General features: G+C 57.2%; 59 protein-coding genes and 2 pseudogenes (1 of these 61 running past the window's edge). 34 read left to right on the forward strand and 27 right to left on the reverse strand.

Translation table 11 applies throughout. The annotated features are described in order from the left end of the window. Nucleotides 1–189 precede the first annotated feature (189 nt). From WFK59_RS01155 to WFK59_RS01165, 3 genes are read right to left on the reverse strand one after another with little or no spacing between them, the layout of a single operon-like run. Nucleotides 190–1449 carry a glycerate kinase type-2 family protein gene (locus tag WFK59_RS01155; RefSeq protein ID WP_233984979.1) on the reverse strand — a complete coding sequence of 420 codons (1260 nt, stop codon included), beginning with the start codon at nt 1447–1449 and terminating at the stop codon, nt 190–192. A 2-nt stretch (nt 1450–1451) separates the two neighbouring features. Beyond that, complete coding sequence (locus WFK59_RS01160; RefSeq protein ID WP_336754830.1) at nt 1452–2540, reverse strand: tartrate dehydrogenase; 1089 nt, start codon at nt 2538–2540, stop codon at nt 1452–1454. Nucleotides 2541–2558: 18 nt separating this feature from the next. Continuing rightward, nucleotides 2559–3869 (reverse strand): MFS transporter, encoded by a 1311-nt coding sequence (locus WFK59_RS01165; RefSeq protein ID WP_233984977.1) that lies wholly within the window; start codon nt 3867–3869, stop codon nt 2559–2561. Between the two features lie 128 nt (nt 3870–3997). On the opposite strand from WFK59_RS01165, the gene WFK59_RS01170 reads away from it, so the two are divergent. The 5 genes from WFK59_RS01170 (at nt 3998) to WFK59_RS01190 (ending at nt 8688) form a co-directional block, all read left to right on the forward strand. Beyond that, nucleotides 3998–4912 (forward strand): LysR family transcriptional regulator, encoded by a 915-nt coding sequence (locus WFK59_RS01170; protein ID WP_336754832.1) that lies wholly within the window; start codon nt 3998–4000, stop codon nt 4910–4912. Between the two features lie 279 nt (nt 4913–5191). After that, complete coding sequence (locus tag WFK59_RS01175; RefSeq protein ID WP_233984975.1) at nt 5192–5413, forward strand: hypothetical protein; 222 nt, start codon at nt 5192–5194, stop codon at nt 5411–5413. 436 nt (nt 5414–5849) lie between these two features. Continuing rightward, entirely contained in the window at nt 5850–6611 is a 762-nt protein-coding gene (locus WFK59_RS01180; protein ID WP_336754834.1) for an alpha/beta fold hydrolase, read from the forward strand. 23 nt (nt 6612–6634) lie between these two features. After that, entirely contained in the window at nt 6635–7309 is a 675-nt protein-coding gene (locus WFK59_RS01185) for a heavy metal response regulator transcription factor (RefSeq protein ID WP_233984973.1), read from the forward strand. Then, on the forward strand, nt 7306–8688 hold the full coding sequence (locus tag WFK59_RS01190) for a heavy metal sensor histidine kinase (RefSeq protein ID WP_336754836.1): 1383 nt from the start codon (nt 7306–7308) through the stop codon (nt 8686–8688). Before WFK59_RS01185 ends, WFK59_RS01190 begins: the two co-directional genes overlap by 4 nt. A 131-nt stretch (nt 8689–8819) precedes the next feature. On the opposite strand, the pseudogene WFK59_RS01195 reads toward WFK59_RS01190, so the two are convergent. Next, nucleotides 8820–9365: pseudogene (locus WFK59_RS01195) on the reverse strand (TetR/AcrR family transcriptional regulator); the annotation flags it as partial. Between WFK59_RS01195 and WFK59_RS01200 the strand changes: the two are divergent. Beyond that, nucleotides 9330–9471, forward strand: a pseudogene (locus WFK59_RS01200) (RidA family protein); the annotation flags it as partial. The pseudogenes WFK59_RS01195 and WFK59_RS01200 sit on opposite strands and share 36 nt — an antisense overlap. 138 nt (nt 9472–9609) lie before the next feature. Here WFK59_RS01200 and WFK59_RS01205 read toward each other — a convergent pair. Together WFK59_RS01205 and WFK59_RS01210 are read right to left on the reverse strand one after the other, a co-directional pair. Further along, nucleotides 9610–10098: an isochorismatase family protein gene (locus WFK59_RS01205; protein WP_336754838.1), complete on the reverse strand. Its 489-nt coding sequence runs from the start codon at nt 10096–10098 to the stop codon at nt 9610–9612. A gap of 563 nt (nt 10099–10661) precedes the next feature. Continuing rightward, nucleotides 10662–10898 carry a DUF2171 domain-containing protein gene (locus WFK59_RS01210; protein ID WP_233984969.1) on the reverse strand — a complete coding sequence of 79 codons (237 nt, stop codon included), beginning with the start codon at nt 10896–10898 and terminating at the stop codon, nt 10662–10664. Between the two features lie 322 nt (nt 10899–11220). Here WFK59_RS01210 and WFK59_RS01215 point away from each other — a divergent pair, with 322 nt between their 5' ends. After that, nucleotides 11221–11817: a DUF1349 domain-containing protein gene (locus WFK59_RS01215; protein WP_233984968.1), complete on the forward strand. Its 597-nt coding sequence runs from the start codon at nt 11221–11223 to the stop codon at nt 11815–11817. A gap of 204 nt (nt 11818–12021) precedes the next feature. Here the strand turns inward: WFK59_RS01215 and WFK59_RS01220 are convergent, their stop codons facing one another. The 3 genes from WFK59_RS01220 to WFK59_RS01230 all read right to left on the reverse strand — a co-directional run bounded on the left by WFK59_RS01220 (nt 12022) and on the right by WFK59_RS01230 (nt 13720). Then, nucleotides 12022–12762: an NADPH-dependent F420 reductase gene (locus WFK59_RS01220; RefSeq protein ID WP_336754839.1), complete on the reverse strand. Its 741-nt coding sequence runs from the start codon at nt 12760–12762 to the stop codon at nt 12022–12024. A 30-nt stretch (nt 12763–12792) separates the two neighbouring features. Further along, nucleotides 12793–13221: a MarR family winged helix-turn-helix transcriptional regulator gene (locus tag WFK59_RS01225; RefSeq protein ID WP_233984966.1), complete on the reverse strand. Its 429-nt coding sequence runs from the start codon at nt 13219–13221 to the stop codon at nt 12793–12795. A 172-nt stretch (nt 13222–13393) separates the two neighbouring features. Next, on the reverse strand, nt 13394–13720 hold the full coding sequence (locus WFK59_RS01230; protein ID WP_233984965.1) for a four-helix bundle copper-binding protein: 327 nt from the start codon (nt 13718–13720) through the stop codon (nt 13394–13396). Nucleotides 13721–13964: 244 nt separating this feature from the next. On the opposite strand from WFK59_RS01230, the gene WFK59_RS01235 reads away from it, so the two are divergent. From WFK59_RS01235 to WFK59_RS01265, 7 genes are all read left to right on the forward strand, one after another. Next, a complete protein-coding gene (locus WFK59_RS01235; protein WP_233984964.1) occupies nt 13965–14999 on the forward strand; it encodes a DUF481 domain-containing protein in 1035 nt (344 codons plus the stop codon). Nucleotides 15000–15102: 103 nt separating this feature from the next. After that, a complete protein-coding gene (locus WFK59_RS01240) occupies nt 15103–16068 on the forward strand; it encodes a magnesium and cobalt transport protein CorA (RefSeq protein WP_094119683.1) in 966 nt (321 codons plus the stop codon). A gap of 387 nt (nt 16069–16455) precedes the next feature. After that, nucleotides 16456–17820 (forward strand): cytochrome ubiquinol oxidase subunit I, encoded by a 1365-nt coding sequence (locus WFK59_RS01245; protein ID WP_233984963.1) that lies wholly within the window; start codon nt 16456–16458, stop codon nt 17818–17820. Nucleotides 17821–17829: 9 nt separating this feature from the next. Continuing rightward, on the forward strand, nt 17830–18765 hold the full coding sequence (locus WFK59_RS01250) for a cytochrome d ubiquinol oxidase subunit II (RefSeq protein ID WP_336754841.1): 936 nt from the start codon (nt 17830–17832) through the stop codon (nt 18763–18765). Between the two features lie 65 nt (nt 18766–18830). After that, the gene (locus WFK59_RS01255; protein WP_336754843.1) at nt 18831–19340 is read left to right on the forward strand and encodes a hypothetical protein; all 510 of its coding nucleotides are present in this window, start codon (nt 18831–18833) and stop codon (nt 19338–19340) included. A gap of 12 nt (nt 19341–19352) precedes the next feature. Continuing rightward, nucleotides 19353–19802: a DUF421 domain-containing protein gene (locus WFK59_RS01260; protein ID WP_094119596.1), complete on the forward strand. Its 450-nt coding sequence runs from the start codon at nt 19353–19355 to the stop codon at nt 19800–19802. Between the two features lie 223 nt (nt 19803–20025). Next, nucleotides 20026–20259 (forward strand): hypothetical protein, encoded by a 234-nt coding sequence (locus WFK59_RS01265; RefSeq protein ID WP_233984960.1) that lies wholly within the window; start codon nt 20026–20028, stop codon nt 20257–20259. A gap of 19 nt (nt 20260–20278) precedes the next feature. Here the strand turns inward: WFK59_RS01265 and WFK59_RS01270 are convergent, their stop codons facing one another. Continuing rightward, nucleotides 20279–21169 (reverse strand): lipid kinase, encoded by an 891-nt coding sequence (locus tag WFK59_RS01270; protein ID WP_336754844.1) that lies wholly within the window; start codon nt 21167–21169, stop codon nt 20279–20281. A gap of 171 nt (nt 21170–21340) precedes the next feature. Between WFK59_RS01270 and WFK59_RS01275 the strand changes: the two genes are divergently transcribed. The 3 genes from WFK59_RS01275 (at nt 21341) to WFK59_RS01285 (ending at nt 22514) form a co-directional block, all read left to right on the forward strand. After that, complete coding sequence (locus WFK59_RS01275) at nt 21341–21613, forward strand: cupin domain-containing protein (protein WP_094119599.1); 273 nt, start codon at nt 21341–21343, stop codon at nt 21611–21613. 18 nt (nt 21614–21631) lie between these two features. After that, complete coding sequence (locus tag WFK59_RS01280; RefSeq protein ID WP_336754845.1) at nt 21632–22057, forward strand: DUF4186 domain-containing protein; 426 nt, start codon at nt 21632–21634, stop codon at nt 22055–22057. 139 nt (nt 22058–22196) lie between these two features. Beyond that, complete coding sequence (locus WFK59_RS01285) at nt 22197–22514, forward strand: hypothetical protein (RefSeq protein ID WP_233984957.1); 318 nt, start codon at nt 22197–22199, stop codon at nt 22512–22514. Nucleotides 22515–22562: 48 nt separating this feature from the next. Here the strand turns inward: WFK59_RS01285 and WFK59_RS01290 are convergent, their stop codons facing one another. Further along, nucleotides 22563–23792 (reverse strand): AI-2E family transporter, encoded by a 1230-nt coding sequence (locus WFK59_RS01290; RefSeq protein ID WP_233984956.1) that lies wholly within the window; start codon nt 23790–23792, stop codon nt 22563–22565. Nucleotides 23793–24145: 353 nt separating this feature from the next. Between WFK59_RS01290 and WFK59_RS01295 the strand changes: the two genes are divergently transcribed. Further along, entirely contained in the window at nt 24146–24472 is a 327-nt protein-coding gene (locus tag WFK59_RS01295; RefSeq protein ID WP_233984955.1) for a hypothetical protein, read from the forward strand. A gap of 14 nt (nt 24473–24486) precedes the next feature. Here the strand turns inward: WFK59_RS01295 and WFK59_RS01300 are convergent, their stop codons facing one another. Then, nucleotides 24487–28251: an FAD-dependent oxidoreductase gene (locus tag WFK59_RS01300; RefSeq protein ID WP_336754846.1), complete on the reverse strand. Its 3765-nt coding sequence runs from the start codon at nt 28249–28251 to the stop codon at nt 24487–24489. 613 nt (nt 28252–28864) lie between these two features. On the opposite strand from WFK59_RS01300, the gene WFK59_RS01305 reads away from it, so the two are divergent. Continuing rightward, complete coding sequence (locus WFK59_RS01305) at nt 28865–29557, forward strand: DUF421 domain-containing protein (RefSeq protein ID WP_336754847.1); 693 nt, start codon at nt 28865–28867, stop codon at nt 29555–29557. Nucleotides 29558–29569: 12 nt separating this feature from the next. Here WFK59_RS01305 and WFK59_RS01310 read toward each other — a convergent pair whose 3' ends face one another. After that, nucleotides 29570–30280: a GNAT family N-acetyltransferase gene (locus WFK59_RS01310; protein ID WP_233984952.1), complete on the reverse strand. Its 711-nt coding sequence runs from the start codon at nt 30278–30280 to the stop codon at nt 29570–29572. A 206-nt stretch (nt 30281–30486) separates the two neighbouring features. Between WFK59_RS01310 and WFK59_RS01315 the strand changes: the two genes are divergently transcribed. Further along, the gene (locus tag WFK59_RS01315) at nt 30487–30699 is read left to right on the forward strand and encodes a hypothetical protein (protein WP_336754848.1); all 213 of its coding nucleotides are present in this window, start codon (nt 30487–30489) and stop codon (nt 30697–30699) included. Between the two features lie 51 nt (nt 30700–30750). Here WFK59_RS01315 and WFK59_RS01320 read toward each other — a convergent pair whose 3' ends face one another. Beyond that, complete coding sequence (locus WFK59_RS01320; RefSeq protein ID WP_233984950.1) at nt 30751–31944, reverse strand: zinc-dependent alcohol dehydrogenase; 1194 nt, start codon at nt 31942–31944, stop codon at nt 30751–30753. 203 nt (nt 31945–32147) lie between these two features. After that, on the reverse strand, nt 32148–32672 hold the full coding sequence (locus WFK59_RS01325; RefSeq protein WP_233984949.1) for a hypothetical protein: 525 nt from the start codon (nt 32670–32672) through the stop codon (nt 32148–32150). 374 nt (nt 32673–33046) lie between these two features. Here WFK59_RS01325 and WFK59_RS01330 point away from each other — a divergent pair, with 374 nt between their 5' ends. Further along, a complete protein-coding gene (locus WFK59_RS01330) occupies nt 33047–34336 on the forward strand; it encodes an HAAAP family serine/threonine permease (protein ID WP_336754849.1) in 1290 nt (429 codons plus the stop codon). Between the two features lie 23 nt (nt 34337–34359). Here WFK59_RS01330 and WFK59_RS01335 read toward each other — a convergent pair whose 3' ends face one another. Then, nucleotides 34360–34869 carry a DUF523 domain-containing protein gene (locus WFK59_RS01335; protein ID WP_336754850.1) on the reverse strand — a complete coding sequence of 170 codons (510 nt, stop codon included), beginning with the start codon at nt 34867–34869 and terminating at the stop codon, nt 34360–34362. Nucleotides 34870–34982: 113 nt separating this feature from the next. Here WFK59_RS01335 and WFK59_RS01340 point away from each other — a divergent pair, with 113 nt between their 5' ends. The 3 genes from WFK59_RS01340 to WFK59_RS01350 all read left to right on the forward strand — a co-directional run bounded on the left by WFK59_RS01340 (nt 34983) and on the right by WFK59_RS01350 (nt 37823). Further along, the gene (locus WFK59_RS01340; RefSeq protein WP_336754851.1) at nt 34983–36080 is read left to right on the forward strand and encodes an ABC transporter substrate-binding protein; all 1098 of its coding nucleotides are present in this window, start codon (nt 34983–34985) and stop codon (nt 36078–36080) included. Between the two features lie 310 nt (nt 36081–36390). Then, nucleotides 36391–36858 (forward strand): RcnB family protein, encoded by a 468-nt coding sequence (locus WFK59_RS01345; protein WP_336754852.1) that lies wholly within the window; start codon nt 36391–36393, stop codon nt 36856–36858. Between the two features lie 128 nt (nt 36859–36986). Next, nucleotides 36987–37823 (forward strand): Cof-type HAD-IIB family hydrolase, encoded by an 837-nt coding sequence (locus WFK59_RS01350; protein WP_336754853.1) that lies wholly within the window; start codon nt 36987–36989, stop codon nt 37821–37823. Between the two features lie 56 nt (nt 37824–37879). On the opposite strand, the gene WFK59_RS01355 is transcribed toward WFK59_RS01350, so the two are convergent. Continuing rightward, complete coding sequence (locus WFK59_RS01355; RefSeq protein WP_293001418.1) at nt 37880–39028, reverse strand: iron-containing alcohol dehydrogenase; 1149 nt, start codon at nt 39026–39028, stop codon at nt 37880–37882. A 292-nt stretch (nt 39029–39320) separates the two neighbouring features. On the opposite strand from WFK59_RS01355, the gene gntT reads away from it, so the two are divergent. Further along, nucleotides 39321–40637, forward strand: coding sequence for a gluconate transporter (gntT, locus tag WFK59_RS01360; RefSeq protein ID WP_233984943.1), 1317 nt, complete (start codon nt 39321–39323; stop codon nt 40635–40637). A 55-nt stretch (nt 40638–40692) separates the two neighbouring features. Here the strand turns inward: gntT and WFK59_RS01365 are convergent, their stop codons facing one another. Together WFK59_RS01365 and WFK59_RS01370 are read right to left on the reverse strand one after the other, a co-directional pair. Next, on the reverse strand, nt 40693–41775 hold the full coding sequence (locus WFK59_RS01365; RefSeq protein ID WP_293001415.1) for a malate/lactate/ureidoglycolate dehydrogenase: 1083 nt from the start codon (nt 41773–41775) through the stop codon (nt 40693–40695). Nucleotides 41776–41904: 129 nt separating this feature from the next. Then, entirely contained in the window at nt 41905–42150 is a 246-nt protein-coding gene (locus WFK59_RS01370; protein WP_094119617.1) for a hypothetical protein, read from the reverse strand. 255 nt (nt 42151–42405) lie between these two features. On the opposite strand from WFK59_RS01370, the gene WFK59_RS22065 reads away from it, so the two are divergent. Beyond that, complete coding sequence (locus WFK59_RS22065; RefSeq protein WP_019105993.1) at nt 42406–42489, forward strand: membrane protein; 84 nt, start codon at nt 42406–42408, stop codon at nt 42487–42489. Between the two features lie 310 nt (nt 42490–42799). Here the strand turns inward: WFK59_RS22065 and WFK59_RS01375 are convergent, their stop codons facing one another. Continuing rightward, on the reverse strand, nt 42800–43111 hold the full coding sequence (locus WFK59_RS01375; protein WP_233984941.1) for a hypothetical protein: 312 nt from the start codon (nt 43109–43111) through the stop codon (nt 42800–42802). 340 nt (nt 43112–43451) lie between these two features. Between WFK59_RS01375 and cspE the strand changes: the two genes are divergently transcribed. Further along, the gene (cspE, locus tag WFK59_RS01380; protein WP_006118399.1) at nt 43452–43661 is read left to right on the forward strand and encodes a transcription antiterminator/RNA stability regulator CspE; all 210 of its coding nucleotides are present in this window, start codon (nt 43452–43454) and stop codon (nt 43659–43661) included. A gap of 224 nt (nt 43662–43885) precedes the next feature. Further along, nucleotides 43886–44317: a GNAT family N-acetyltransferase gene (locus tag WFK59_RS01385; RefSeq protein ID WP_233984940.1), complete on the forward strand. Its 432-nt coding sequence runs from the start codon at nt 43886–43888 to the stop codon at nt 44315–44317. Here the strand turns inward: WFK59_RS01385 and WFK59_RS01390 are convergent. Next, nucleotides 44295–45650, reverse strand: coding sequence for an aminotransferase-like domain-containing protein (locus WFK59_RS01390; protein WP_336754854.1), 1356 nt, complete (start codon nt 45648–45650; stop codon nt 44295–44297). The genes WFK59_RS01385 and WFK59_RS01390 overlap by 23 nt on opposite strands. Before the next feature lie 129 nt (nt 45651–45779). On the opposite strand from WFK59_RS01390, the gene WFK59_RS01395 reads away from it, so the two are divergent. The 6 genes from WFK59_RS01395 to tatE all read left to right on the forward strand — a co-directional run bounded on the left by WFK59_RS01395 (nt 45780) and on the right by tatE (nt 50475). Next, entirely contained in the window at nt 45780–46745 is a 966-nt protein-coding gene (locus tag WFK59_RS01395; protein WP_233984938.1) for an ABC transporter substrate-binding protein, read from the forward strand. Next, nucleotides 46745–47533, forward strand: coding sequence for a deaminated glutathione amidase (locus WFK59_RS01400; RefSeq protein WP_336755122.1), 789 nt, complete (start codon nt 46745–46747; stop codon nt 47531–47533). The genes WFK59_RS01395 and WFK59_RS01400 overlap by 1 nt, the downstream gene beginning before the upstream one ends. Before the next feature lie 23 nt (nt 47534–47556). Further along, complete coding sequence (locus WFK59_RS01405) at nt 47557–48444, forward strand: ABC transporter substrate-binding protein (protein WP_336754855.1); 888 nt, start codon at nt 47557–47559, stop codon at nt 48442–48444. Next, on the forward strand, nt 48441–49397 hold the full coding sequence (locus WFK59_RS01410; RefSeq protein WP_233984935.1) for an amino acid ABC transporter permease: 957 nt from the start codon (nt 48441–48443) through the stop codon (nt 49395–49397). The genes WFK59_RS01405 and WFK59_RS01410 overlap by 4 nt, the downstream gene beginning before the upstream one ends. After that, nucleotides 49394–50164 carry an amino acid ABC transporter ATP-binding protein gene (locus WFK59_RS01415; RefSeq protein WP_336754857.1) on the forward strand — a complete coding sequence of 257 codons (771 nt, stop codon included), beginning with the start codon at nt 49394–49396 and terminating at the stop codon, nt 50162–50164. Before WFK59_RS01410 ends, WFK59_RS01415 begins: the two co-directional genes overlap by 4 nt. 107 nt (nt 50165–50271) lie before the next feature. Then, entirely contained in the window at nt 50272–50475 is a 204-nt protein-coding gene (tatE, locus tag WFK59_RS01420) for a twin-arginine translocase subunit TatE (protein WP_094119626.1), read from the forward strand. A 107-nt stretch (nt 50476–50582) separates the two neighbouring features. Here the strand turns inward: tatE and lipA are convergent, their stop codons facing one another. The 6 genes from lipA to mrdB form a co-directional block, all read right to left on the reverse strand. Then, a complete protein-coding gene (gene lipA, locus WFK59_RS01425; RefSeq protein WP_094119627.1) occupies nt 50583–51548 on the reverse strand; it encodes a lipoyl synthase in 966 nt (321 codons plus the stop codon). A 169-nt stretch (nt 51549–51717) separates the two neighbouring features. Further along, complete coding sequence (lipB, locus tag WFK59_RS01430) at nt 51718–52377, reverse strand: lipoyl(octanoyl) transferase LipB (RefSeq protein WP_233984933.1); 660 nt, start codon at nt 52375–52377, stop codon at nt 51718–51720. An 81-nt stretch (nt 52378–52458) separates the two neighbouring features. Further along, a complete protein-coding gene (gene ybeD / locus WFK59_RS01435; RefSeq protein ID WP_094119629.1) occupies nt 52459–52722 on the reverse strand; it encodes a DUF493 family protein YbeD in 264 nt (87 codons plus the stop codon). Nucleotides 52723–52821: 99 nt separating this feature from the next. Then, a complete protein-coding gene (gene dacA, locus WFK59_RS01440; protein WP_031377759.1) occupies nt 52822–54033 on the reverse strand; it encodes a D-alanyl-D-alanine carboxypeptidase DacA in 1212 nt (403 codons plus the stop codon). A gap of 123 nt (nt 54034–54156) precedes the next feature. Beyond that, nucleotides 54157–55233: an endolytic peptidoglycan transglycosylase RlpA gene (gene rlpA, locus WFK59_RS01445; RefSeq protein WP_336754858.1), complete on the reverse strand. Its 1077-nt coding sequence runs from the start codon at nt 55231–55233 to the stop codon at nt 54157–54159. Between the two features lie 10 nt (nt 55234–55243). After that, nucleotides 55244–55646, reverse strand: the 3' portion of a protein-coding gene (mrdB, locus tag WFK59_RS01450) for a peptidoglycan glycosyltransferase MrdB (RefSeq protein ID WP_233988208.1). The gene runs 710 nt beyond the window's last position; only the last 403 of its 1113 coding nucleotides appear in the window; its start codon lies beyond the right edge, outside the window; its stop codon occupies nt 55244–55246.

Here is a 55646-nt window from a genome sequence, read left to right on the forward strand (position 1 = left end):
AACGATGACGAGGTTGCGATTATCAGCTGCCGAAAAAGTGACGGATAAAGTGAGAAGAGGTGAGGGAGGGTAAGTGACCGCTGGCCCCTGTTGTTCTGCGCAGACAGGAATAGAAAGAAAATGCCGGGCCAGATCCACCTTTCAGGGAAAATGAACAGTGGCTCTCTCCGTTGCAGAGAGAGCCACAGATTAACCTATTAAGATGGCCCGGATGTCATTAACGTTGGTTAACGTCGGTCCGGTGATCAGCAGGTCATTAATCGCATGAAAATAGCTGTAGCTGTCATGCGCATTCAGATAGCTAAGCGCATCAAGTCCGCAGGTTTTACCGCGCACCAGCGTATCCGGAAAAACCATCGCACCCGCAGCCTCCTCGGTGCCATCAATACCGTCACTGTCTCCCGCGATGGCCCAGATTCCGCTTTCTCCCCGCAGTGCGCAGGCCAGCCCAAGTAAAAACTCGCTGTTACGCCCGCCTTTCCCTGCCTTTGCCTCGTTTACCGTGACCGTTGTTTCTCCCCCGGAAAGCAACACAGCCGGCCCTTTCAGCGGCTGACCGTGCTGCTTCACCGATTTTGCGATGCCCGCCATAACGGTGGCGACCTCCCGGCTCTCACCTTCGATAGCATCGCCGAGTATCAGCGGGGTGATCCCGTGACGACGCGCGGCGCTGGCCGCGGCCTGTAATGCCATCGCGGGTGTGGCAATCATTCTGACCTCACCTTTAGCCAGCATCCCTGATAATGCCGTCGGCTGGCTCAGCACATGGCGAACTGCTGCGGAGATCGGAATAGCGTAGCGCTCCAGTACCTTCAGCGCCTCTTCTGGCGTGCTGCTGTCAGCCACCGTCGGACCGGATGCCACATCCGCCGGATTATCACCCGGCACATCGCTGATAATCAGCGAAACCACCCGGGCAGGCTGCGCCAGTGCAGCCAGCCGGCCGCCCTTTATCGCCGACAGATGACGCCTGACCAGATTCATCTCTCTGATGCTGGCACCGCTGTGCAGCAGTGCCCGGGTAACTGACTGTTTATCGGCCAGCGTGATACCCGGCGCGGGTAAGGCCATCACGGCGGAGCCACCGCCAGATATCAGCGCCAGCACCAGATCGTCGGGTGTCAGGCCGCGCAGCGTTTCCAGAATCAGCATCGCTGCCGTTTCACTCATTGCATCTGAAACCGGATGAGACGCCTCCAGAATACGGATGCGTCCGGCGGGTACGGCGTGACCGTAGCGCGTCACCACCACGCCACTGACTTCCACATCTGGCCAGGCGGCATCCACCGCTGCCGCCATAGCGGCCGACGCCTTGCCGGCCCCGACCACCACACAGCGGCCGGCGGGCTTCCGCGGCAGCGCGGCCGGCACGACAGGTCCGGGACGGGCGCTGTCAACCGCCTGCGTAAAGATATCCTCCAGTATCGCTGCGGCCTGATCGTTTCTCATCGTTATGCACTCTCGGCAACGGTTGAACGGGATTCGATGAACTGCACCACGGCGCGCGTAACATCGGCGGTGGTTGCCGTGCCGCCCACATCGGGCGTCAGGATGCCGTGGGTGCAGACATGTTCGATGCCTTCCATGATCAGCGCGGCGGCTTCAGGCTCGCCCAGATGCTCCAGCATCTGTACCGCCGTCCAGAAAGTGGCGATCGGGTTGGCGATGCCCTTACCGGTGATATCAAAGGCTGAGCCGTGGATCGGTTCGAACATCGAAGGAAAACGCCGCTCAGGATCGATGTTCGCCGTCGGCGCTACGCCGAGGCTGCCCGCCAGCGCGCCCGCCAGGTCGGATAAAATATCGGCGTGCAGGTTGGTGGCGACGATGGTATCCAGGCTCTGCGGATGTAGCGTCATGCGGTGCGTCATGGCATCCACCAGCATTTTGTCCCACTGCACATCCGGAAACTCCTGCGCCACCTCAGCGGCAATTTCATCCCACATCACCATGCCATGACGCTGCGCATTGGATTTGGTAACTACCGTCAGCAGCTTACGCGGGCGGGATTGCGCCAGTTTAAAGGCATAACGCATGATGCGCGTGACCCCGACGCGGGTGAAAATCGCCACTTCGGTACCGACTTCTTCCGGCAGACCTCTATGGGCGCGGCCACCGTTGCCGGAGTATTCCCCTTCGGAGTTTTCGCGCACGATCACCCAGTCGAGATCGCCTGGTCCGCGGTTGCGCAGCGGCGAGGTGACGCCAGGCAGAATTTTGGTTGGCCGCACATTGGCGTACTGATCGAATCCCTGGCAAATCGGCAGGCGCAGCCCCCAGAGGGTGATGTGGTCAGGCACATCTGGCGCACCGACCGCGCCGAAATAGATCGCATCGAATTTTTTCAGCGTCTGCAGGCCATCTTCCGGCATCATCACGCCGTAGCGTTTGTAGTAGTCGGAACCCCAGTCGAAGGTCTGAATATCAAATTTCAGCTGCGGATCGCGCTGTGACAGTGCCTTCAGAACCTCAATGCCGGCTGAGATGACCTCAGGGCCGATACCGTCAGCAGGAATAGCGGCAATAGAGTAGTTACGCATGATGTTTCTCCGTATCGATTAATGGGTGTGAGGTTGATGAAGTTCAGTGGTCTGTGGCTTTTTCGCTTTTCCGGACAGTATCAGTACCGTCAGGGCTGAAATCAGCAGCAGTCCGGCCACGAAATAGAGTCCCCAGGTATAGCTGCCGGTTTGCTGGCGGATGATGCCAATCATCATCGGGCCGACAAAGCCGCCGAGGTTGCCAATCGAGTTGATGGCAGCGATGCCAGCCGCTGCCGCTGGCCCGCTCAGGAACAGGGTCGGCATGCTCCAGAGCGGTGGCTTGGATGCGCTGATCCCGACGGTAACCAGCGTCAGGGCGATAATCACTGAGAAAAGGGTGCTGACGCTGCCGGCATAAATCAGTCCGGCCGCGGCCAGCAGACAGGCAGCAATAACGTGCCAGCTGCGCTCGTTGGTCCGGTCGGAGTGGCGCGCCCAGAGGATCATGCCGAGAACGCCGATCACTGCCGGGAAAGCATTGAGGAAGCCGATTTCTAACGATGAGGCACCGAAGCTGTGAATAATCTGCGGTGCCCAGATACCCAGGGTATAAAGGCCGGCCGAGGTGCCAAAATAGACCAGCGCCAGTGCCAGCACCCGCTTATCCGCCAGACCGCGCCATGCGCTGCTGTGGCTCTGTCCCACCGCACGCGCCTGCTCTTCAGCCTGCATGGTGTTTTGCAGCCAGCTCCGCTCCTCTTCGGTCAGCCATTTCGCTTTAGCCGGACGGTCGGTGAGCCAGAACAGCACCACGATGCCCAGCAGTAACGCGGGGATCGCCTCCAGCACGAACATCCACTGCCAGCCGGCAAAACCCATCAGCCCGTGCATCTCCAGCAGCGCGGCGGAGATCGGTGAGCCCAGCGCGGTAGAGAGCGGCGCTGCGGCCATGAAAATAGCGGTGACCTGCGCACGTTTTACCGCCGGGAACCAGTAGCTGAGATAAAGAATGATGCCCGGAAAGAAACCGGCCTCGGCCACGCCGAGCAGAAAACGCAGAATATAGAAACTGGTGGTGCCCTGCACAAATGCCATACAACCCGAGACCAGTCCCCAGGTAATCATGACGCGGGCGATCCAGATCCGGGCACCGACCTTATGCAGAATCAGGTTAGACGGGACTTCAAACAGAAAGTAGCCAAGAAAGAAAATCCCGGCCCCCATCCCGAAGACCATCGGCGAAAAACCCAGGTCCTGATTCATGGTCAGGGCGGCAAAGCCAATGTTAACCCGGTCGAGAAATGCGATGAAATACAACAGCATGATAAAAGGAATGATCCGCAGCGTTACTTTGCGCATCACCTTTTTTTCGAGGTCATTGTGCATAACAGGATGCTCCACAGTCAGGTAGGGTTGTTATCGTTTTGTTGTGAACTCAGTATGCTGTTTTGACTGGCGTTATCATCGGCAAGGGTTTATATAAATAAGTTGAATAATCTGAATGCGGGCGAAAAATGGATATAAATCAGCTGAGATGCTTCGTGGTGGTAGGTGATGAACTTCACTTCGGCAGGGCAGCCCGCAAGCTTGAAATGATGCCTGCGTCACTCAGCCGCTTTATCCGGTTGCTGGAGGAGGATTTAGGCATACGGCTGCTGAATCGTTCGACCCGGAATGTGACTCTGACCCGGGAAGGCGCAGAGTTTTTGAGTGAGGCTAAGTCCGTGGTTGCTGATTTTGATGCATTACGGTTGCGGTTCCATAAAAACATCGCTGCGCAGAAAAAGACATTGCGGATCGGGGCCATTGACAGCGCGGCGAGGGGATTACTGCCGAAACTGCTCAACCTGTTCGTCAGCGCCTTTCCTGATGCGGATATCCATATCAGCGAAGATAAATCGCACAGCCTGATCCCACGACTGACCTCCGGCTGGCTGGATCTGGTCTTTGTCCGGCCGCCAGAACAGACCGACGTCACCCTGACCACGCGCTTTATTGCCAATGAAACCTGCGTGCTGGCGGTGCCGGCGCATCACCGGCTGGTGGATTACGCGCAGGTGAGCATCGACGATTTTTGCGACGAGCCCGTCATCGTGCCGGAAAGACGCACCCGGCCTCACAGCCATGACCTGACGATGAACCTGTTCAGAGCGGCGGGCCGATATCCGGTGATTGCGCAGTATGCCGAGGAAAAACAGACCATCCTGAGCTTTGTCGCTGCCGGGCTGGGCGTGGCGCTCGTTCCTTCCTCTTACCGCAACATGAACGCGGATGGCGTAAAGTACCTGCCGCTGGCACCGGTCAATGATATGGAAATTGAAGGGCTGCCGCTCTGTGTGATGTGGCACCAGGGAAACAGGGACAGATATGTGAATGCCGTACTTAATATCCTGGCGGACAATAGCGAGATATTGACGAAAGATCTGTAGTGATCTTCATGCATACCCAGGGCGCTGGCGAGGTGGAACGGCCGCCAGATCAGACTTCCCGATAGCGTGGTGATGCTTTCGGCCAGATAAGGGCGTTGCCCGTCAGCGCGCCAGCCAGAGAGGATTACCCGTCAAACGCCTGAAAAGCCCGCCGGGTCGGTGATAAACGTAACCACTGGTAAACAAGTTTGAGTTTTAGCCATTCCTGCAGGAAGTCAGCTTTTCACTGGCTATGCTTGTACCTGACTGGAACACGCCAGTTATTACAGGGAAAAAAATATGCAGAAGTTAACGTTTGGCATCATGGTTGCTGGCCTCCTTTTCGGCATGAGCATGCAGGCTGAGGCGAAGGGATGCCTGAAAGGGGCGGCGGTCGGCGGCGTCGCTGGTCATGTTGCCCATCACGGTGTTGCAGGAGCCGCTGCTGGCTGCGCGGTAGGTCATCACATGGCTAAGAAAAAAGAGAAAGAAGCGGAAAATCAACAGCAAAGTCAGAAGTAACACCCTTTAACCTTTGCTACAGCGTTGTTTGAATTAACCCTGGTTCAGTAGCGACTGATATCAGCCAGATTTCAGTCGCTGGCTGGCCAGGGTTGAAAGCCGTGGCATGGTATTAATCAGCGATGAAGCCATAACAGCCGAAAAAATAAAGGATAAAGTGAGGCGCGGCCGGGGCAGCAGAACTCGCAGCCCGAAGCGGACGTTTATTCAGACATTCAGCGAGTCCTTTCAGATGAGCTGACCTTAATCCCCGGTGAACTCTCCCTGAAACCGCTAAGCCCTTTATCTGCTGCAGCAGAACCAGATAGCTCATCCGTGGTCGGGCCGCGACAACCGTCCGCTTGCCGCTGTCATTCTTTTGTCATTACTCGCTCACCCTGATGTCAGGGCCGGTTGCTTATTCTGAAGGTGAACTTTCACAATCAGGAGTATGACAATGAAACTGAATACCATCACCCTGGCCCTGGGTATGCTGCTGGCTGTCGCCGGCGGTGAGGCGCAAGCGCAGTCGCAGCCGGTAAAAAATATTGTGCTGGTACACGGCGCGTTTGTTGGCGGCGCGGGCTGGCGGCCGGTCTATGATCGGCTGACGCATGACGGCTATCAGGTGACGCTGGTACAGGAGCCGCTGACCAGTTTTGCAGAGGATGTGACGGCAACGCGACGGATTATCGATCAGCAGAATGGGCCGGTGATTCTGGTCGGCCACAGCTACGGCGGGGCGATCATCAGTGAAGCGGGTAACGACAGTAAAGTGGCAGGGCTGGTGTACATTGCCGCTCATGCGCTGGACAACGGCGAAACCGAGGCCAGCAACGGGAAAAAATTCCCCAACAGCGCCCATCCGTTTGCCCGATCGGCCGATGGCTATCTGACGATTGCGCCACAGTATTATCACAGCGATTTTGCTGCCGACCTGCCCGCCGCGCAGGCTGACTTTGAGGCACATGCGCAGATGCCAACCAACTCCGCGGTGTTCACCGCTAACATTGCCGATCCGGCGTGGAAAACCCGGCCCAGCTGGTACATGGTGGCGAAAGCTGACAAAATTATCAGTCCCGATCTGGAGCGGATGTACGCCCGACGTGCGCACAGCCATACGGTAGAAATTGCCGGTGCCAGCCATTCGGTCTATCAGTCACATCCTGAGGATGTTGTAAAATTGATCGAGCAAGCCGCACAACAGGCACAGCCCTGAAAACAACCCGCGGGAAGAGGCGCATGAAAATTCTGGTGATTGAAGATGAGGCCAAAGCGCGTGATTACATGCGCAAAGGATTGACGGAAGCCGGCTTCATCGTCGACGTGGCGGACAATGGCGTGGATGGTCTGTTCTATGCCCGTGAGCATCACTACGATCTGATCCTGCTCGACGTGATGCTGCCCGGCATCGATGGCTGGCAGGTGATGGCGGAGATGGATCAACAGATCCACACTCCGGTGATCTTCCTGACCGCCAAAGGCACGCTGGAAGATCGCATCAAAGGACTGGAGCTGGGCGCGGATGATTACCTGGTTAAACCCTTTTCCTTTGCCGAACTGCTGGCGCGCGTCCGTACTCAACTGCGGCGCGGCAGCCAGCAGAAGCTGCCGGACATTCTCACGCTGGCCGATTTGCAGCTCGACGTCTTTAAACGCCGCGTCGAGCGCGGTGGCCAGCGCATCGATCTCACCAACAAAGAGTTCAACCTGCTGCACCTGTTTCTGCTGCATCCGGGCGAAGTGCTGACCCGGACGCTGATCGCTTCCCGCGTCTGGGACATGAATTTTGATAGCGACACCAACGTGGTTGATGTGGCGGTGAAGCGTCTGCGTCAGAAAATTGATGGTCCGTTTGCTCAACCACTGATTCACACCGTGCATGGCGTGGGTTATCGCTGCGAAGCCGAAGCGTGAAGCGCCATTCTCTGACGCTGCGTCTGTCGCTGATGCTCAGCGTCACGGTGATCGTTATTTTTTCACTCTGTGGTTACGCGCTTTATCACTCACTGGCAACGCAAATCAGCGTGCGGGACGATGCCGCCCTGCTGACGCGCATCGATCAGATTCGTACGCTGCTGCGCGATGAAGATGCCATCACGCTGATCCAGCAAAAACCCCGCCTGTTTGCCAACATGCTCGGCAATACCGAGTCGTTGCTGGTGCTGCGGTTTCCCGGCCAGCCGCCGCTGATTGTGGTGAATCCGGGACAGCGTCCTCTGCCTGCCATCACGCCGATTCCGGCTGACCAGCCGCTGACGCTGTCGTCGGTGCATCATCTTGTCAGCGCAGGCGGCACGCCGTTTATCTCGGCGGCGGCGCTGGCACCAACCCGCGATGGCAACGGCCAGATTGAGATCGTGACCGGCCGCCTGATGCGCGACCGCACCCAGACTCTGCAGCATTACCGCGACCAGATAGTGCTGGCGACCACGCTGGCGGCCGTGCTGGTGGCGGCCATCAGCATCTGGCTGGTGCGACGCGCGCTGTCGCCGCTGCGCAGCCTGGCGGCAGAGGCGGAAGCGATCGATGTGCGTCATTTAGCACGACGGATGCCCGGACAGGCGCAGGCGGAATTAGAGCCGCTGGTGGCGGCGTTTAATCAGATGCTGAGTCGCCTCGAAACCGGCTATCAGCAGTTGAGTCAGGTCTCGGCGGATATGGCGCATGAACTGCGCACGCCCATCGGCACGCTGCTGGGGCAGACCGAAGTGGCGCTGAGCCAGACCCGCAGCCTGGGTGATTATCAGGCATTGCTCGGCTCCAACTACGAAGAACTGGAACGGCTGGCGAAGATGATCGACAACATGCTGTTTCTTGCCAGAGCGGAAGATGCCAGTCAGGCACGGGATGAACAGCGTATCGATCTGGCGTCGCTGGGCGAGAAGCTGCGGAGCTATTTCGACGATATGGCGGAGGAAAAAGCGATGCGGCTGGAGATGGCGTTAAACGGTGAACTGCAGGCCGATCCGCTGTTGCTGCAACGCGCGCTGGCCAACCTGATGGCCAATGCGCTGCGCTATGGCGATGCCGGCACGCCGGTGAGAATCAGTAGCAGGGTATTGCCATCGGCGGTCGAACTGGTGGTGGAAAATCACGGCCCGACGCTGAGCGCTGACCAGCAGGCACGCGTTTTTGATCGTTTCTGGCGCGCCGATGCGTCACGGCATCAGGGCAGCAGCGGGTTAGGGCTCGCTATTGTGCGCAGCATTATGCAACGCCATCAGGGACGTTGTGAGGTGCAGAGTGCGCACGGCATCACGCGCTTCACGCTGCGCTTTCCACAGCCGGCGTGATCGCCGGAACATGACAGTCAGGCATATGTGCCTTAGCGGCGGGTCTGGTGACGGAGACGTTTGCGGGTGACCCGATGATAGCAATAGGCCAGCGAAAAAGTGACACAAAGCAGCCTGTTGCTGGTCGACAGCAATCCACTCGCCAGCAGCCTGAAGGCTTCAATCGCTTTTGGCAGCGTGATGGCAGGGTTCTCGCTCACTGCGACCCAAAGGGCGGCATTAAAAGCCGAACCATTGAGTAAGCGCGCGGCCGCTTCAGTATCGACCGGCCTGAGCGCGCCGCTTGCGGCCATTTCCGCCAGTGCGCTGCGGGTGGCGTCGAGACAGGCATTCTGGCTCGGCCAGCGGCCGGGATCGCCAGGAAAAGCCGGGCCATCCAGCAAGACGATACGCTGCACTTCCGGGTCGAGCGCCATTTCAATGTAAGCGGCACCCTCCCGCATCAGTTTTTCCCAGTCCGAATCGGCGCTAGCGGCCACCTCTCTGGCACGCAGCGCGATCTCGCTGTCGACCTGCGCCACCACCGCGGCCAGCAGCCCCTTTTTATCACCGAAATGATGATACAGCGCACCGCGGGTGAGCCCGACGCTGGCGGACTGAGGCGGCGGCCAATCCCTGTTCGGCAAAGGCTTCCTGGCAGCAAAAACCAGTTTGCCACCGTGCTGGAGATTAAAAATGAAATATGGACAGAGGCGTCTTACCCGAACTGGACCGCGGTAGGCGGGTTTTGATTTTGAAATTAAGGTAATTGCCCGGCTGCCTGAGCCGGCGGATAACCGCTGATGCTGGGCGTCTGACGCTGATTCAATGGTGGCGGGCCGCTTTGTGGCAAGAGACCGCCGGTGGAAGGCATACCGGCGGTCTGATCGGGGTAATGTGGGTTCCGCTGCCTGAACCTGGCGCGGTTGAGTTCAGTGCCTGTTACTCCACGCTACACCGGACACGTAGGCCGGAGAGGGCGAGATCGCTCAGCGCACGGGAAGGCGCGGCACAGCCTGCTGCGATAATGTGGACTTTCATGGCCTGGCTCTGGGGTGAGAGCGCCGTATGCGTCACACAGTGCTGGGTCATCATGCCGGTGAGATAGATATCGGTAATACCGTGTTCGCTGAGTAACGATTCAAGATTGGTGTTAAAAAAGCTGTCCGCTTCCGCCTTAACCACCACGGGTGCATTCTCCAGCGCCGCCGCGATATCAGGATGAAACGCGGCGCCTGCGGTATCCGGACGGAAAAACGGCGCTTCAGCCGTGGCGATATGCTGAACGCCGACGATCAGCCATCCCTTTTCCCGCGCGTCATCAATCGCGTTAACGGCCGCCTTGCACGCCTCTTCGGCGGCCTCAAGCGGAAAGGCTCCGCCGGGGAAATAGTCATTCTGAATATCAATCACGATCAGGGCATTTTTCATGGTGAATCCTTTATTAGCAGGGAGGAAAGAAAACTTTTTGGTCAGCTACCCGGTCACGACCGCGCCGATGATGAATATCTTCCCGGCGACCGCATCGCATTAGCTGCCCGGTAAGCGGGCAGGGCATTGTATCTGTGGCATCAGGCCAGCCGATCATCGCCCGATCACGGCGACGTTGTTGTGGCTGAAGCCGTTACCCGTTTCTGATGTCAGGCCAGCCACAGCAGCGGCATTGTATTGATAGTGCCGAAAGCAGTGAAAATATCCTGAAGGCCGCTTTGGTTTGAAGGGTGTTTGGGGCTGGGGGGTTTATTTTAAGACAGCTTATTCTTAGCACAGCGGGATAGAAAATTAAACGTCGTCTTATACTTTGAATATCTGTTTCTGAATATTAATGGCGATAAAAGTTGTCTGCTTATTTGAGGAGTGGATTTAACGATCGCTGAGGGGATGAGTGTTATGGATTGCCCGTTATGAGGGTAAGTTGTGGGGAGAGATAATGTTGAAGATAAAATTGCATTGCCACGAAAAGCAGTGCCGTGGCCTGGGCCACGGCCAGCGAATCAGGCAGATTGCCACTCGCTTTCAACATCTGCCTTCGCTTTGGAGAGAATGACTTTATTATCATCCACCTCTTTCACCCAGCTAAAGGGAATAATATGGTGTTGTCCACCCGCTTCAGGATCGCTTTTTGCCAGCTTAATTTTGTCATCGCCTTCAAAATGGTCAACAATCCCTACGTGTTCACCATTAACATCAACGACCTGAGCGTGGTCTAAAATTTGTGATTTATCTACCATGGTGATTTCTCCTTATTCGTTTGTGAGGTCATCGCCTCAGACGAATTAATCCTGGCTGCTGAACCTGAATTACGCCAGTATATTAACAAAATGAAATATTTTTAGCTTAACATCCTGCATAATAAAGGCTTATTTGGCGGAAATATAAGACCACTCAATAATGAAAATAATATTGTCGCTGCGTTGGCCCAGGCCAATAGCGAACGCGAATACAGACTTTGCGAATCGCTTTCCATCATCAGCGCTTCAGCGACGCATCAGTTGAAGGCCGCTAAGATAGAGGAGAGTTCTGCACGGCCAGTCCACCTCAACAGGAGACGTAATGACAGTCATCGATTCGTTTAACCATCAGGGTGGCGTCTGGATTAACCCGCCACCGCACCACCGCCTTGAAAAAGATCAACTACGCTTCGAAACGGCGCTTAACAGCGATTTCTGGCAGCGCACCTGGTACGGTTTTGAGCGGCACAGCGGGCACGCTTATGGATTCTGGATCGATGAGGACTTTACCGTACAGGTGCAGGTCAGGGCGGATTTCAGCCAGCTCTACGATCAGGCCGGGCTGTTTATTCAGGATGATGAGACGCACTGGGTTAAGGCGGGAATTGAATTTAATGATGACCAGCCCGCGATGGGCTGTGTGGTGACGCGCGAAAGATCCGACTGGTCAACCGGTCTGTTTCCCGGCGATCCGCGCACCTTCTGGCTGCGGGCGACGCTGGTTAATGAGGCGCTGCGCATTCAGTACTCCAGTGATGGTGAGCACTGGCCGCTGTTACGTCTCTGTCCGTGGCCAGGCCATGCGCGGCGCTTTGTCGGAGTGATGGGTTGCTCACCCGAACGCCAGGGGCTGGCGATCGGTTTTAGTGACTTCATCATCAGCCCGCCGTCCGGCAAAGCGCTGCACGACCTGTCGTAAACGGTGCATAGCCGTGAGAGATCAGCGACTCGCTGAGATCCACTCCCACGGCTGAGTGTTGCATTCAGAGGGGACGCGCTGCCTCTGCTGCGGCGCGGTATCGGCAGAAATCCCCGCTACAAGCGACGTCGCTGCATCCTCTGTCTGAAACTCAGCATACCGGCTCAGGACACCGCTGCGTTTAATCGGGTCATGCTTTGCTCTTTACTCCTTTCTGGCCGTCACAGCCCGGTTGCGCGCCACGATCGCCTCGTGTGTCAGCTCTCCGGCAGACATAAACTCTTTGATTAACGCATCGCGGTTGAGCGGCGCGCGTTGGCGATCGGCGGCCTGCAGGGCGGCAATCAGCGCCGGCTTTGTCAGTTCGGTACAGTAGGCGGGCGTGCCCGGCTGCTGACGCCATGAGTCATTCAGCAATCCGGCATCAACCGCATCAAAACCGGTCGCCTCGACCAGTGACATCGCGACCGCTCTGGCCTGCGGATCGTCACCGGCTACCGGGATCGCCAGACGTCCGGGCTGATCCGCCGGCTGGCCTTTATCGGCCAGCGTTGCCGCCAGCACCGCATTCCACGCTTTGATCACCGGACGATGCAGCTGCTCGCTGGCCCAGTCACTTTCCGTCTGACCATTCCGGAGTGCCGCGATATCGCCGTCACGGAACGGATAGTAGTTGCTGGTATCAATAATGATCGCTTCTGACGGCGCGGCGTTTAACAGGCTGGTCATCAGCGGATGTTTATCAAACGGGATCGCCAGGATAATCACCTCTGCATCCTGAACCGCAGCCTCGCGCGTTACTGCCGTGGCACCCACTTCGCTTGCCAGTGCCTGAATAGAGTCAGGGCCGCGTGAGTTAGCCAGCCGGATACGGTGACCGGCGGCGGCCAGTTTACGTGCCAGGGTTGCGCCGATATTGCCTGCGCCAATAATGCTGATATTCATCGTCTGCCTCGTTGTGGTTGAGAGTAATGACTACGCCGGATGGGCGAAGTTGAGCAGGGTGTCGCGCAGCGCAGCCAGTTGCTGATCCGTCATGTTGCAGGCGGATTTGATGCTGTCGGTGATTGACCACAGCGTCTGCTGCAGCGCGGCACCCTCATCAGTCAGCGTAATCAGAACGCGCCGCTCATCATGACGATCGCGGGTACGCACGATCCGGCCAGCCGATTCCAGGCGCTTGAGAACCGGCGTGATGGTGCCGGTATCCATGCCCAGTTTCATACCCAGATCGCCCACGGTGCGCGGCGTCTCGCTGAACAGCTCCAGCATCACCAGATATTGCGGAAAGGTCAGGCCGAGCGGATCTAAAAAGGGCTTATGCATCCGGTTCATCCGGCTGGCCGCGCCATACAGGGCGAACGACAGTTGTTTGCCGATGTCGGCACGAGACTCGCTGCTCATCTTTTTACCTTGTGTTTGATTATCTAGTGCAACAGATAAAAGTGTAGGGTAAGTGACGCAGAGATTAAAGGCGGCAGCGCAGGTAATTTGTGCGGTTTTCAGACCGGCTCTATCGGGCAGGGCTGTTCGCCCCTGGCCGATAGGCACAGGGGCGATGCCGGTATCAGGACGCTCAGGCGGCCATGTTACGGCACGCTTCAGCGCAGTGGTGACAGGCTTTAGCGCAGTGCTGGCAGTGATCGTGCTGATGCTGACCGCACTCATCGCCGCACTGCTGGCAGACTTCAGCACACAGCTGGCAGAGCTGGCGGGCCGACTCACTTTGCAGGGTCATAAACTGTGCCGCGAGACGGCAGATATTGGCGCACTGCATATCCAGCCGGATACAGTTTCGCATCATCTCAAGGTTCTCTTCCTGCAGGCAGGACGCCGCGCAGTTATCGCAGGCCGCCGCACACAGATAACAGGCCTCAATGCACTTTTTAAATTCTTCGTTCATGTTGCCTCCTTTATTTCTGTTTCGGGTTACCTCCTTAATCCTGGAAAAGATCGCGGATTATGCAAATAACGAATAAGTTAATAACCTTTTCCGCACTTCGCTTATTTTTGCTGCAGTGGCCAACTGATAAACGGTGCCTGTTAAGCGGCATTGCATATCGGCGCGATATAGTCTTAATTATTAAGCCTGAATCAGCGGTGCCTCATTGCCCGTAAAAGACGACGACGCCTTAACAGGGAACGCTATGCATCGCATCACTGGCCCGAAGCAACACCTCATCAGTCCGCTATTGGTGGTGGGCCTCTGTGCCGGATGGGCAGAGCAGGCCGCTGCGGATACCGTCTGGCTGAATAATGGCGACCGGCTGACCGGCACGGTGCGCTATCTGAGCGACGGTAAACTGGCGATCGAGACCGCCTATGCCGGCACGGTGACCCTCGACTGGAATGTGGTCAGTACCCTGGCGAGCGATAATCCGGTCAACGTCGAAAACAAAAAGACCGGCGAGCACTATCAGGTGCGGCTCTCCTCCTCCGATCCGGGTTATGTCTGGGTGGAACGCAATGAGCGCGAAGAGAAAGTCTCGGTAAAGCGTATCGATGAGTTTATGAAAGCCAAAGTGCGCACCGATCAGCTGTCGTGGACCGGCAATATCGACGCCGGCATGAAGGTCAAAAAAGCCTCGACCAAAACCGACGATTACAGTTTTTCCCTCAATACCAAACTGGCGCAGGGCAAATGGCGTCACGATATCGGTGCAACCTACAACCGCGAGCAGGAAAATGAAGACGTCAATACCGACAACTACAGCCTGCGCTACGCCTTTGATTACCTGTTCAGAGAGCAGTTCTTCTGGCAAACCCGCGCCACCTACAAACGCGACTGGGTAGAGGATCTTTCGCGTCAGGCTCTGATTGGCACCGGTCCCGGCTACCAGCTGTGGGATACCGAACTGAGTGCGTTCTCGGTGTCGATACTGGGCGGCGCTTTTGGCTATGGCTACAGCGATGGCCGCGAGGAGAATCATTTTGGCGCGTCGGTGCGCTGGAGCTACCAGCGTTACCTGCTGGGCAAATCGGTCACGCTCTACAGTAACGGCGACGTCGGCCATTCGCTGGATGATGATGGGGTATTTACGCTGGATGCGGAGGTGGGCCTGCGTTATACCCTGACCTCCTGGTCAACCCTGCATCTGGGCTATCACCGCAACCTGGTCAGCGGCACGCCGGACACCCTGAATGAAGGCACATTCTCCACCGGCTTAGGCGTGAAGTGGTAAGGCCGGTCGCGTTAATGGTTGCAGCAAATCTTTACCGTTTTTCTTAGGATGCCGGCCCGGCTTTGACTAAGCTGCTGATACCGATAAAGGGAGAATGCAGAAGATGATCGTAAGCAGCAGGGTCTATCGTCCGGGATGCGCAGGCGAAGAGGTGGATGTTGAGCAGATCAGTGAAGTAATTAAACAGCCGGATGCCTTTATCTGGCTGGGCCTGTGGCAGCCTGATCCAGCATTCATGGCGAAAATTAAAGAGGAGTTCGGGCTACACGAACTGGCGGTTGAAGATGCGCTTTACGCCCATCAGCGGCCGAAAATTGAGCATTATGGCGAATCGCTGTTTATCGTGGTCAAGACGGTACGCGCCAGAGATGACAGTTGCGAACTGGGCGAAACCCATTTCTTTGTCGGAAAAAACTTTCTGATCAGCATCCGTCACGGCGCTTCGGAGAGCTACTCCCCGGTACGTCAGCGGGCTGCGGAGAATCCGGCGTTGCTTAAACTGGGACCTGGTTATCCGCTCTATTGCCTGCTCGACTTTATTGTTGATCGCTATGCTGAACTCTCAACCTCGCTGAATGAGCGGGTCGGGCAGATGGAGAACGATCTGTTCAAAAGCGAGTTTGATCGTCAGTCGGTGCAGGCGGTCTACACCTTGCGTCGTCATCTGCTGACGCTGCGTAACGCGGCGCTGCCGCTGGAGGAGATCTGTAACCAGCTTATTCACCTGCATGAAGATCTGATCCCCCGTCCGCTGCGGGCCTATATTCGCGACGTGCAGGATCACGCACGTCATGTGGTGACCGACGCTGAGGATATGCGCGAGATGCTGACCAGCGCCATGCAGGTCAATCTGGCGCTGGTGACGGTGCAGCAGAACGAGGTGGTAAAAAAGCTGGCGGGCTGGGGCGCGATTCTGGTGATCCCGACCGTGGTATTCAGCATGTATGGCATGAACTTTGAACATATGCCGGAGCTGAAGTCCCTCTATGGTTACCCGCTGGCGGTGGGCATCACGCTGCTGGCGTGCGGCGGACTGTGGGCAAAACTCCGCCGTTCAGGCTGGCTGTAGCGGCAGAGACCGCGGAGAGATGACGCGGCAGCTTATTAACGCGCTGCGCTTAATCTTATTTAAGCGCAGCGATAACCAACGCAGAAAATAATCATTTTCATACCTTGAGTCACGTCATTATCAATTCAGGATAATCCTGAGATGGCCCGGATTCTTTATTCCGACCAATCCTTAACTAGCTGCCTTTATATTTCTTCGCTACGCTGATAATACCTTGTTAAATACGTCGCCCCGGCGAAAAACCGTTTGCGTTGCTGATATTTCAGCAGTAGCCGGTGAACGTGCTTATAACCGGAGACATTCTGATGACAGAACGGACTCATCCTCTGCGCCTGGTCCTCTCTGGCGATGGCCCGCTTGCGCACGTCGCTAAGGGTACGTCCGATCGTGAATGAGAACGACTGGGTGTTGATCATTGCCCGGGCGCAGTTTGCGCTGACGATGGGGATGCATATTACCCTGGCGGCACTGACGCTGGGGCTGGCCCCTTTTCTGGTATGGTTTGAAGCGCGCTGGCTGTGGGGAAAACAGCAGGCTGCCCGTGATGCGCTGCACTTCTGGTTGACGATTTTCTCCCTGACGGTGGCGATTGGCGCGGTTTCGGGCGTGGTGATGGAGTTTCAGTTCGGTACCCACTGGGCGCGCTTCTCTCATCAGGTGGGTGGCGTTATCGGTCCGCTGATGTTTTACGAAGTGCTGGTCGCCTTTTTTCTCGAATCGGCGCTGACCGGCGTGATGCTGTTTGGCTTTAACCGCATCCGTCCTGGCGTGCATTTTGCCGTCACCTGTCTGGTGGCGTTCGGGGCGCTGCTTAGCGCGTTCTGGATACTGGCGGCCAACTCATGGATGCATACGCCAGTCGGCTTCACCCGCGATGAGAACGGCGTTTTTCTCGCTGACAGCTGGCAATCGATTTTGCTGTCACCTTCCTTTCCGTGGCGCTTCAGCCATATGGTGATGGCGTCACTGATTGCCGTGGCGGTGCTGATTATGGGCGTGGCGGCCTGGCGGCTGCGGCATTTCAAGGCGGAGGCCGCGTCGCGACTGATGCTCAACAGCGCGCTGACCTTTCTGCTGTTCGCCGTTCCGGTGCAGATCGTACTCGGCGATCTGCACGGTGAAAATACCCGCGACTATCAGCCCGCCAAACTGGCCGCCATCGAAGGCGGCTGGCATCCGCCTGCGCCGGGTGAGGGCGAGCCGCTGCGGCTGTTTGCCGTGCCGGATCAACAGGCGCAGCGCAACCATCTGGAGATCAGCCTGCCCAATCTCGGATCGCTTTATCTGCGGCACAATCTTTCCGGCCACATTAAAAGCCTGAGTGAATTTCCCGCCGATGCGATCCCGCCGGTGCTGCCGGTCTTTTTCGCCTTTCGCCTGATGGTGGGGCTGGGGATGACGATCTTACTGACCACGCTGGTGGCGAACCTGCAGCGCTGGCGTGGACGGCTGCCGGTTTCGTGGCGCTTACTGCGCTGGCTGACGTGGCTCACGCCAGCGGGCTTTGTCGCGCTGCTGTCGGGCTGGGTGGTCACCGAGGTCGGGCGGCAGCCGTGGACGGTCTACGGCATGGTGCGCACCGCTCAGAGCGTGTCGCCGCTGGCGCTGAGCACCACGCTGGGCATTTTTCTGGCGGTACTGCTGATCTACGCGCTGGTGTTTGCCCTCGGCTTACACTATCTGCTGCGCCGGATTAAAGGTGAACTGCCGTCGGGAAACCCGGTGGTCATTCAGCTGAAAACGCCCAATTAGGAGTTCGTCATGGCCGATCTCTCTGCGTTGATCATCTGTTTCTCGCTGCTGCTCTATCTGCTGCTGGATGGCACCGACCTCGGCGTGGGTATGCTGTTCTTCTGGTTTCACGATAATCAGCAGCGTGAACTGATGACCCACAGCATTCTGCCGGTCTGGGATGCTAATGAGACCTGGCTGGTGCTGGCCGCAGGCGGTTTACTGGCGCTGTTTCCCCCGGTCTACAGTCTGCTGCTCAGTGAGTTAAGCGCGCCGCTGTTTGTTATGTTACTGGCGCTGGTGGTGCGGGCGATGGCGCTGGAGTATCGCGCCCAGAGCAGCACCCGGCTGCGCCACTGGCTCGACCGTATCATGGCCAGCAGTTCGGCCCTGGCGACCTTTATTCAGGGCTGGTGCGCCGGGATGATCATCAGCGCTCAGCCGCATAGCGGCCTGCCTGACGGGCTCAGCCTGGTTCCGCTGATCAGCGGCGCAGGCTTAGTGGCGATCAATTCGCTGCTGGCCTGCTGCTGGATCGGCTGGCGCATCGGGGAGAAGGTTCAGCCGCTGGCCGAAGCGCAGAGCTGGCTGTGGTGGCTGCTGGCGCTGATGCTGTTTCTGCTTGAGCTCTATCTTAACGCCGACCTCTGGCAGCAAAGCTGGCAGCGGCCGCTGGGTAAAGTGGCTGGCGTGGCGATTGTCATGCTGTGGATTGCTTTGCCGCTGGCGCTGTGGCGCGCCCGACCGCTGGTGCAACTGATTGTGACGCTGATGCTGATAGCTGCGGTGTTTATCGGCCTGCTGTGTGGTCTCTATCCCTGGTTAGTGCCGTACCATTTCGCCATCAATGACAGTGCATCGGCCCCGGCCACCCAGGGTTTTGTGCTGGTGGGTGCGGCGATCGCCATGCCGCTGACGCTGCTTTACCACAGCTGGTCGTTCTGGATTGAACGTCGCGGTAAATAATCGGACTCCCGCTATGCTTTAGTCAGCGTTCAGTTTGGTTTGTGCAGACAGGAGACGATGCCACAGTGAAAAAAGATCATATCAGCAGTCGGGATTACCCGATCAAAGAAGATGTTCGCTGGATACGCCGCGAATGGCTGATTCAGCGCGTCGGCGAGTACCTCCTGATCTTGCTGGTGATTCTGGGTGCCTGCGGACTTTTTTCAAAAGGGGTGCTGAGTAATGGCACAACCCAGTCGCCGGATAGCGCGATTCAGGTGGAATATGAGCGGTTTGGCCGGGTTCAGAGCAACATGGATATGACCATCCGGCTCCGGTCGCCACAGGCGGAGCAGTTCAGCGTCACCCTGGGTAGCGGGGCGCTGGATAATTTGCAGATCCAGACGCTGCAGCCGCAGCCGCTGGAGGCGATCACCATCGGCAGCGATCTGCGGCTGACCTTCTCGTCGCGTGATACCGGTCCGGATCACGCTATCTGGCTCGGTTTGCAACCGCGCAGTCCTGGCCGGGTCCACGTCAGCGTCAGCAGCGGCGATCGTCCGCCGGCCCGTTTTACCCAATGGATTTATCCCTGACAGGAGTGCGTTATGGAAACGGTATTACGTGCAGCGGGTATCTATCTGGTGCTGATGGTGGTGATCAAAATTGCCGGCAGACGCACCCTGCTGCAGATGACCTCGTTCGATTTAATCCTGCTGTTGATTATCAGTGAAGCGACCCAGCAGGCGCTGCTGGGAGACGATTTTTCGGTCACCGGGGCTGCCCTGACCATTATCACGCTGGTCACGATCGATATCCTGCTGGGGAAACTGAAAAATCGTTTTCCGGTGGTGGAGCAGGCGATTGATGGCGGGCCGGTGATTCTGGTGGAGCATGGCAATTTACTGACTGAACGGATGAAAATGACCGGCATCAGCCCTGATGATGTGCTGGAAGCCGCGCGCTCCAGTCAGGGGCTTGAGCGTTTTGATCAGATTAAATATGCGGTGCTGGAGGTGAACGGCCACATTTCTGTCATCCCGCAGCCGCAAAAATAATCACCTTCTGGCCGTGCTGTCGCAGAGTGGTTTGCCGGTACGGCTTTTTTATTTCGTATCAATAAATTAGCCGCTGGCGGCTTTTGCCTCACGCTTCGCTTATTCCTGCCGTTTCCCTTGTGATTCTGTGGATTTCGTTCAGACTTAGCTTTCCACTCACGTTTTTATAACCAGAGCTGGCCTGACTCCCAATCAGCGTTATGCTTTCACGGTCAGGTTTAAAGTGAATAATTTTAGTCGTTTTACCTTCTATCCGGTCACCGGCTGGCATGTCGGGCCGTTACCCGGTCATCAGGCGCTGGTGCTGCAATTTGGCTACCACGATCCTCAGGCACCCTTCACCAAACGTCAGCAGGAGTCACTCTATTTCGGCATGACGATTGAGATGGCGAAAAAGCTGGTGGTTAACCTGTCAGAACATATTGATTACGCAGAAGAAAATGCGGAAAAGCCCTGATTCTACTGTTGTCACCGGCTCAGGGTTTATCTGACGGCGCATACACCTTTAGCGCATTCGCAATCAGGCGAAAATGTGCTGGCGTCTGTCCGACAATCTCGCCGTCCGCATTAATGTCATGCGGGCGACGGGTCTCAATGGTCAGTTCGGTCGTCGAAAATGCCCGCACGTTACGCCAGCGCCCATGGGTTCCACGCCGCAGGTAGGGCAGCAGCGCGATCAACTGCCAGCTCTGTTGCAATTCCAGACTGTAAACATCCAGCAGACCATCATCAGGAGCGGCCTGCTGTTCAACCGTCATGCCGCCGCCATAAAACCGTCCGTTGCCCACTGAGATCTGTACGGTTTTAATCGGCGTCCGTTCGCCCTGATGGATCAGCGTGGCGCTGAAAGGGCGACTCTGACGGAGCAGCCGGAAGGCGGCCAGCGCATAGCCGGCAACGCCCCAGCGCTTTTTCGATTCTGCCGTCAGATGATGCGCCAGCTGCGCGGAAAAACCGATGCTGGAGACGTTAAGGAACAGATGCTGGTTCACTTCGCCAAGATCGACCGGGCGCAGTTGTCCATCCGCGATAATCTTCACCGCCTGCTCCAGACGCGGACTGATGCCCAGGGTTCGGGCGAAATCATTGGCGGTGCCGAGCGGTAAAATGCCGAGCGGCAGACCGGTTTGCATCAGACCGGGCGCAGCGGCATTGAGGGTGCCGTCACCGCCGCCGACAATCACCGCATCAACGCGATCCGCATAGGCGCCGATCAGTTCGCTGTAGCTGCGCGAATCCTGTTCATCCGGTTGCAGCAATCGAATGCCGTAGTCGGCGAGCAGCCCTCTGGCGCGGCTGGCGTCGGTTTGTCCTTTACGTGAACGCTGATTAATCAATAGCAGGGCGGTTTTAACCTGTTCAGACATCGCTGTGGCCTATCCTTATGGCATTACAAAAGTCATGAGCCGGCAAGTACAGCACCTGTTGTGCCGGGGAACAACCCGCCTTGCGCTACTTTACGCAGCGCGACAGGCGTACCGACTGATAATAAAGATCGTCTACACTGCTAATGTTCAGGTCCACACGCAGGAGGAACAATGACGGAACACGAATTCAGAACGTTGTTAGCCGAACAGGGTTTTGATGAGCCGGTACTGGTTGAGCGCGCACCCGCCACGCAACTCGATAATCATGTCCATCCCTTTGAGGCGCTGGCCCTGATTCTCAGTGGTGATATCACCATCAGCACCGAACAGAGCGATACCACCTATCATCCCGGCGACACCTTCCATCTTCAGCCGAATGAACTGCATCGTGAGGCGTTTGGCCCGCAGGGTGTGCGTTATCTGGCGGGACGGAAATACGATTAAGCCGGCTATCGGGATGCTATGACCTCTATTGACGATCTTTTTAACCGCCTGGCGCAGTCACCGTTTCGCCAGCGCTTTCGGCTGGGGCGTGCAGAATATGACTATGTTCGCAGCCGGGATGAGGCGACACTGCGCCAGCATGCGGCAGAGTTTATCGCCCGGCGGCTGGCACCGGCCCGGCCCGCTAACGACGGTAAGCAGACGCCGATGCGCGGCCATCCGGTGTTTATCGCCCAGCATGCGACCGCTACCTGTTGCCGTGGCTGTCTCAGTAAATGGCACCAGATTGCCCCGGACCAGCCGCTCAGCGCGGAGCAGCAGGCGTATGTGGTAGCGGTGCTGCTGCAGTGGATAGCGGCTCAGATGCAGCGGCCGGCACCGGCTGCCCGACCGCAAAAAGCGCAGGTGAAACCGGATGACGATCCGCAACTGGCGTTATGGTGAGGGGGGAATATCGGGCGAATAGCGCTTTTTCTGGCGAAAACTGGCCCTTTTTCATTCCTGGTTTATTCTTAAATCTTTCCTGGCAGCGCTATGCCAGGATTAAAACCTGACACGGCAACTATTCAATACAGAGGGAATTATGAAGAAAACAATTATTGCACTGTCTGCTATTTTACTGGCTTCGCCAGTCTTTGCCGCGACCACCACAGACAACACCGTTGCGGAAGCGCATAAAGGCGCGGATACCGCTAAAGAAAAACTGCATCAGACGCAGCATCAGGGCGAAGAGATGAAACTCAAGTCCGAGCATGCGGCTGAAGGCAAAAGTGATGCCACCAGCAGCAAAGTGACCGAAGGGGCGCAGAAAGGCTGGAACAAAACTAAAGAAGGCACCGAGAAAGGCTGGGATAAAACCAAGCAGGGTGCTGAAGACCTGAAAAACAAAGCGACCAACTAAGTCGGCTGGTTTGCAGAAAAAAGAAACCCACCCTAAGGTGGGTTTTTTTTATTTCTTACTCGCGCTGGCGTTTTTTTCCGCTTCGGCGGCGGCCAGTGCCGAGACTTTGATCTCCGCTTCGGCGGCGGCATCGGCTGCCGCTGCGGCGGCTTCAGCAGCAGCTTCGGCGGCGGTATCTGACTGCTTCTTGCCTTCCTCGATCACCTCTTCATCAATCTCTTCGATATTCTCGCGGTTGTCGCGGCCCGACAGCAGATTCCAGCAGGCGATAAACAGCGCGGCGATCACCGGACCGATCACAAAGCCATTAATGCCGTAGATTTCCATGCCGCCCAGCGTGGCGATCAGGATCAGGTAGTCCGGCATTTTGGTATCTTTGCCTACCAGCAGCGGACGCAGAATGTTATCCACCAGCCCAACAATCACCACGAAGAAGCCGACCAGGAACAGACCTTTCCACAGTGCGCCGGTCGCAAAGAAGAAGATGGCCGCCGGTACCCAGATGATGGCAGAACCCACCGCCGGGATCAGTGACAGGAACGCCATCAGCGCGCCCCACAGCAGGCTGCCGTCGATGCCGGTAAACCAGAATGCCAGACCGCCGAGTATCCCCTGAACGATCCCGACCACCACGGTGCCTTTCACCGTGGCGCGCGCCACCGCAGCGAACTTCACCATCAGGTGATGCTTAACGTAGGTCGACAGCGGTAACGCTTCCAGAATCAGATGCACCAGGTAGGAACCATCTTTCAGCAGGAAAAACAGCAGGTAGAGCATCACGCCAAAGCCGACGGTAAAGCTAAAAGTGCCTTTACCGATGATGAAAGCGCTGCCCGCCACATACTGTCCTCCCTTCAGGGCGAACGACGAGAGCCTCTCCTGAATCTGGGTGGCGTTATCCAGATTATTTTCAGCCAGGTAATGTTTCGCCCAGCGCGGCAGATGCTGCAACAGGTCGGCAAACACCACCGGGAACTGCGCCGAGTTGGTCTGGAGCTTGTGATAGACCGCATTGGTTTCCACCACCAGCGACGAGGCGATAATCGCCAGTGGCGTGAACACAATCAGACAGATACAGAGCAGGGTCAGCAAGGCGGCCAGGCCGTTGCGTTCGCCCAGCCGGGTACGCAGGTAGGTTTTTAGCGGATGGAAAATAACCGCCAGAATCGCCGCCCAGAGAATCGGCGAGAAATAGGGTGAAAGCACCTCAAAAAAGGCGAGAGTCGCAATCGCCAGAATCAGAATGAAAAATCCGATATTCAATCCTTTAAAACGCATGGAAAAACCTCATGGTAAACGTCCCCTGAAAACCCTGAATGCCGTCTGTTCTGCGCATAGTCTCGCTTACGCGAGGGCTATCCGGCGAATGTCGCGTCAGGCTTTGACTCTGTAACAGCTGCCAGCAACAACACTATTCTGGCTAACAATTTGAAAGATAAGGTGGAAATAATAAACGGAGCGATCCCGCTCACAACCTGACTTTGCTGACGGAAAGCGCTTCGCTTTATTCCGACGCGCTAAATCCTACCTTAGCGTAGCGGTTTCGCCCATTATTGGTAGCAAACAGATTCACGATCGCAGGTTGCGCTGCCGATATACCGCTAAGGGCAATGAAACGATGGCGGTCAATCATGAACAGAATAGTGATGTCAGGCGTGCTGGTAATGCTGCTAAGCGGCTGCGCCACCAAACAGTATCCACAGGCAGCCGTGGTAACGCCGGAAGAGACGGCGATGCTGGATTGCAAAATGCTGGATCAGGAGATCGTGAAAGCGCACGACGTGCAGGGCGAGATTGATCACACCGGCCGTTTCGATGCGCTGACCCTGTTGGGGTTCGTCGGGGATTTCGGTCTCGGTAATGGCATTGCGAAGCTCAGCGCCAGCCATAAGGCGGATACGCGACTGCAACAGTTGCAGTCGCTAAAAGCCGCAAAGTGCAGCCAGCGTCTGGCGTAGCTGGCTGACGCCGGTCAGACCCGCGTGCGCTGGCTGACGTGCTGCATCCTGACATTTTCCGCCGCGCGTTTACCGGCGAGGAAGGCGTGATCGGAATTGTAATACTCCCACTCGCTGTAACGGCCGGAGAGATGGACATCCTGGGTCAGCAGCCACTGCCGGATCAGCGCTACGTTGCGGCTGCGCGCATGGTCATAGACCACATAGGCGTAGGGCATATCAACCTGCGACGCGCAGAGCAGCGGATCGTCAGCGCGGATCATCCCGACCCGGATGCAGTCCTGACGGCAGCGCTCAATCAGCGCTTCGCCCTCCAGCGGAAGCGGGTTGGCGGCATTGTAGGTGATCTCGCAGGTTAAGCCGAAACCGCCCGGCGGATTGCAGTGCGGGCTGGCATTGCCCTGGACGAAAATGCGATGAAACAGCGTATCACCGGGATAGTAGATCCAGTGTTTTTCGGTCAGGTCAGCGCGGCCAATCCCCAGATTAACGCAGCGTACCGAAACAAACTGCAGCTGCTGTGCCGCCTGCTGCACGTTTTCCGGTACCTCATCGCCCATCAGTTTAATCAGTTCCGGCAGCGGCATGGTGCTGATGAGTTGCTGATAACGGTAGTAGCGTCCGTCGGCCAGCAGCGCAACATGCGCCTGCGGATGAAGACGAATCAGGCGTGCCCCGGTTTCAAGCTGGCATTTGAGATGCGGCAGAAATCCGGACATCAACGCCTGGAAGCCGCCACGCAGCGGATAGCCAAAGCGGGCATTGGGACCGACCGGTTTCGCCAGCGGCTGCAGCGCGCCATCAATAATCTGCGCCAGATCCGGCAGCGGTACCCGGCCACCGAGCCACGAGGTTTCCATCTCTGTCAGCGGCACTTTCCACAGCTTCTGGTTATAGGGCAGGGCGAAGTGACGTGCGATGCCTTTGCCCCAGGTGCGCAGGATAAAGTGCTGGAAATCCTCTTCCTCCTGCACCTCGCCAACGCTGTTGCCCTCATCAGGCAGCGCACCGTCGGCGCAGCAGTCTCGTCGCTGACGTGCCCGCTCCAGCGGCACGGTGACCGGCGCGCTTTCGCCGTAACGGGCTTCAATCGCGCCCAGCACGCACTCCTTCACCACCTCAATCGGCAGACCATGCAGCGCTGACTGGAACGGATAGCGGGTAAAAACGCCGTCGGTATAGACCCAGGCTTCACGCGCCTGCCAGTGCAGGTTGTCGCCCAGCAACATCTCATACAGCTGCAGCACATACGGGTCCTGCGAAAACATAATGTGACCGGCGTAATCGAAGGTGAACCCCTGATCTTCAACCGATCGGCACCAGCCACCGGGCGTGGCATTTTTTTCCAGCAGTACCGCGCCTTCGCCATAGTGATAACCGGCGCTCAGGCCGGTCGGACCGGCACCGATAATCAGGCAGGGAACCGCCTCGCTCTCCAGCATCGCCGGGGTTAATGCGCTGACGTTGGCCTGCGGCTCTGCCAGCGATGCGGCGGGCGTGGTGAGGGACTGCTTGCGGCTTAACGCCTGCTGGATCAGCTGATCGACCTGCTCTGCCGTGCGGTCCCACGAAGTGGCATCGACTTTTGCCTGCATTTTGCCAGCCAGCGTCAGCCGGTCGGCCGCACTCAGCGCGATGGCCCGTTCACAGGCGGCGATGAACTGCTGATGATCGCCGGCGACCGCCACCTCATCGGCATAATGGCGGGCGACATCGATGATGGCGGTACTGACAATCGGCAGCTGCGCGGCCATGTATTCCAGCACTTTGGTGGGTGAAATGTAGCGGGTCGAGGCGTTGAGGGCGAAGGGCATCAGACAGACATCCCAGCCGGCAAGAAACTGTGGCAGCGCCTGATAGGGCTGCTGGCCGAGCCAGTGAATATTGTCGCGCTGCGGCAGGCTGGCCGGATCGATTTTCACCACCGGACCGACCATAACAATCTGCCAGTCGGGATGCGAGTCAGCCAGCGCGGCGATCAGCGGCAAATCGATGCGCTCATCCAGCACGCCGTAATACCCGAGGCGCTGCGCAGGAATCGTATCCTGCAACGGATGACGGTTGCTGCGATCGCGCGCCTGCTCGAAGTGGACCGCATCCACGCTGCTTGGGAAGCAGTACACCTGCGGATGTTTATCGCGTTTGGCTTCATACAGACTGGAGCCGCCGGTCAGCACCAGATCGGCGCGGGTCATCAGCGCGGATTCACGCTGCTGTAGCTGGCGCGGCGCATTGTGAAAGGCAGAAAGTTCATCCATGCAGTCATAAATCACCAGCGCCGGATTAAACGGCGTCAGCAGCGGCAGCGCCATCGGCGTATAAAACCAGACCAGCGGCTGTTCATCTTCTTCCAGCAAGGGCGCCAGCAGCAGTTGCAGCGGCGCAATCTGGCTGTCGTGAAAGCCCGCAGCCTGAATTTCCGTATGCGGCTGGATCACCGTAATATTGGCGGCCGGCTGGCTCTGATGCAGCCCTGGCGGCCCGGCTTGCCAGACCGGCTCCTCGACAAACAGCACCCGATAGTGCTGCGCCAGGCGCGTCAGCAACTGCTGCGGGCGCTGAAAAACAAATCCCCAACGTAAATGACTGAAAACAATGAGTACGGGTGGGTTCATAGTGGGCTCCTGACGATGCCGTTGTGATTGCTGGATATGTTGCAGGGTTTGCTGCGCCTGGTGTAATGCGTGGGCATAAGGTTGCTGTAACTGACGGGCGTAAGGATCGGGACCGAGCCGATCGAGATCCCATAAGCCGCTGCGGGTCCAGAAGGCTGGCTCCTCCCACAGCGGGCGATCGAGGATCGGATAGAGGCAGATGCCGAGCAGATCGACAGCCGCCAGCTGCGCCTGCGCTACTTCGGCGGCGATCTGGCTGATCCAGGCGCCGCGTCCGCTGCCGACATGGCTGGTTTCTGCCAGCAGCAGCGGGCGCTGATAGCGCTGATAAACCTGCTGCAACAGCTGATGCAGCGGCACACGGCGGGGATCGCCCAGATGCCAGTAAAGGCGCCGATTCGAGCCCTGTTCCCACTGGTTGTCGTGGTAGTAATTCACGCCGATCAGGTCGAGATAGCGCGCAGCCCCGCCGAGTTCGGGATACAGCCTGCCGCTCAGCATGTCCCACGCCTGATACTGGGTTTCGCGCATCCGCGCGGCGGTCTCCGCGCTGCTGGGATCGGCAGGATCGGCAACGATGTGGATCAGCGGATCGCAATGCAACAGGCGCGCCCGCGGATCGGCCTGCCAGATGGCTTCGCAGGCCGCCAGCGTGGCGCGCACCAGCTGCCGTTTGGCTGCATCGGCCCGATCCGCTGCCGTACAGTCGCCAGCGGCAAATAGGCCAACCGAAATGCCCCAGCTGAGAAAAGAGATTTCATTCATTGGCGAATAGACCGGCGCGGTGCGATACCACGGGGCCAGAAACTGTGCCAGCGCACCGCAGAAGGCGGCGAAACGGCTGACAAAGTCGCGATCAAACAGGCTGACACCGTCGGGCCAGCCGTAGTGGCAGAAGGTCCAGCTGATCTGGATGCCCTGCTGCTGCGCCGCCTGCATCCGGGCAGCCACGTCTGAAAAGTCATAGCGGCCATGCCGTTCGCACAAACGCCAGCCCGCACTTTCGCGTACGGTGCGGATAGCAAAGGGCGCCAGCGCGGCGTAATCCTCTGCTGCACGCGCCTGGTGTTGATTGAGCGCATTCATCGACAGCGCAACACCGGCGGGATTAACGTGATCGGCACCTTCATAGCCGGCCTGCCAGAAACTGATAAAGGGGGTCATGGCATCTCCCATAAAACAGCAACAGTTCGCCCGCTGACAGGCCGTCCGCGGACGGGTCAGGTTGGGGTACAGGTATGCAAAGCAGACTGGCCGATGATGCCACTCTGAACGGGCGGGCAATCCTTGCCAAAAGCAACCGACACTGAGCCGCAGGCGCAGAGTCCTGTCGCATTGACGACGAGTGAGAGATAGCGGGTGGAAGCACGCAGCGCTATCGGCAGGAGAAAAAGTTCTGGCTTCTCGTAGAGTTACTGAACCTTGTGGAAGCCTTACTGGAAAGTATAGGTAAGGTGAGACTCTTCGCAATGTATTGAAGTAAAAAGAAAAAGCACAGCGGCAGAATGTAGCCGCTATAAATCAGGAAAATTTAAGCATCAGCGTTTTGCGGCTGACGATAAGCGAAACGTGACCAGAACCACAGGCTTTTCAGCTTTGTGAACCTTTTCCATGAGATGCAAACCGGGCAGACTTCGCGGCCTGCGGGTTGCTGCTTCGCTTGCCTTTTCATCCAGCGCCAGCAAGATTAATTAATCACTGGCCTCGATCGGCAGGCCGTTAATTGACCGATCAGCGGGTCGCGGCTCTTTTTCACTGACAGGATGTTTCACAGGATATGTTCTCTTTCGACTGGCACCGCTTTTTACTCAACGATCAACCGGCCACTTTTCTGTTGGAGGTGGTGGCACGGGTGATGATCGCCTATCTGGTGGTCTTCACCTTTTTAAAAGTCTCAGGCCGGCGCGGTGTGCGTCAGCTATCGCTGTTTGAACTGGTGGTGATTCTGACGCTGGGTTCCGCTTCGGGCGATGTGACCTTCTATGACGACGTGCCGGTCCTGCCGGTGATCATGGTGTTTGTGGTGTTGCTGACGCTCTACCGGCTGACCACCATGCTGACGGCGCGCAGCCCGCGCTTTTCGCGACTGATTCAGGGAGAGGTGATTACGCTGATCAAACAGGGTTTATACGTGCTGGAGAGCCTCGATCATCTGAACATTTCGGAGGATGAGTTCTATATGGAGCTGCGACAGAGTGGGGTCGAGCACCTGGGGCAGATCCGGCTGGCGCTGGTGGAGGTGGATGGTCAGCTGAGTATTTACTTCTACGACGATGATGAGATGCGCGCCGGTTTAAGCGTGTTACCGCCCGAACACCGTCAGGATTTCGACACCGTGCCGCACAGCGGGCTTTACGCCTGTACCCACTGCGGCCAGACGCAGCAGATTGCGGGTCAGCAGCAGGCTGTCTGCCCGCGTTGCCAGCGACAGCGCTGGTCCGCAGCGCTGAAAACCCGCCGCCTGCACTGACCGCGCGTCACGTCAGGGCAGCGGGTGAGTTCCTGCGAAACAGGCGCTGAGCGGACGAATTTGCTGGCCGTCGGGGGTGAAGTTGTCGGCGGCCAGCCAGTCGCTCAGGGCGCGCCGGATGTCAGGCCATTCAGGGTCAATGACCGAGAGCCAGTCGGTATCCCGGTTGCGTTGTTTACGCGTCATGGCCTGACGAAAGCGCGCCTCAAAGCGAAAACCCAGTCGTTCGGCCGCCCGTCGTGAGGCGAGGTTGGTTGAGTCACAGCGCCAGGCGACCCGACGGTAGCCGAGCGAAAAGGCCTGTTGCAGCAGCAAAAAAATCGCTTCACTGCCCAGAGCGCTGCGCTGCATCAGGGGCGACCAGGTAACGTGTCCGATTTCTATCGCACCGTTGCGGGTTTCAATACTGGCAAAGCAGACCACGCCCAGCGGCTGCTGCTGGCGGTTGCAGACCGCATAGGGCACCAGACCGGTATCGGCTACCTTTTCTGCGATCCACTGCTGCATCTGCGCCAGCGAAGCCGGACGCTCAGCGCCCAGCCAGCTCCAGTCCCGATCGTCCGGGGCCAGCATAAAAGCCTGCAACAGGCATTCCGCATGGTCCTGATGCAGTGGCAGCAGGCTGCCATGCTGGCCCGGCAGCGGCTGGCGAGGCGGGATGGTGACCGGCTGCCAGTCGGGCAGCGCGTTACCGACCGGCTGATTATCGTGATAGGGGTTCAACGGCGTTCTCCTGCGGCAAAAGGGGCGTCAGAAAGGGAGGTAGCTGCAAGCCGGACCGATACCCTTCAGGCCTGAACGGCTGTTTTAACGGCGCTTAAACCGGTAGCGGCTTGTTCCCGCTCACCACATAACTTTGCCTGCCACTGACAGAAAATCAAACAGATTCGGGCAGCATAGCGACCTTCTTCCCCCTCCAGGAGTCACCGATGAGTATCAGGCTGGCCAGCGCGTTGCTGTTTTTATTGTTATCGTTCGGCGCTTTTTCACAACAGGTGATCGGTGAAAGTCATCCCCATTCACGCAGCGCACGGTTACTGGAGCAGGGGAATCTGGCGGATACCGCCGATACGCCGGATGAACATCTGCAGGAGCCACGGTCACCGCGCGTCAGCCTGCAGCGCAAGCCGTGGCTGTTATAGTCGCCCGGTGCTGCCGGCTGAAAAGGGAGCCGGTGACACCGGGCAGGTGGGTTACAGCGTGGCCTGAGTGGCGGTCATGCCGGGTACCAGAATCACTTTGCGGCAATCTTCCTGGCGCTTCTCAAAGATTTCATAGCCGCGCGCCGCATCTTCCAGCGGCAGGTGATGAGTGACAATCTCTTCCGGTTTCAGATGACCCTGTTCGATCAGTTTAAGCAGATCCGGCAGGTAGGCGTGAACGTGGGTCTGGCCCATCTTAAAGGTCAGCCCTTTATCAAACGCATCGCCGAACAGGAAGCCGTGGATAAATCCGGCGTAGACGCCCGGCACGCTGACGATGCCGCCACGCCGCACCGCGGCAATACACTGACGCAGCGCCTTGCCGCTGCTGCCTTCCAGCTTGAGGTTGCTGAGCACGGTTTCCGTCAGGCTGCCTTTGGCTTCGAATCCCACCGCATCGATCACCGCATCCACTCCCCGATGACCTGCGCTGTGTTCGATAATCCAGCCCGCCGGGTCGTTGATCTGATCAAAGTTGATCGGAATCACGCCGTAGCGATCGCGGGCAAAGTTCAGGCGATAATCGTTATGATCGATCATGTAGATCTGTTCCGCGCCCTCCAGGCGGGCACAGGCGGCGCTGAGTAATCCCACCGGTCCGGCACCAAAAATGGCAACGCTGGAGCCCGGTTTCACTTCAGCATTTTTAACCGCCTGCCAGGCGGTGGGCAGGATATCGGAGAGGAACAGCACTTTCTCATCGGATAACAGCGACGGTACTTTGAACGGGCCGGTATTGGCTTTCGGCACCCGGACATATTCCGCCTGTCCGCCCGGCACGCCGCCATAGAGTTTGCTGTAGCCAAACAGCGCAGCGGGCGGCGTTATGTTTTTACGGTTAAGGATGGCACCGCGACCGCTGTTGGTGGTTTCACAGGCGGCATACTGATGCAGATGGCAGAAGAAACAGTCGCCACAGGCGATAACAAACGGAATGACGACCCGATCGCCTTTGGCGACGGCCGTAACGGCGCTACCGGCTTCCACTACTTCACCCATAAATTCATGACCGAAGATATCGCCATGACCGGTACCGGGGATCTTGCCACGGTAGAGATGCAGGTCCGAGCCGCAAATCGCGGTGGCGGTGACGCGCAGAATGATGTCATCGTCAGCTTCCAGACCCGGATCGGGGACGTTATCCACGCTGACTTTATGCGGACCGTGATAGGTTAATGCTTTCATCTGTTCAACTCCTGCTGATGAGTGTATGCGGCATGAAAAAAGACTCGCCGCGACAAAGCGGGGGCAGACTCAGGGAACCTGAAATCGAAACCTGTCTGAAGTGTAGCCAGCATCCGGACAGTAAGCAGAGCGGTGGGGCAGACGGGCGGCGTTAAGCCGTTAATGAGGTCTGGGCACGCCTGCCGCCAGCAGGAGGCGCGTACTCAGTCAGGCAGGGTGCTGAAGGCGCGCCGGTAAACGGTATCGATTTGTGGCGGAACCTGTTCGATGTAGCGTCGCGCATGCTTACGTGTTTCACCTTCCAGCCGCTGCAGATAATCCAGCGCCTCATCCAGGGTAGGAATGCGACCTTCTGTTCCGTCGATGCAGGCGGGCAAGGCGGTCCAAATCAGCCCTTCAATGCCTCTGGCACGCGCCCAGTCCGCCAGCGGTCCCACCGCCGTCTCCGTCACCGTCAGTATACCCAGCCCATCGTCGCGGCTTTCCGGAATGCCTTCCCGCTCACGCAGCGCGCCACAGGCGGTCTCCAGTGAGGCGGTATTCAGCCAGGCCCACAGCACCGGGACCGGCGTGGCATTCAGGCAGATGGCCGTCGCCAGTTCACCGCCTTCGCTGATGCGGACAAACTCAATCGGCACCGCTGGACCATCGCAGTGCCAGGGGCTGGCAACCGGCAGCGCCCCTGATTTCCAGATCAGCGATCCCCATCCAAGGCAGGCAATTTTCATTCTCTTCTCCTGTGTCATAGCGTCAGCGTAACGCCTGAAGCATAGCTAAAGCGTAGCCCGTCTGACGCAATCATCGCGCCGATGACCTGACGTCAGTGCGGCAAAACAGGCTGAAAAATGGCATCATCGGCTATGGTCGTTGCGCACAACCTGACGGTTTTTTCAGCGATGTATGCGCAGTAAGCCGCATAACTTGAACTTTTATCGTCAGGTAGTGTAAAAAGAGGCGCACGCAATCGATTACCTTTGCGCCAGCGGATCGGAATACCACCTGCCGATGCGGCTGACGCAGTGATGTCTGGCCCGGAGCGGACGCTGCAACACTTTCCGTTCTGGCTGTCAGATAACCGGCGGCTTTTAACAGGGAATAGCAGATGAAAACCACGCAAACGAGCACGCTGGGCGCGCTTGAACGTGACGCTGATACGGCATGGCGTAAAACCGATACGATGTGGATGCTGGGCTTATACGGCACCGCGATTGGCGCGGGTGTGCTGTTCCTGCCGATCAATGCTGGCGTCGGGGGACTGATTCCGCTGATCATTATGGCGATCCTCGCCTTTCCGCTGACCTTCTTTGCCCACCGCGCCCTGACGCGCTTTGTGCTTTCCGGTAAAAATCCGGCTGGCGACATCACCGACGTGGTGGAAGAGCACTTTGGCTCTGGCGCCGGTAAGCTGATTACGCTGCTCTATTTCTTCGCTATCTACCCGATTCTGCTGATGTACAGCGTGGCGATTACCAATACGGTGGAGAGCCTGATGGTCAATCAGCTCGGACTGGTACCACCGCCGCGCGTGCTGCTGTCGCTGCTGCTGATTGTCGGCCTGATGACCATTGTGCGTTTCGGTGAGCAGATGATCGTTAAAGCGATGAGCGTGCTGGTCTATCCGTTTGTCGCGGTCCTGATGCTGATGGCCTGCTATCTGATCCCGCACTGGCACGGTGCCGCGCTGACGACGCTGAGCAGCGCAACGCCCAGCGGAAACGGTTTATGGATGACGCTGTGGCTGGCAATTCCGGTGATGGTGTTCTCTTTTAACCACTCGCCGATCATCTCGTCATTTGCGCTGGCGAAACGTGAAGAGTATGGCGACGCGGCACAGAAAAAGTGTTCACGTATTCTGGCCTGCGCCCACCTGCTGATGGTGATAACGGTGATGTTTTTTGTCTTCAGCTGCGTGCTGAGCCTGTCGCCCGCCGATCTGCACGCGGCGAAGGCGCAAAACATCACCATCCTCTCCTATCTGGCGAACCATTTTCAGGTGCCGGTTATCGCCTGGCTGGGGCCGATCATTGCGATTGTGGCGATCACCAAATCGTTCCTCGGCCACTATCTTGGCGCGCGGGAAGGCTTTAACGGCATGGTGAATAAAGCGCTGCGCAGCCGCGGTAAACAGATGGCGCCTGCCCGGCTGAACCGCCTGACCTCCCTGTTTATGCTGCTGACGACCTGGCTGGTGGCTACGCTCGATCCCAACATTCTTGGGATGATTGAGACGCTCGGCGGCCCGGTGATTGCGATGATCCTGTTCCTGATGCCGATGTACGCGATTCAGAAAGTCCCGGCGATGCGTCAGTACAGTGGCAAAATCAGCAACCTATTTGTGGTGCTGACCGGCCTGATTGCTATCTCTGCGATCTTCTACTCACTGGCGCACTGAGCGGTACCCGCGTAGGCCAGTTATCAATCTGCTGCTTCCATACGGCGGATATGGGCCAGCAGTTCGTCCGCCTGCTGTTCGGCAAAAACGGCAATGCCGTGCTGACGTAACAGGGCGGCGGCAACGCCCGCGCCGCGCCGCCGTTGACCGCTAAAGCGACCGTCATAAATGCCCTGACTGCCGCAGGTCGGGCTGCCATCGCTGAGCAGGGCGTAGCGGCATCCGGCCTGCTGTGCAGTTTCGAGTGCCAGATTTGCGGCGAGCAGATAAATCCGGGTCACATCACGCCCGTCAGACTCCACCACACGGGCTCGTCCCGCCAGCACATCGGCACCGCTGCCGCCGACAATCTCCGCCGGCAGGCGTGGCGTCGGCAAACCGGCGGCCAGTTCAGGGCAGTGAACCACCAGCCGCTGTTCACGCTGCCACTGTGCCAGCGCGGCCAGCACCCATTTTTTGTCACTGCCGTTGTAGCGCACCCGAAACCCCATCAGGCAAGCGCTAATCAATATCCTCGCGCGACGATCCTGCATGTTCATCGGCCTCCCGGCTGACGTATTTATTCAGCAATGGTTTACTTTTGTTACTTATTAGCATGTTAGAGTTAACGCGAATAATTATTATTCCTTAATCGGGTGCTGAGAAAATGAAAACCAGGCTGCTTGCCGCCACCACATTGTTGCTGTCAACCGCCTGTGCGGCCACCACCTATCCGGTCACGGTGACCGATCTGGATGGGCAAACCATCACGCTGCAAAAAGAGCCGCAGCATCTGATTTTGCAGGATGGTCGCGACATTCTGGCGCTGGCGTTACTCGACCGGCAAAATCCGTTTCAGCGGGTGGTGGCGTGGAATAACCTGCCGAAAAAACAGGATACCCAGACCTGGGATCTGCTGAAGCAACGCTGGCCAGAAGCGACGTCAATCGTTGATATGGGCTTTAATGACCAGGGCCAGGTCGATCTGGAGAGCGTTCTGGCGAAGCAGCCCGATCTGATGATTGCGCAGCTGCGCGCGAAACCGGCGCTGACCCAGTCGGGTGTACTGGCGACCTTAAAAAATCTGCATATCCCGGTGCTGTTCATCGACGATGAGCTGAAGCCGAAGCAGAATACGGTGCCGGGTATCACGCTGCTGGGTAAAGTGCTGAACCGCGAAGCCGAGGCTAAAGCCTATATCGATTTTTACCAGCAGCGCTGGCAGCGGATTCAGCAGGGCGTGGCGCAGGTGCAGCACAAGCCGACAGTATTTATCGAGCCGATAGCCGGTAACAGCGATAACTGTTGTTTTACCCACGGCCATAACGGCTGGGGCGCGCTGGTGGAAGCGGTAGGTGGCAAAAATATTGGCTCGGCGCTGCTGCCAGGCAGTTCAGGCTTTGTCTCACTGGAAAAAATCATCGCCATGAAGCCGGATGTCTACATCATGACCGGCTCAAAACGGCCCAACAGCAACGTACTGCCGTTTGGTTATGGGGCGACTCAGGCTGAAATTACCGCGACTTTTAATCGCCTGCTGAGCCGTACCGGCCTGGCGCAGATCGCCCCGGTGAAGCAACAGCGGGTCTACGGTCTCTATCACCATTTCTATAACCATCCGTACAACATTATCGGCATGGAAATTCTGGCAAAAGATCTCTATCCGCAGACCTTCAGCGATGTTGATCCCACCGCTGATTATCATTACCTGGTCAGCCACTTTACCCGGCTACCGGATTCGCCAATCATTCTCAGTACGCCCTGATCCGGCGCGATAGAGAGCGCATCGGCCGATGCCCTGATTATTGCCGGGCCTGAAGCCGTCAGCGGCGATCGGGTTTCGCCGCTGGCCGCCATCCCGCCATTGGGTTTCGGCCTGCTCGTTACGCTGTTCGGGTTAATAAGGCGTCTGGCAAAAATGGAGCAAAATCGGGTTACTGTTAAGAAAGCGATAAGTAAGCGTAATAGTATGTAAGTTACCGTTTTTTAAGACTTTTACTGATGCTGATGCGTCATATTATTGCCACTATGATGCTCAACGGTGCCTGAATAGCCGTTTCTTCGGAGGCAGTACCATGAAAAAAACAACGTTAACACTTATCGCTTCACTTTTTGCATGCAGCACCCTGTTTTCTCACACCGCACTGGCGGATGGCCCGGGCGACGATCATGGTCAGCGCTGGCAGCAGGGCGGTCAATCGCACGCTGACAATCATGGTCAGGGACAAGGTCGGGGCAACGGTCACGACAACGGCAGGGGGCACGATCGTGCCGATAATGACCGACATAATAACGACCGGCACAACGATGGCCGGCGCGATGACCGCGATCACTTTGCCTGGAACGGTCACGATTTCCGCCGCGGTCATGCGATCCCGTCGGAATATCGCGGCGATCGCTATCGCATCAACGACTGGCACGACCGGGGCTTACGTGAACCGCCTCGTGGCGAACACTGGGCCTACATTGACGGTAACTATGTGCTGATTGCGGCCGCGACCGGCATTATTACCTCGCTGATCCTGAGTAGCGCGCTGCACTAAGTCACCGAACTCAGCTCCCGACCAGGGTGTGACGGATGGCAATCGCCGTCCGTCACTCTTTCCGTTTTGCCGCGCCAGCAGCTATCCTGACAGTCCACTCAGAAAACCTTCGCGTGTAAGGAGTCATGATGACGACGGTTAAGATGGTTGCGGTAGATATGGATGGCACCTTTCTGGATGACCAGAAGCAGTACAATCGATCCCGCTTTCTTGCCTGCTATCAGCAGCTCACCGCCCGTGACATTAAATTTGTCGTCGCCAGCGGCAATCAGTATTACCAGCTCAAATCATTTTTCCCGGAGATCGCCTGCGACATCGCCTTTGTGGCGGAGAACGGCGCGTGGATTATCGATCGTGATGAAGAGCTGTTCTGCGGTGCCTTTGAACGTCGCGATGTGGAAGCGGTGATCGACACCCTGCAAAACGGTCACTATCCCGGCCTGCGTTATCTGCTGTGTGGACGTAACAGTGCTTATTACTTTGATGGCATGGAAGAGAGCTGGCTGGTTAAGATGCGGCACTACTGTCACCGCCTCAGGCCGATTCACCAGCTGGATGAGACGGGCGACGATCGGCTGTTCAAATTCGCGCTGAATCTGTCAGATGACTACATCGAACCGCTGATGGCGGATATCGAACATCTGCATCAGGGCAAGGTGGCGGCGACGTCCAGCGGACACGGCTCCGTTGACCTGATTGTGCCGGGTCATCACAAAGCTAACGGCCTGAATCTGCTGGCGCAGCGCTGGGGGATCAGCCACGACCAGGTGCTGGCGTTTGGCGATGGCGGCAACGATCTGGAGATGCTGAAACAATCGGGCTTCAGCTTTGCCATGGCCAACGCGCCGGATCGGGTTAAACAGGCGGCCCGCTATCTTGCGCCTGCCAACAATCAGCAAGGGGTGTTACAGGTGATTGAGCAGATGCTGGCAGGCGAGGGGCCGTTCGCTTCTCCGGCGGGCTGACGCGCAGCCGGTCGCGCCTGGCTGCGGCTGCGGAGCAGCTAATCCCTTTGCATGGATCAGTCGGTGAGCGTCCACGCCTCTGCAAGCATGGCGTGCATCTGTTCGCGACTGTAATTCACCAGCGAATTTTTACTGTTGGCGCGCGCCAGCACCCATTCGGCTTCTGCCGTGGTCAGGGTGGGGCCATCGCGCCAGAACGGGGTAATCGCCCGCTGTTGCAGCCACTGCTTCAGGAAGCGTGCCGGTGAATCGGTCGGCTCGCTGAACAGCTGCGGATGCAGCTCATCCATCAAGGCGCGCTGCTGCGGATGGTGGCTGTCGGCCAGCTGGTCGAGGAACGGAAACAGCAGGCGTCCGCACACTTCACCGTGGTGAAACGGTTTGATCGCCCCCAGTTCACCGGCAATCCCATGAATAACGCCCAGCCCGGCGCTGCTCAGACTGACGCCGCCCAGCCAGGAGGCCATCATCATCGCCTCGCGTGCCCGATCGCCTTCGGCATCATGCCGGTTGAGATCCGGCCAGGCCTGAACAAACTGGCGCAGGCCGGTCAGCGCCAGCTGGCGGGTAAACAGATTGCCTTTGCCTGAAAGCCAGGCCTCAAACAGATGGGTGAAGGCATCAATGCCGCAGGTCGCCAGTACATGATCGGGAGCGCCTTTCAGCAGATCGGGATCGAGAATCGCCACCTGCGGCACAAAGACCGGATGGCGCAGCGAGGCTTTGACCTGGATATCGCGCTGATCGGTGACCACCGCATTTTGCGTTACTTCACTGCCGGTACCGGCGGTGGTCGGCACCGCAATCAGCGGCAGCGTCACCGGCTGCACCGGCGTGTCGCCCACTTTCTCCAGATAACGCGCGGTCGGCAGCGGATGCTGCATCATCGCACTGAAGGCTTTAGCAGCATCCAGCACGCTGCCGCCGCCAATCGCCACCACGCGGTCAACATGCCCACGCCAGCGCGCGACCCAGCCATCAATCTCTGCGGGTGAGGCTTCATGACTGACAATTTCGTAGCCAATAATCTGCTGATTAAGCTCTGCTTTCAGGCGGTCATAGGCCGGTCCCTGCAAAAACGATTGTCCGCAAAACAGCAGGGTGGGCAGCGACTCCGCCGCCAGCATCGGCACCAGCTTATCCAGACTGCCGCGTCCAGACAGGGTTCGTTGATTACCGTACAGCTCACTCAGATTCTCACTCACCAGCGCATCCTTTTACATTTTCGCTAAAATCTGAGTGTAACGAAAAGCGCGCCGCCTGCGCTGGCAATCTTTCTGATAACGCATTTGCAAAAAGTTGATCACCTTCGCAAAACAGAAATTCACTGGCGGCGGGGTGGTGCTTTCCTGCGCATGTTACCCTTAACATGTTATCGGTAACAGCGGTTGTCGGAATGTTAAAAATTCTTACAGGCGCACTGTTTTGTAGCCCTCAGGGGATGATGATAACAAACCGGCACTGAACGCCGTTCAGTGCGCAAGGTGGAGAAAACCTATGCCATTACTCTATGTGGCGATTGGCGTCGCGTTACTGCTGCTGCTGATGATTCGCTTTAAGCTTAATGGATTTATCGCGCTGATTCTGGTGGCGCTGGCGGTCGGTGTGATGCAGGGCATGCCGGTCAACAAAGTGATTACGTCGATTAAAGCGGGCGTGGGCGGCACGCTCGGCAGCCTGGCGCTGATCATGGGCTTTGGTGCTATGCTCGGCAAGATGCTGGCTGATTGCGGGGGCGCGCAGCGCATTGCCACCACCTTAATCGAAAAATTCGGCACAAAGCATATTCAGTGGGCGCTGGTGCTGACCGGCTTTATCGTCGGCTTCGCGCTGTTCTATGAAGTCGGTTTTGTTCTGATGCTGCCGCTGGTGTTTAGCGTTGCTGCCTCAGCGCGCGTGCCGCTGCTGTATGTCGGGGTGCCGATGGCGGCTGCGCTCTCAGTCACCCACGGTTTTTTACCGCCGCATCCTGGTCCGACCGCTATCGCCACGCTGTTCAATGCGGATATGGGCAAAACGCTGCTGTTCGGTACGCTGCTCGGCATTCCTACCGTGATTCTGGCGGGGCCGGTCTATGCCCGCTTCCTGAAAGGCATTGATAAACCGATCCCTCAGGGGCTTTACAACCCAAAAACCTTTACCGAAGCTGAGATGCCGGGATTTGGCGTCAGCGTCTGGACCTCACTGGTGCCGGTGGTGCTGATGGCGCTGCGCGCGGTCGCCGAAATGCTGCTGCCAAAAGGCCATGCGCTGCTGCCTTACGCCGAGTTCTTCGGCGATCCGGTGATGGCAACGCTGATTGCGGTACTGATTGCGATCTTCACCTTCGGTCTGAACCGTGGCCGCAGTATGGATCAGGTGATGGAGACCCTGAGCGATTCGATCAAAATCATCGCCATGATGCTGTTAATCATCGGCGGCGGCGGGGCCTTTAAGCAGGTACTGGTCGACAGCGGGGTGGATAAATATATCGCTAACATGATGCACTCTACCCAGCTGTCACCGATCTTTATGGCCTGGTCGATTGCGGCGGTACTGCGTATTGCGCTGGGGTCGGCAACCGTTGCGGCGATCACCGCGGGCGGCATCGTCGCACCACTGATTGTAACCAGCGGCGCCAGCCCGGAACTGATGGTGATTGCAGTCGGGTCGGGCAGCGTGATTTTCTCTCACGTCAACGATCCGGGCTTCTGGTTGTTCAAGGAGTATTTCAACCTGACTATCGGGGAAACCATTCGTTCGTGGTCAGCACTGGAAACCATCATTTCGGTCTGTGGCCTGATCGGGTGCTTACTGCTGTCGATGGTCATCTGACCGGCAGCCGCTGGCAGCGTGTCTGCCAGCGGCTGGCTGTGTTAACCGGCCTGCGTCATACCGCCAGTGCGCGGAAAGCCGCCAGCTCCGCCTCTGACATCCCCGCCTCCCGCGCGGCCTGGCAGATCTGCTGCCAGCTGGTGCTGTCCAGCGGAATCCCTTCACGATCGCGTGCGATACGATTAGCCTCTTCCCACTCACCCGGAACCTGAATCGGCGCATCGCCGCTGCGGGGTGACGCTTTCACCCAATCAATAAACGCTTCCGCCTCATCCTGCATCGCGGGTGCATCAAACGCGTCGGGATTAAGAATGATGGTGGTCATACAGTTAAAGATGGCGTCATTGCCGCTCTGCAACGTGGCCTGATGGGTTGTCCGTCCGCCCGACAAGGCACCACCAAATATTTCACACAGCGTCGCCAGCGCGTAGCCTTTATGCAGCCCAAAGGGCAGCAGAGAGCCATAAGGTGACTGGTGCATCACGCCAGGATCGGTGGTGGGCTGGCCCTGCGCGTCGATCAGGTAACCTGGCGCGACCGCTGTGCCTTTGTTCCACGCGACGCGGGTTTTGCCATAGGCGATGCCGCTGGTAGCGAAATCAAGCAGCAGCGGGCGGGCATGTGGACGCGGAAAGATGGCACAGAATGGATTGGTGCCGAAGCGGCGATCGCTGCCGCCAAACGGCGCCACCATCGGGTCGCCCATCACGTTGACGAAGTGGAAAGAGACGAAGCCGGCCGCTGCACACTGCTCCGCCCAGTGACCAATACGACCAATGTGATGCGAATGATGAAGGCCGACCGCGGCGATGCCCAGTTTCTGCGCCCGTTCAATGCCGAGCTTCATCGCTTCCCAGGCCGCGACCTGACCGAAGCCCTGATGGGCATTCAGCGTCAGCACGGCACCGCTGTCTTTATCGAGCGTAGGGCGCTGATTCAGTCGAAGATGCCCCTGTTTCAGTGATGCCATGTAACTGGGGATCATCCCGACGCCGTGCGAATCGTGTCCGGCCAGATTGGCGGCCACCAGGTGATCGGCCACCAGGCGTGCCTCTTCCGGCTGGCTACCGGCAGCGAGCCAGATAGCTTCGGTGAACTGATGCAGCCGGGCGGCATTAATAGAGTGTAGGGTGCTCACGATGTTCTCCATTTCAGTGGGATAGTTCATCCTGGGTGGAAAAAGGCAACACGGCAAGTGCGATTACGGGCAGGAAAAGGGCCGCGAAATGCGGCCCGCTGTCTTGATAACAGGATGAGGCTGAACGCCTTAATGTGGCTGTTCAAAACCTGCTTTAATCATCTGTTCCCGCAGCGCACGCGCAATCTCGCGGTTGCCGCCAGTGACCGGATAAATCACGTTATTCACCACATCATCAAGATAATGCTCCTCGAACTCCTGCATCGTGAGTTGGGTGCCGCCTTCATCGTTGATGGCGAAAGAACCTTTGATGTGGTCGCCGCTATTTTTTGCCTTGAGGCTATAGCGGCCCATGCTGGTATTAATCGTGCTCATAAGATCTCCTTGCTAAGCATATTCAGGTCTTAACCAATGAGGCCCGCCTTGCCGGTTAAATTTTAGCCAGGATTTTTCTGTAAAACGAAAAGCGGCGAGCGGTAAAATCCGCAGTTGCGATCTCACTCTCAGAATTTCGATAAAAACCGCCTGAATCCGACAAGGGCGGCGGGGCGATCAGGGGAAGCGGCAAAGGGTTTTATTTTGGCTATACTCTTTATGGGAAAGGTTTTTTTACTGGTGAGGGAGAAGGAAATGAAAATTATTCTGTGGATTATTGCCATCATTTTTATCGTGGGACTGTTAACCCTGACAGGGGTGTTTAAACTGATTTTCTGATCGCGCTTTTCGGCTTCAGCGGGCACCTTGATCAGGTGCCCGACACATTTTTATGCTGGCCAATCAGGCAATGGGTGATTGGGTCCATCCGCGTCTCTGGCAGCAAATCTTTTACTCCCAGCCGCTTTTTACAATGTGCACAGCAGGCTCCATGAAAAGTGAGAGGCTCCCCATCCCGTTCAGTGAAAACAAACCGGGCACTCCCGCACTGGCTGCAGCGAATTTTCATTACCATCCTGACTCTCCTCCCCCTTTAGTAACAATCCGTTGAGTTAGTGCGCGATCGATACCACAGGTAAACGTTCCTTATTTATTTCCTGACAATATTATCGCGCCGTTCGCAGCAAAAAATAGTGTCTTGTGGCGAGCGTTGTTTGTTGCCAAATGCGAATCGAATGGCAAAAAAAGCACTTCTTTGATTTAAATCAATGTTTATTGTCGACTGCCTGAAATGCAGCCAGATAGCCGGCTGAAGCGGGGTTGCTGGGCCTGAGGGGTTGATCTGACTCAGTAAAAAAGCAGATTTAATTATCTGAAAATCACCCGAGGTGGTCAGTAGCGGGCAAATTTTTTTGGTCTGATGACTCGCTGGGTTAAAAAAAGCCGGCAAATGCGTTGGCATTGTTTTTCACTACCCGCTAAAAAAGGGCGCGATGAGCGCTTTTTTGCTGTCAAAGGGCTAAAGTCAGAACGGCAGGAATTTTCTGGTTAGCGTAAGCAGTCCAATTACTTTTGATGCAAAAAGAATCCGGATTCCAGTGAGTTAACGGATTTTACCGGTTAAAATCACCGGCCCTGGAAGCGGTTTTTTCGCAAGGCAAAAAGTGGAAAAGTGTGATGCGTAAGCAGAAAGTCGAAATTTATCACTTTTTCATCAAATGACACTGGACAAATCTCTCCGCAATTGCTGTACTAGATGGCGACACAGTTTAGTGTCCATTTTTCATGTAAAGGTAATATAGATGTCTAAGATCAAAGGTAACGTTAAGTGGTTTAATGAATCCAAAGGATTCGGTTTCATTACTCCTGAAGATGGCAGCAAAGATGTATTCGTACATTTCTCTGCAATCCAGAGCAACGGCTTCAAAACTCTGGCTGAAGGTCAGCGCGTTGAGTTTGAAATCACCGACGGCGCGAAAGGCCCATCTGCTGCTAACGTTATCAGTCTGTAAGTTAACAGTCAGAATTCTAAAAACCCGCCTGATGGCGGGTTTTTTTATGGCAAAAATCACCTGAAAACTCCCTTCATTGCCCGCTGTGCCCTCGCTACGCCGCACAAACTGCGCGACGCTTCACAATAAATCCTCGTAACATAATCATAACAACCTTACTTGCAGCTTTTTCTTGTCCAACGCTATATAACAGAGCGACAGGACCAGGCTATTGAGGAAACAGGATGAACATACGTCAGGCGGATTTAAAAGACAGTTTTGCCTTGAGTGCCTTACTGAGTGAGCTGGGCTACGGCGGCACGGAAAATTTCATTGAGCAGCGCCTGGCGCAGTTAAGCAGCGATCCCAGCGAAGCGCTGCTGGTGGCGGAGTTCGGCAATCAGGTGCTCGGTTTTTTATCAATGCACTTTATTCCACAGCTGGCACTGGCCGGCGATTTTGCCCGCATCAGCTACTTCTGTATCGCTGAAGGCGAACGCAGTAAAGGCGTCGGCCAGCAGCTATTACAGCACGCTGAATCACTGGCGGCACAGCGCGGGTGCGATCGGATGGAAGTGCATTGCCATCACTCCCGCCTCAAGGCGAATCAGTTTTACGCCCGTGAAGGTTACGTTGAATCGCCACGCTATCACGTTAAAGATCTGCCCGCGCGTTAGCCTCACGGCCGGAAGCGATAACCAGCGCCTCGGCTATCATCTCCCGTTGTTCATCCCTGAGGCTGGCAATGCTGACGCGGATAAACTGCGTGGTGCCCAGGCTGCAGCGCTCACCCGGTAACACGGCGATACCGCGTGCCGCCAGGGTGATCATGGCAAACTGCTCTGAAGCGACCGGGATATAGAGGCTAAGCCCATCCTGTGGCGGCAACAGAAGTCCGCGCTGCGCCAGTGCTTGCCGCAACTGCTCGCGTCGCTGATGATAAACATCCCGCGCGCTGGCGACCTGCTTCTGCGTCGTTTCATCTTCCAGCAACCACGCTACCGCATCCTGTAATATCCGGCTGGTCCAGCTGACACCAAAGTTTCGCCACGCCTGGATGCGTTTTACCATCTCTGCGGTGGCCGACAGTACCGCCAGACGCAAATCGGGGCCGTAGGCTTTAGAAAACGAGCGGACATGCAGGGTTCGCTCGGGAAACTGCGATCCCAGACTCCAGCCCGCTGCGGCGGAAAGATCCCCAATCCCATCGTCTTCCACAATCAGCGTGCTGCTGTTCGCCAGTAGCTGGGCCAGCGCCTGACGTCGTCCGACACTGATGGTGCGCCCGGTAGCCGAATGGGTACGTGGCTGATAGATCATCATCACCGGCGCACGGGTGAGCAGCTGACTTAATACCTCAGGCAACGGTCCCTCCGCATCGCAGGCCAGCGGCAAAATTTCAGCGCCCACGTTATCCAGCATATCGAGCAGGCGAGTGGCTGTCGGGTCTTCGATGATCACCCGATCGCCGGGTGAAACCAGCGTCTGTACCAGCAGATTCATCGCATCGAAACCCCCATCGGTTGCCAGAAAGGCTTCCGCCGCATAGGGCCAGCGCGGCGTGACCGCCTGCAACAGCGGGGCGGAAATCGGCTCACGAACGTAGCTATTCAGTTGAGGCGACCGCAACGCCGCCTGTAGCGCATTGTGCAGGTCAGGTAACAAGGCGGGATCGGGAGAGGCCATCGCCAGATCGGCGCGAATGTGTTCGCCATAGTTGCCGATCTTTTCAAAGCGGATCGGCCGCGGCATCACGGTGTTGCCACTGACCCTGACGCCACTGCGGCCTTTTCCCGCCAGCACTTTATGCTGCCTTAGCCGCGACCAGGCAGCGGAAACGGTTGCCGGGCTGACGCCCAGCCGCTCCGCAATATCCCGTACCGCCGGCATCTGCATGCCGACGGCAATCTCACCGTCGCGAATCAGGCGGGATGCCGTTTGGGCGATGCCTTTTACCGACGGGGTTGTTATCTGACTACAGAACCACTCTGGATCGATCATTTGCGTCATAAGAAAATACTTTGTTCAGTAACAAATTAATGATTGTTCAGCTCAGTATTCCGGATCTAGTATCAAATTCAAGCACTATTTGAGCTATCAACCCACCCGGCTTCACGGCACGACGTAAACGGAGAGATCATGGCAAGGCTGAGTATCAGACTGGCAGTGCGCGACTGGGACTATTTCACCCCACTGGCGCTGGGCGATATCAAACCGGACAATTTTGATCTGCACATCGACCGCGTCGGCACGCTGGTGAACGATCTCGCCACCAGCCCCGATTACGATGCGGGAGAGGTGTCGTTCAGCCGCTACGCCCAGGCGCGGGCCAGAGACGATGATGCTCTGCTCGGTATCCCGCACTTCTTGATGCGCGGTTTTCGCCAGCGCTGCATTATCACTACCGCCGACAGTCCCATCACCACGCCTGCAGAGCTGAAGGGCAAAAGCATCGGTGTTACCGGCTGGCAGGATTCGGGCAATACCTGGACGCGCACGGTACTGCGCGAAGCGGGAGTAGACATTGACGACGTTCGCTGGTTTGCCGGGCGACTGACCGCCGATCATCCGATTGTCGATCGGCTGGCCGGATTTGGCCGGCCAGGCCGGATAGAGCCAGCGCCGGGCGAGCGTCCTCTGATTGAGCTGCTGAAAGCGGGAGAGCTGGATGCGGTCTTTACCCCGTTTATGCCGGAAGGTTTTTTCCTGCCGGCGTCCGGTCTGCGCCAGCTCCAGCCGGACTTCTATCAGGCCGAGCGAGCCTACTTTCATCGCGTCGGTTACGTGCCCGGCATTCATATTCTGGCGTTAAAACCGGCGCTGGCGGCACAGCATCCGTGGCTGCCTGCCGCTCTGAGTGAAGTCATCGATCGTTCCTACGCGCTATGGATGCAAAAACGAGAGAAATATGCCGATACCACGCCGTGGCTGCTGGACGATCTGCGACGCACCGCGCAGGAATTACCGGCCGGCTGGAATCAGAATGGTTTTACCGCTAATAGAAAGATGATTGCGGATTTTGCCCGTGAACTGTTCCAGCAGGGACTCACCCACAAATTACTGACGCCGGAAGCGATGTTTCCGCTGGCAGGAGGAGAGAAATGATGAAAATTGCGATGGGACAATTTGCGGTCAACCGTGAATGGCAGGAGAACGCCACACTCTGTCTGGATTTAATGCAGCGCGCTGCCGCTGGCGGGGCCGATCTGCTGGTGCTGCCGGAAGGGGTGCTGGCGCGGGATATTGCCGATCCCGATTTAGTGCTGAAAGCCGCACAACCGCTGGATGGCCCATTTCTCACCCAACTGCTGGCAGCCAGTGAGAATAACGATCTGACCACCATGATGAGCGTGCATGTTCCCACTGAACAGCAGAAAGCGCTCAACGTACTGATCGCTATCCGCAACGGGAAAATCATTGCCGCTTATGAAAAATTGCATCTCTACGATGCCTTTGCGATGCAGGAGTCACAGCGGGTCAATCCGGGACATGTCATCCCGCCGCTGGTTGAGGTCGCGGGGATGAAAGTCGGCCTGATGACCTGTTATGACGTACGTTTCCCGGAACTGGCCCGCCGGCTGGTGCTGGATGGCGCGGACCTGCTGGTGTTGCCTGCTGCGTGGGTAAAAGGACCGCTGAAAGAGATGCACTGGGAGCTGCTGACCCGCGCCCGTGCGCTGGAGAATACCTGCTACATGGTGGCGGTAGGCGAGTGTGGCCCGCGCAATATCGGTAACAGCCTGGTGGTCGATCCGCTTGGTGTTGTCATCGCGAATGCGGCTGAATCGCCAGCGCTGATGTTTGCCGAGCTCGATCCTGAACGCGTGGCCTATGCCCGCCGCGTGCTGCCGGTGCTGGAGAATCGTCGTTTCGCCCGTCCCGAACTGAACTGACCCCTGATCCTGGAGGACGAACCATGACTAACAGAGTGACCGCCTTAACGCTGGCGCTGGGACTGACCGCAGGCCTGGCGCAGGCTGCCGACACCCTTCCGACCCAGACGGTCGATCAGGCTTTACACGATCGTTTGCCGGAACAGATCAAACAAGCGGGACGGATGATTTCCGTCAATAACGGCTCGTTTCCGCCCTATGAGATCGTCAATGGCCCGCACTCAATGGAGGGCGCATCGGCGGATCTCACTACTGCACTGTCGCAGCTGCTGGGCGTGAAGATCGATCATGCCACGGTGAGTGGCCTGTCCGGCGTGCTGACCGGGATTAACGCGGGCCGCTATCAGCTGGCCATCGGCCCGATTGGCGATTATCCGGATCGCCAGCAGAAGGTCGATTTTATCGATTTTGTGCAGGAGTTTGTGGTGTTTGGCGTACAGAAGGGCAATCCGGCGCAGATCAATCAGCTTGAGGATACCTGTGGCAAACGCATTGCGGTGATGGCGGCGGGATCGGCGGAACAGGTGATACGCCAGCAATCCGCCCGCTGTACGGCCGCCGGAAAACCGGCAGTCACGGTGCAGGCCTTTACCGATCAGCCGTCGTCGATTCTGGCGGTGCGCTCGAAACGTTCGGATGCTTTTTTCTCTTCACAGGCGCCACTGACCTGGTTTGTTAATCAGGCCAAAGGTCAGCTCGAACTGTCAGGCAAAGGACAGAAAAACGGCTTTGGTGACATTTTCCAGGGAACCGTGGTGCCGAAGGGATCACCGCTAGGTGGCGTGGTTCTCGATGCCTATAAGGTGCTCTATCAGAACGGTACCTATGCCGCCATCATGAAAAAATGGCAGCTGGAGGGCAACATGACCGCAGCGCCCGGGCTGAACCTGGCCAGACAGGAGGCGAAATGAGTCTGATTCGCCACGATTCGCCGATCAGGGAAGAGCGGCGCGATGAGGCGCAACTGCGCGACGTCGCTTTCGCCCGCAGCGCACCCGCCTATGGACGCTGGATCAGCTGGATTGTGGTGCTGGTGGTCGGCTCCAACCTGCTGTGGCTGGTGATGACCAACCCCAATTTTGAATGGCAGGTGGTGCTGAAGTGGTTCACTGAAGGCTCGGTGCTGAAAGGGTTACAGGTCACGCTGGGACTGACGGTGATCTCAATGGTGCTGGGCACGCTGCTGGGGCTGCTGTTAGGCGTCTGGCGGCTCTCTGATAACCGGCTATTGCGTGGCATCGCCGGGCTCTATATCTGGTTTTTCCGTGGCACGCCGCTGCTGGTGCAGCTGATCTTCTGGTACAACCTTTCCACGCTGTTTCCCGCGCTGTCGCTGACGCTGCCGTGGACCGACATCACTCTGGCCAGCTGGAATACCAACGATCTGATCACTCCGCTGACCGCCGCTATCGCCGGACTGGCGCTCAATGAAGCCGCTTACATGGCTGAAATTATTCGCGCCGGACTGCTGTCGGTGGATAACGGCCAGGTAGAAACCACTCAGGCATTTGGTATGAGCCGGGCGCGGGCGCTGCGACGAATTATTATTCCTCAGGCGATGCGGTCGATCATTCCGCCTACTGGCAACCAGCTGATCAGTATGATCAAGGCGACATCGCTGGTCAGCGTGATTGCGATGGGCGATCTGCTCTACTCAGTCCAGGCGATCTACAACCGGACCTTTGAAATTATTCCGATGCTGATGGTGGCGGTTATCTGGTATCTGCTGATCACCTCAATCCTCAACCTCGGGCAATCCGCCATTGAGCGCTATTACGCGCGCGGTACCCGTCGGGTGACCAGCGTAGCGAAGCGCCCGTCGCCACGAAACAACAGCGTACCGCGACAGAAGGAGGAGCAATGAGCCAGACTGAACCGTTAGTCTGCGCCCGTAACGTGCAGAAGCGTTACGGCGATAATCAGGTGCTGAATGGGATCGATCTTGATGTCTGGCCCGGTGAGGTGGTGGTGATCCTGGGACCGTCGGGATCGGGTAAATCGACCTTTCTGCGCTGCATCAACCATCTCGAAGAGATGAATGGGGGATCGATTCGGGTAGGTGATGAGCAGATTGGCTACGTGCTGAAACGCAATCTGCTGCACCGTTTGTCGCCGCGTCAGATCGCCCGTCAGCGGCAGAAGATTGGCATGGTGTTTCAGCAGTTCAATCTCTATCCGCACATGACGGTGCTGCAGAACATCATTGAAGCGCCCATTGGCGTCCATAAATTTCCGCGTCAGCAGGCGCTGGAACATGCCCGATCGTTACTGGCAACGGTGGGGCTGAGTGACAAGGCGGATGCCTGGCCGCGCCATCTGTCGGGCGGTCAGCAGCAGCGTGTGGCGATTGCGCGCGCGTTAGCCATTAAGCCGCAGCTGATGTTGTTTGATGAACCGACGTCGGCGCTGGACCCGGAACTGGTGGGCGAAGTGCTGGCGACGATGCGCACGCTGGCCGATCAGGGATTGACGATGATAGTGGTGACCCATGAGATCAGCTTCGCCCGTGAGGCGGCTGACCGGGTGGTGTTTATGGATGGTGGCGTGGTAGTGGAGCAGGGCACGCCAGCAGAGGTGATTGCTAATCCTCAGCATCCCCGCACTCAGGCATTTCTCAGCCGTTTTATCTGATACTGAGGCCAGTGCGATCTTACTCTGTTACAGATTGCAGTTGTCGCGGCAGGCAAACTGCGCGTAAATAACAGTCACCGTTATTCGCTGAAGTTGAAAGGTTAAATATGGAAGGTATCAGTATTGCCAAACTGCTGATCATCGGTGCGCTTATCGTACTGCTTTTTGGCACCAATAAGTTACGTTCTCTGGGTGGCGATCTGGGCTCCGCAATCAAGGGCTTCAAGAAAGCCATGAAAGATGAAGACACCAGCGCAACCCGGACCACGGCTGAAGACGTACCGGCCGATCGCGTCGTCCATAAAGATTAATCGGTTATTGGCTGAAAATAACTGTTACTTTTTATGTCTGACCGGCATTAAAAAACCAGACTGCTGCCAGTCTGGTTTTTTTATCTTTGCCGATCAGCAGCGCGAGCTTATTTAACTTCCAGCCCTTTCGCCTGCATATCCGCATGATAAGAAGAGCGGACAAACGGGCCGCAGGCTGCATGGGTAAAGCCCATCGCCATCGCTTCTTCTTTCATCTCATCAAATTCCGCCGGGCTGACGTAGCGCTGAACCGGCAGGTGATGACGGCTGGGCTGCAGATACTGGCCGAGCGTCAGCATAGTCACGCCGTGACGACGCAGATCGCGCATCACTTCGACGATCTCTGCATTGGTCTCACCCAGACCCACCATCAGACCCGATTTGGTCGGAATATCAGGATGCGCTTCTTTAAAGCGCTCCAGCAGTTTCAGTGACCACTCATAGTTAGCGCCAGGACGAACCTGACGGTAGACGCGCGGCACGTTTTCCAGGTTGTGGTTAAACACATCCGGCGGCGTAGCGGTCAGAATTTCCAGCGCGCGATCCATCCGGCCACGGAAGTCAGGCACCAGGGTTTCAATTTTAATGGTCGGATTCTTTTCACGGATCGCACTGATGCAGTCGGCAAAGTGCTGAGCACCGCCATCACGCAGATCGTCACGGTCAACCGAGGTGATCACCACGTAACGCAGACCCATATCAGCGATGGTCTGTGCCAGTTTGCCCGGCTCGTTTGCATCGGGTGCGTTAGGCCTGCCATGCGCCACGTCGCAGAATGGGCAACGGCGGGTACAGATCGCGCCGAGGATCATAAAGGTGGCGGTGCCGTGGTTGAAGCATTCAGCAAGGTTAGGGCAGGAGGCCTCTTCACAGACCGAGTGCAGCCCATTTTTTCGCATCGCGGCTTTAATGCCCTGAATACGACTGGAGTCAGCAGGCAGCTTGATTTTCATCCATTCCGGCTTACGCAACATCTCTTGCCGTTCAACGGCCACGGTTTTCACCGGGATCAGCGCCATTTTGTCTGCGTCACGATATTTGACGCCGCGTTCCATCTGAATTGGTTTACTCATAAATCAGCAGGTTCCGGTCGGATTGCGATTTGAAAGCGTTCTCACTCAACCCGAGAAGGGTGCTTTCAACTTTATTTGAAAAAAGTGCAAAAATTATATCATCTCATCGCCCCGGAAGCAGCCACCGTCAGCGCGGATAAGTTACATATTTGTAAATTCGCATTCAGCGTTAAGGCTGAAGCGGCAAATCTTCCTCTGACCATTCAACATTTTCATAACCTGTCAGACGGGCAAATGCGTCAACCAGCGGGGCCTGAACCTGTTCCAGCCGGATGTCTGGCTGAAACTGCTGCAGCTGGGTCATGCTCATGCCCGCATAGCCACAGGGATTGATTCGCGAAAAGGGTGCCAGATCCATGGCGACATTCAGCGCCAGACCGTGAAACGAGCAGCCTTTACGGATCCGCAGCCCGAGTGAACAGATTTTTTGTTCACCCACATAGACGCCAGGCGCGTCGGCGCGCGCACGGGCATTGACGCCAAATCCGGCCAGGGTAGCAATCACCGTCTCTTCCAGCGCGGTTACCAGCTGGCGTACGCCTAGCTTGCGGCGCTTGATATCAATCAGCACGTACATCACCTGCTGGCCCGGTCCATGATAGGTGACCTGGCCGCCACGGTCGCTCTGCACCACCGGAATATCGCCGGGCATCAGCAGATGCTCCGCTTTTCCTGCCTGGCCCTGGGTAAATACCGCAGGATGTTCCACCAGCCAGATCTCATCGCGACTCAGGCTGTCGCGCTGGTCGGTATAGTGATGCATGGCGTCGGAGACGGATTGCCAGTCGCGTAAACCTGACCGGCGGACGAGAAGGGTTTCAACTGACAAAACGATGGCCCGCTTTAACAAATTAAGCTGAGAATAACGTCGGCAAACCGTCCGGGTAAGACGCTTCGCCGACTCTGCAAATCAGAGCACCATGCGTACGATTTCAATCTGGCCCAGCTCTTCGTACAGGCGTTCAACCTGCTCGATGTGGGTGGCGGTAATGGTGATGTTTACGGAGTGATAGTTGCCCTTGCTGCTCGGCTTGACTTCAGGACTGTAGTCGCCGGGCGCATGGCGTTGCACCACTTCAACCACTTGATCAACCAGCTCCGGTTGCGCCAGACCCATTACTTTGTAGGTAAACGGGGTAGGAAATTCGAGCAGTTCATTCAGTTTGGTTTTCATATTGACTCCGGTGCATAAAAAAAGACTCCCGCCTGAGCGGGAGCATCATAATAACCTGTAATGGAGGCGATGGGGTGACTTTTCAACCACCCACTACGCTTAGCCGAACCAGTGATGGAACATCAGTTTGATGTAGTCCACGATGCGGCTGAAGAACCCGCCTTCCTGAATCTCATTTAACACCACCAGCGGACGCTGTTCGATGGTTTTGCCATCCAGCTGGAAGTTAATGCTGCCGACGACCTGATTTTTCTTCAGCGGCGCGTGCAGCTCGGTGTTGTTCAGCACATAACTGGCTTTCAGATCTTTCATCCGGCCGCGCGGAATCGTCAGGTAGGCATCTTTCTCAACGCCGAGCTGGACGCGATCGTTGTCGCCAAACCACACCGGCTCAGAGGCGAACTCTTTGCCCGCTTTCAGCGGTGCGACAGTTTCAAAGAAGCGGAAGCCCCACGTCAGCAGTTTTTTGCTTTCGGTTTCGCGGCCTTTGTAGGTGTGACCGCCCATTACCGCGGAGATCAGACGCATCTGGCCTTCGGTAGCTGAAGCCACCAGGTTGTAACCGGCCGCATTGGTGTGACCGGTTTTAATGCCATCCACGTTCAGGTTGGTATCCCACAGCAGACCGTTACGGTTCATCTGGCGGATATTGTTGAAGGTGAACTCTTTCTCTTTATAAACAGCGTACTCTTCCGGCACGTCGCGGATCAGCGCCTGACCAATCAGCGCCATGTCGCGCGCCGAGCTGTACTGACCTTCGGCATCCAGACCGTGTACCGTCTGGAAATGGGTATTCTGCAGGCCAATCGCTTTGACGTAGTTGTTCATCAGATTAACGAACGCATCCTGGCTGCCAGCGACATAGTCTGCCATGGCGACACAGGCGTCGTTACCCGACTGCAGCACAATCCCACGCGTCAGCTGTGAAACCGGAACCCGATCGCCTGGCTTGAGGAACATCAGCGATGAACCTTTAAACACCGGATTACCGGTGGCCCAGGCATCCGGACCAACGGTGACCAGATCGTCCTGATGGATTTTGCCCGCTTTGACTGCCTGGCCAATCACGTAGCTGGTCATCATTTTGGTCAGACTGGCCGGATCGCGACGGGCATCGGCATTCTTTTCCGCCAGCACTTTGCCCGAGTTGTAGTCGATAAGGACATACGCTTCGGCATCAATGTCCGGTACGCCCGGAATCATGGTCTTGAGATTGACGTCATCAGCAATAGCGGCATGGCTGAGAGAGAAGGCGATCAGTGATCCCACTGTCAGGCGTTTCAGCAAACGAGATGATTTCAGCGTGTTCATGTGTAGGACTACAACATCCGTGGTTTTGAGGTTAAGTAAATCACTCATCATACCCAATGGCCGTCTGGACCGCATCGGGCAGGATGATTGGGTTGTTAGCAGACGTAACGGTAAACCGTTCAATCAGCGACGCGTACTGGTAATAAATGAGGCCGTCTGGCCATCACTGCTCAGACGCTGTTGCAACGCGGCCGCTTCGGCACGGGTCGGATAACCGCCGAGCTGGACGCGATAGACATTGCCCGCGGTTTCCACCGTGCCGGGCACGCCATAACGCTGGCTCAGGCTTTTCATCAGTTGCTGCGCCCGCGCCGGATCGTTCAGCGCGCCGACCTGCACCACATAGCCACCAGCGGCTGGGCTGGCAGTCGGTGCCGCGCTGGCTGCTGCTGCTGCCGGTGCGGCCGTCACCGCAGGCGCGGCGGCGGGTTCATTGCCTTCCAGCACGCCGGTGGCTAACGGCTGAGGCGCGCCGAGGAAACCACTGCTCTGTACCGGTGCGCCCATGTTGTCACTGCTCTGCAACGTGCTGTTGCTGATCGCCTCGACGTTTTGCGGTGCAGGCTGGGAAGCTGCGGCGCTGCCGCCGTTCATCACGGCACCTCCGCTGAGATCCGGGCGGGCCGGCAGGGAATAGCTCTGTTTCGCGACCACCGTTCCGATGGTGCCGGGACCGGAAAGCGTCCCATCCGGCGCGACCTTAATGTAATCAACGCGGACCCGTGAATTATTGGAGATATTGAGGCGATCCCCTGCGGCGCGCGACAGGTCGATGATGCGGCCTGGCGTATAAGGGCCGCGATCGTTAACCCGCACCACAATCTGACGACCATTAGCGATGTTGGTGACGCGCACATAGCTCGGCAGCGGCAGCGTAGGGTGCGCGGCGGTGAGCGCATCCGGATCATAGGCTTCGCCGGTAGCGGTGCGATTGCCCTGGGCTTCTTCGCCGTACCAGGTGGCGAGGCCCACTTCACTGTAGTTCGACGGATCTTTAATGATGCGGTAGTTTTTGCCGTTGACGCTGTAATCCTGGCTGGTGCCAGGATTAATCGGCTCATAGCGTGGCTCAACGCCTGGAATCTCCACCACCGGGCCATTATAAGCCGGTTGTGGCGGCGCGGTATTTTGGGGTTCCGGCGTGGTACAGGCTGCCAGAACCAGTGATGCCAGTGCAACGCCAAGCCATTCCTTACGCATCTGCTGCCTCTTAAACACTTTTAGATAACATTTTTCGGTGAGTATGGATCGACATCACAATGCCAAATCCCGCCATGAGCACGATAAGCGCGGAGCCGCCATAACTGACCAGCGGCAACGGCACGCCAACTACCGGTAAGATACCACTAACCATGCCAATGTTAACGAAAACATAAACGAATAAAATCAGCATTAAACCGCCGGCCATTACCCGACCAAAGGTGGTTTGCGCCCGGGCTGCCACGATCAAACCGCGCATGATCAGCAGCAGATAGAGCGCCAGCAGAACCAGCACGCCCACCAGCCCTAACTCTTCGGCCAGCACGGCAAAAATAAAGTCAGTGTGGCGCTCCGGCAAAAACTCCAGCTGTGACTGGGTGCCCTGCAGCCAGCCTTTGCCCCGCAGCCCGCCG

The organism is Pantoea sp. USHLN298 (assembly GCF_037149395.1).
Lineage (GTDB): Bacteria > Pseudomonadota > Gammaproteobacteria > Enterobacterales > Enterobacteriaceae > Pantoea > Pantoea astica.

Excerpts from the sequence above, each read along its gene's own strand:
- lipA (WP_094119627.1), bottom strand. The coding sequence starts at position 51,548 with ATGAGTAAACCAATTCAGATGGAACGCGGCGTCAAATATCGTGACGCA.
- WFK59_RS01375 (WP_233984941.1), bottom strand. The coding sequence starts at position 43,111 with ATGCCAACGCATTTGCCGGCTTTTTTTAACCCAGCGAGTCATCAGACC.
- WFK59_RS01260 (WP_094119596.1), top strand. The coding sequence starts at position 19,353 with ATGGAAACGGTATTACGTGCAGCGGGTATCTATCTGGTGCTGATGGTG.
- WFK59_RS01345 (WP_336754852.1), top strand. The coding sequence starts at position 36,391 with ATGAAAAAAACAACGTTAACACTTATCGCTTCACTTTTTGCATGCAGC.
- WFK59_RS01320 (WP_233984950.1), bottom strand. The coding sequence starts at position 31,944 with ATGAAAGCATTAACCTATCACGGTCCGCATAAAGTCAGCGTGGATAAC.
- ybeD (WP_094119629.1), bottom strand. The coding sequence starts at position 52,722 with ATGAAAACCAAACTGAATGAACTGCTCGAATTTCCTACCCCGTTTACC.
- WFK59_RS01305 (WP_336754847.1), top strand. The coding sequence starts at position 28,865 with ATGTTCTCTTTCGACTGGCACCGCTTTTTACTCAACGATCAACCGGCC.
- WFK59_RS01350 (WP_336754853.1), top strand. The coding sequence starts at position 36,987 with ATGACGACGGTTAAGATGGTTGCGGTAGATATGGATGGCACCTTTCTG.
- WFK59_RS01250 (WP_336754841.1), top strand. The coding sequence starts at position 17,830 with ATGGCCGATCTCTCTGCGTTGATCATCTGTTTCTCGCTGCTGCTCTAT.
- WFK59_RS01330 (WP_336754849.1), top strand. The coding sequence starts at position 33,047 with ATGAAAACCACGCAAACGAGCACGCTGGGCGCGCTTGAACGTGACGCT.
- WFK59_RS01160 (WP_336754830.1), bottom strand. The coding sequence starts at position 2,540 with ATGCGTAACTACTCTATTGCCGCTATTCCTGCTGACGGTATCGGCCCT.
- WFK59_RS01240 (WP_094119683.1), top strand. The coding sequence starts at position 15,103 with ATGATCGTAAGCAGCAGGGTCTATCGTCCGGGATGCGCAGGCGAAGAG.
- WFK59_RS01325 (WP_233984949.1), bottom strand. The coding sequence starts at position 32,672 with ATGAAAATTGCCTGCCTTGGATGGGGATCGCTGATCTGGAAATCAGGG.
- WFK59_RS01400 (WP_336755122.1), top strand. The coding sequence starts at position 46,745 with ATGAAAATTGCGATGGGACAATTTGCGGTCAACCGTGAATGGCAGGAG.
- WFK59_RS01155 (WP_233984979.1), bottom strand. The coding sequence starts at position 1,449 with ATGAGAAACGATCAGGCCGCAGCGATACTGGAGGATATCTTTACGCAG.
- WFK59_RS01270 (WP_336754844.1), bottom strand. The coding sequence starts at position 21,169 with ATGTCTGAACAGGTTAAAACCGCCCTGCTATTGATTAATCAGCGTTCA.
- WFK59_RS01210 (WP_233984969.1), bottom strand. The coding sequence starts at position 10,898 with ATGGTAGATAAATCACAAATTTTAGACCACGCTCAGGTCGTTGATGTT.
- WFK59_RS01410 (WP_233984935.1), top strand. The coding sequence starts at position 48,441 with ATGAGTCTGATTCGCCACGATTCGCCGATCAGGGAAGAGCGGCGCGAT.
- WFK59_RS01315 (WP_336754848.1), top strand. The coding sequence starts at position 30,487 with ATGAGTATCAGGCTGGCCAGCGCGTTGCTGTTTTTATTGTTATCGTTC.
- WFK59_RS01390 (WP_336754854.1), bottom strand. The coding sequence starts at position 45,650 with ATGACGCAAATGATCGATCCAGAGTGGTTCTGTAGTCAGATAACAACC.
- WFK59_RS01295 (WP_233984955.1), top strand. The coding sequence starts at position 24,146 with ATGAACAGAATAGTGATGTCAGGCGTGCTGGTAATGCTGCTAAGCGGC.
- WFK59_RS01280 (WP_336754845.1), top strand. The coding sequence starts at position 21,632 with ATGACCTCTATTGACGATCTTTTTAACCGCCTGGCGCAGTCACCGTTT.
- cspE (WP_006118399.1), top strand. The coding sequence starts at position 43,452 with ATGTCTAAGATCAAAGGTAACGTTAAGTGGTTTAATGAATCCAAAGGA.
- WFK59_RS01170 (WP_336754832.1), top strand. The coding sequence starts at position 3,998 with ATGGATATAAATCAGCTGAGATGCTTCGTGGTGGTAGGTGATGAACTT.
- WFK59_RS01225 (WP_233984966.1), bottom strand. The coding sequence starts at position 13,221 with ATGAGCAGCGAGTCTCGTGCCGACATCGGCAAACAACTGTCGTTCGCC.
- WFK59_RS01230 (WP_233984965.1), bottom strand. The coding sequence starts at position 13,720 with ATGAACGAAGAATTTAAAAAGTGCATTGAGGCCTGTTATCTGTGTGCG.
- WFK59_RS01285 (WP_233984957.1), top strand. The coding sequence starts at position 22,197 with ATGAAGAAAACAATTATTGCACTGTCTGCTATTTTACTGGCTTCGCCA.
- WFK59_RS01205 (WP_336754838.1), bottom strand. The coding sequence starts at position 10,098 with ATGAAAAATGCCCTGATCGTGATTGATATTCAGAATGACTATTTCCCC.
- dacA (WP_031377759.1), bottom strand. The coding sequence starts at position 54,033 with ATGAACACGCTGAAATCATCTCGTTTGCTGAAACGCCTGACAGTGGGA.
- WFK59_RS01415 (WP_336754857.1), top strand. The coding sequence starts at position 49,394 with ATGAGCCAGACTGAACCGTTAGTCTGCGCCCGTAACGTGCAGAAGCGT.
- WFK59_RS01275 (WP_094119599.1), top strand. The coding sequence starts at position 21,341 with ATGACGGAACACGAATTCAGAACGTTGTTAGCCGAACAGGGTTTTGAT.
- WFK59_RS01340 (WP_336754851.1), top strand. The coding sequence starts at position 34,983 with ATGAAAACCAGGCTGCTTGCCGCCACCACATTGTTGCTGTCAACCGCC.
- WFK59_RS01395 (WP_233984938.1), top strand. The coding sequence starts at position 45,780 with ATGGCAAGGCTGAGTATCAGACTGGCAGTGCGCGACTGGGACTATTTC.
- WFK59_RS01385 (WP_233984940.1), top strand. The coding sequence starts at position 43,886 with ATGAACATACGTCAGGCGGATTTAAAAGACAGTTTTGCCTTGAGTGCC.
- WFK59_RS01175 (WP_233984975.1), top strand. The coding sequence starts at position 5,192 with ATGCAGAAGTTAACGTTTGGCATCATGGTTGCTGGCCTCCTTTTCGGC.
- gntT (WP_233984943.1), top strand. The coding sequence starts at position 39,321 with ATGCCATTACTCTATGTGGCGATTGGCGTCGCGTTACTGCTGCTGCTG.
- WFK59_RS01185 (WP_233984973.1), top strand. The coding sequence starts at position 6,635 with ATGAAAATTCTGGTGATTGAAGATGAGGCCAAAGCGCGTGATTACATG.
- WFK59_RS01220 (WP_336754839.1), bottom strand. The coding sequence starts at position 12,762 with ATGAATATCAGCATTATTGGCGCAGGCAATATCGGCGCAACCCTGGCA.
- tatE (WP_094119626.1), top strand. The coding sequence starts at position 50,272 with ATGGAAGGTATCAGTATTGCCAAACTGCTGATCATCGGTGCGCTTATC.
- WFK59_RS01215 (WP_233984968.1), top strand. The coding sequence starts at position 11,221 with ATGACAGTCATCGATTCGTTTAACCATCAGGGTGGCGTCTGGATTAAC.
- WFK59_RS01335 (WP_336754850.1), bottom strand. The coding sequence starts at position 34,869 with ATGCAGGATCGTCGCGCGAGGATATTGATTAGCGCTTGCCTGATGGGG.
- WFK59_RS22065 (WP_019105993.1), top strand. The coding sequence starts at position 42,406 with ATGAAAATTATTCTGTGGATTATTGCCATCATTTTTATCGTGGGACTG.
- WFK59_RS01300 (WP_336754846.1), bottom strand. The coding sequence starts at position 28,251 with ATGACCCCCTTTATCAGTTTCTGGCAGGCCGGCTATGAAGGTGCCGAT.
- WFK59_RS01235 (WP_233984964.1), top strand. The coding sequence starts at position 13,965 with ATGCATCGCATCACTGGCCCGAAGCAACACCTCATCAGTCCGCTATTG.
- WFK59_RS01370 (WP_094119617.1), bottom strand. The coding sequence starts at position 42,150 with ATGAGCACGATTAATACCAGCATGGGCCGCTATAGCCTCAAGGCAAAA.
- rlpA (WP_336754858.1), bottom strand. The coding sequence starts at position 55,233 with ATGCGTAAGGAATGGCTTGGCGTTGCACTGGCATCACTGGTTCTGGCA.
- WFK59_RS01180 (WP_336754834.1), top strand. The coding sequence starts at position 5,850 with ATGAAACTGAATACCATCACCCTGGCCCTGGGTATGCTGCTGGCTGTC.
- WFK59_RS01290 (WP_233984956.1), bottom strand. The coding sequence starts at position 23,792 with ATGCGTTTTAAAGGATTGAATATCGGATTTTTCATTCTGATTCTGGCG.
- WFK59_RS01165 (WP_233984977.1), bottom strand. The coding sequence starts at position 3,869 with ATGCACAATGACCTCGAAAAAAAGGTGATGCGCAAAGTAACGCTGCGG.
- WFK59_RS01405 (WP_336754855.1), top strand. The coding sequence starts at position 47,557 with ATGACTAACAGAGTGACCGCCTTAACGCTGGCGCTGGGACTGACCGCA.